This is a genomic window from Glycomyces dulcitolivorans, assembly GCF_003265355.1.
GTDB lineage: Bacteria > Actinomycetota > Actinomycetes > Mycobacteriales > Micromonosporaceae > Glycomyces > Glycomyces dulcitolivorans.
In genome coordinates, this window is the sequence record NZ_QFRW01000057.1 from 1 (window position 1) to 53,658 (window position 53,658).

Sequence of the window (53,658 nt, forward strand, 5' to 3'; positions counted from 1 at the left end):
GCCCCCGCGCCCGCCGCCGGGGTCTGCTCCCCGCCCGCCGGAGACGCCCGCGCCGCCACCGAATGGGCCGCGCGCTGCGCCGCCCAAGGCGTCGCCGTCGGCTGCTTCCGACCCCCGTCCACCCCCGACCACCGCTCCCGCCTGCGCATCACCGTCAACACCGGCGTCCCCGCGGCCGACTTCGCGCACGCCCTCGACACCGTCCTGGAGGCACGACCGTGATCCCCTTCGAAGGCCCGGTCCTGGTGACCGGCACCGACACCGGCGTCGGCAAGACCGTCACCACCGCCGGCCTCGCCGCGGCCCTCATGCGGCAGGGCCGCAGCGTCGACGTCGTCAAGATCGCCCAGACCGGCGACGATGACGACGCCGCCGAGGTCACGCGCCTCTCCGGCGCCCCCGCCCGCGCCCTCGCCTCCTACCCGGACCCCTTGGCGCCCTACGCGGCCGCCCGCCGCAGCGGCCTGCCGCTGCTCAAACTCGCCGACGTCGCCGACACCGTCCTCGACTCGCCCGCCGAAGTCGTCCTCCTCGAAGGCGCCGGCGGCCTCCTCGTCCAGCTCGGCGAGGACGGATGGACCGCCCGCGACCTCGCCGTCGAACTCGGCTGCCCCGCCGTCGTGGTCGCCCGCGCCGGCCTCGGCACCCTCAACCACACCTCGCTCACTCTCGAAGCCCTCGCCCGCCGCGGCATCGACGCCGCCGTCGTCATCGGCGCCTGGCCCCTCGACCCCGGCCTCGCCGAATACGAGAACCTCACCGACCTCCCCGGAGAGCGCCTCGGCTGGATCCCCGACGGCGCCGCGAACCTCGACCCCGAGGTCTTCCGCCTCACCGCCGCCGAATGGTTCGCCCTCCCCGACCCCGGCCCGCAACCCTGATCCAGCGGCCGGATTGCCTGGCTTCCCAGGTATGTCGCACTTATAGGCTAAAGTCGTGTGGTGTTCTTGCGTTACCGGTTTCGGGTGTATCCGACGGCGCCGCAGCGAGTCTCACTCGCGCGGGCCTTCGGCTCCGCCCGGGTCGTCTACAACGACGCCGTTGCCGCAAGGAGGCACGCCCACGCGGAAGGTCTGGCATACCCCACCACAGCGGCCTTGTCCAAGCAGCTCATCACCGAGGCCAAGCGCACTGCTGAACGTTCCTGGCTGGGCGAGGTTTCGGCAGTGGTATTGCAGCAGGCACTGGTCGACTGCGACAAGGCCTACAAGTACTTCTTCGCCTCGTTGAAGGGGAGACGGCCTGGCCCTCGCATGGGGCCGCCACGATTCAAACGCCGCTCCGGTACGCAATCCATCCGGTTCACCAGCAATGCCCGCTTCTCCGTGCTCGACAACGCTCGCCTGCGGCTGCCGAAAGTCGGGGACCTCCGTATCGCATGGTCACGCGAACTGCCTGCAACACCATCTTCGGTCACGATCATCAAGACCTCGACCGGCAAGTACTACGCCAGTTTCGTCGTCGCAGTCGATAGCGGCGAGGGTCTGCTCGAACCTCTCGACGACCCGGATGCGGAGACCGGCATCGACCTCGGACTCAAGGACTTCGCGGTTCTGCGGGGCGGGAAGGTGATCGCGAATCCGAGGTTCTTCCGCCGTCTTGAGAAGAAGCTCCGAAAGGCGCAGCGTGGACTCTCGCGGAAGATGAAGGGCTCGGCCAACCGGGCGAAAGCCCGGATCAAGGTCGCGAAGATCCACGAGAAGATCAAACACACCCGAGCTGATTGGATCGACAAACAGGTGTCGGCAATCGTCCGCGAGAACCAAGCGGTGTATGTCGAAGACCTGTTCGTCAGAGGGCTCGGTCGGGGCCGCGTCGCCAAGTCGGTCCATGATGCCGCTTTCGGGATGTTCCTGGCCCGCCTGGAGTCGAAGGCAAAGCGGGCGGGTCGAACCTTCGCCAAGGTGGATCGGTTCTTCCCGTCGACCAGGCTGTGCTCCGCGTGTGGGGCTCTGACCGGCCCCCGGGGGCTCGAGGGACTCCAGGCCCGCAAGTGGGAATGCGGATGTGGCGCGAACCATGACCGGGATCAGAACGCCGAGATCAACATCCGCCGCGAGGGCCAGCGCCTCGCGGCGCTCGCCGCGGGGCTCGCGGAGAGATAAAACGCCTGCGGAGGGCTGGTAAGTCTCGGGGAGACCCGAGCGCGGCCCGATGAAACAGGAACCCACCCGTAGTCGGAACGCGTCAGCGGACCGCAAGCCGGGAGTCGCCGCCTCTCAAGGCTGCGAGGAAGTCAAATTTGGCAGCGATCTGGTCTGATTCAGGCCATATCAACGCGATGCGGGCGCCCCTACCCCCGGTGCCCGCATCGCCTCGGGCAGGCCCTTCGCGGCCGCGAACCGCGGCACCGCGAACTCCAGGAGCCAGTCCAGGCCCCAGTCGATCCCCGACGCCGTCACGGGACGGAACTCGGCCCGCATCCGCAGCCCGTCGTCGCCGTCCCCGGTGTGCGGGACCGTGTGCTCCCACGCCTCCCGCGGGTCGTCGGTGGACATCCACGAGTACGTGTTGACCTGGAAGTCGTACTTGACCCAGTCCACCCGCATCAGCTTGCTGCCCAGGGCCTCCCCGAACACGAGGTCGCGCACGCCGGTCTCCTCGACCGCCTCGCGCATCGCCGTCTCGCCGGGCGTCTCGCCCGGCCGCGCCCCGCCCCCGGGGACCTGCACCCCGTCCTCCGGACGGTCCAGGTGGAGCATCACCAGGACCTCGATCCCGGGCCCCTCGGGCCGATGTCGCAGGACGTACGCGGTGCCGCGCTGGCGGAACTCCAGGAACTTCTCAGACATCCCGACAGTCTGGCAAGCGCATGCACCCCAACGCAACGGGTTAGCCCCGCAGCCGCACCGGCTTCAAGAGCCCCGCCGCACCGGCTTCAACGGCGCAGCCGCACCACCAGCGGACCCGGCATGCGGAACGAAAGATTCCGATCGCTGACCGGCGCCGTCACCGTCTCGCAGCGGGGGAGGAGCGGCGCGAGCTCGGCCACCACCACCTCCGCCTCCAGGCGCGACAGCTGACTGCCCAGGCACCGGTGCGCGCCCGCCCCGAACGCCAGGTGACGCCGGGACCCGCGCTGGCCCGGGACCATCGCCGCCGGGCACTCGGCCACGCCCTCGTCGGCGCCCGCCGCCGCCAGCCACACCAGGACCGAGTCGCCCGCGTGCACCGGGACGCCGTCGAGTTCGGTGTCGCGCAAGGCGACCCGCCGCCACGACGTGATCGGCGGCAGCAGCCGCAGCCCCTCCTCGACGATCGCGGCCGACTCGAAACCCAGCAACGTCGGCTCCTCCACGAGGCGGTGCAGCAGGAGCGTGAGGAACTGCGAGGTCGTCTCCTGGCCCGCGACCAGCAGGAAGAACAGCGCCGCCGTCGCCGCGTCCTCCCCGTACTCCTCGAACAGCTCCCTAGTCGCGCCGGCCGACTCGGCGGCCCAACCGCGCAGCAGCGCATGGAAGGGCCCGACCGTCTCGGCGAGCTCGCGCTGGCGTTCAGGCGTCGGGTCGCCCCAGAACAGCTCCAGGGCCGCGCGGCTGAACCGCTTGACCTCGGCCGTCGCGGACACGTCCAGATCCAAGAGGCGCGCCAGCGCGGCCAGCGGGATCTCCGAGGACACCGCCGCGTCGAGGTCGACCGCCTCGCCCGCGCGCAGCCGGAACGCAACGCCCGCAGCGGCTCTGCGGGCGAGGCCGGTGAGCCACGGGCGCAGCGCGGCCACCCGGGCGGGCGCGAAGACCTCGCCGTAGCGTTCGCGGATGGGCCCGTGCGTGCCGGTGTCGTTGTTGGCCAAGGTGGCCGGGAGCCGGAACCGGTGGGCGGCGAGTTCGCGCAGCGGACCGGTGGGGATGGGGACGACCGCGTCGAGGGCGTTCGCGGCCGAGAACCGCTCGCGGTCGGCGAGGACCTCGCGGGCGAGGCGGTGGGAGGCGACCACGACCTGCCCGCCGTGCCGGAACGCCGGGGCGGCGGGGCGCGGATGTTTCCACAGCTCGAAGAGCACGGGCGCAGCCTACCTCCCCCGAAAGTACGAGCCCCGCTCACGGTAATCTGCTCTCAGTCTTTCGGCGCATATCACCCCGGCCGGCCCGGCCGGTCGAGCGGCGCCGGCGACGCCGTCCGGCACAAGAGCAATGCCCACAGAAGGAGAAAGTTCCCTTGCAGGAGTACTCCTCCCAGGCCGCGTACGACCGCGGCGAGGCCGTCTGCGTGATCGGCGCCGGGGCGTCGGGCCTCATCGCCGTCAAGAACCTCCGCGAGAACGGCTTCGAAGTGGACTGCTACGAGCGGGACACCGTCCTCGGCGGCCTCTGGAACCCCCAGAACCAGCACAGCCCGCTCTACCCGAACACGCACCTGGTCACCTCCCGGTCCCAGACCGAGATCCCCGACTTCCCGATGCCCGACGACTGGCCCGACTACCCGTCCGCGTCCCAGATGCTCACTTACCTGACCGCGTACGCCAAGCACTTCGGGCTCTCCGAGCACATCTGGTACGGCTCGGAGATCTCCGCGATCGAACCGGTCGAGGGCTCCCGCTTCGAGGTCGTCGTCAAGCCCGCCGCCGGGAACGCCGCCCGGCGCCTGCGCTACGCCGCGGTCATCGTCGCCACCGGCCACCACTGGTCCCCGAACCTGCCGTCCTACCCGGGCCTCGACCAGTTCCGCGGCTCGGTCCTCCACTCCTCGCAGCTGAAGGACCCGTCCCGCCTGCGCGGCAAGCACGTCCTGGTCATCGGCGGCGGCAACTCCGGCGCCGACATCGCGTGCGAGGCGGCCGTGAACGCCGCCAGCTGCGTCCACTCCGTGCGCCGCGGCTCCTGGCACCTGCCTAAGTACCTCGGCGGCGAGCCCGCGGACTACGCCCTCGCGCGGCTCGGCTCGCGCCCGAAGTTCCTGCGCCGCTTCCTGACCGACCGCCTCCTCAAGGGCCCCGCGAGCCTCGCCGCCCGCATGGGCGTCGCCGCCGAGGGCCGGCCCTCCGCGGAGGAGCCGGTGCGCAACGGCCGCTACATGGAGCACGTCGGCGACGGCTCCATCCAGCGCCGCGGCGAGGTCGCCCGCTTCGACGGCTTCGACGTCTCGTTCGCCGACGGCGCCGAGATGCGCCCCGACCTGGTCGTCCTCGCCACCGGCTACCGCCCCAAGTTCACGTCCGTCGAACCGCGCCTGCTCGGCATCGAGGGCGACTCGCCCTACCCGAAGCTGTACGCGCGCATGTTCTCCCCGCGCATGGAGACCCTCGCCGTCGCAGGGCTCGTCGAGCCCGGCGTCGGCGTCCTCCCCATCGTCCACTGGCAGACCCACGCCATCGCCCACTGGCTCCTGGTGCGCAAGAGCGACCCCGAGCGCGCCGCGAACTTCCGCGTCCAGGTGCGCAGCGAGTCCGAGCAGGACACCGCCCGGCCCGCGGGGTCGTCGCCGCGCCACCAGCTCGCCGTGGACGCCGAGGTGTACCTCGCCAGCCTCGGCCGCATCATCGACACCCTCGAACAGGAGCCCGCCAAATGAGCCTCGCCGCCTGGGTCCGGCGCGCCCGCACCCCCGCTCCCGCCCCCGTCAAGCGCGAGTACGCGTTCTTCGAGCCCGCCGACCTCTTCGACCTTGACATCAAGGACGACCCCGAGGCCAGCCCGGTCCTGTGCTGCACCGGCGACCCCGCCGGGGCTTCGGCCTTCAACGCCTTGTGGCTCAAGCGCATCGCCACCTCCGGCCGGTACGCGGCCGCGGTGAGCGTGCGCGGCCAGGGCAACACGCCCGCCGCCGAGGGCGGCCTGGAGGCCCGCGCCCACGACCTCGTGCAGGCCGCGGTCAACGTCCCCCGCCAAGCGGTCCTCATCGGCCACAAGGAGGGCGCGGCCTGGGCCGCGCTCGCCGCGGGCCGCTACCCGGCCGCGGCGCTCGTCCTCGTGTCCCCCGAGAAGGTCCCGAAGCAGCCCCCGACCCCCGTCGGAGGACCCCCGGTCCTCATCGTCGTCGCCGAGTCCGAGACCCAGTCGAAAGAGGCCCAGACCGCCGCCGACGCCTACGGCATCACGCCCCTGACCTTCGCCGGCTCCCGCGACGACGTCTTCAAAGGCGCCGGCGCCGAAGGACTCCTCGACGCGATCCTCTCCTGGCTCGCCAGCAAGAAGGACTGACCCCGGCGCACACCGAGTGCCTCAGGGCGGCTGGGGAAGGCCCCCCGGTTTCAACGCTACCGGGGGAAAGCTGAAGCGGACCTGAAGCGCCGCGTCAGACGACGGCGCCGTCGTCCTCGTCGGCGTCCTTGTCCGGGCGCAGGCGGCTGATGAGCAGCCACACGCCGATCAGGAAGCCGCAGAAGCCGACCAGTCGGCCCGGGCTCGTGCCCAGCGGCGCGATGCCCGGATTCACCAGCAGCGCCAGGCCCGCGATGATGAGCAGCACCCCGCCCACCGCGGGCAGGGACGGCCACGGCACCGGCGGCGGGTCCGGAGGATCGTAGTCGTCCTCCTCGTCGTCGGGCAGCTCCGCGTCCCACAGCTCCAGCAGGCCCGGCTCCTCGTCGGCCACCGGCTGCGGCGGCGTGACCGCCTCCGCCGGGACCTCCTCGGCCTCCATCGCCCGCGTCAGCGACGGGTCCTCAAGACCCTTCACCAGCTCCTGGAACCGCCGGTCCACGTCCTCGGGCAGGAGCTCGCCCTCGCGGCCGTCCTCCTGCTCGCTGCGCTCAGGCTCCTCGCCCCGCTCAGTCATGGACGCTCCGCGCCTTCGCGAGCTGCCGCTCCATGAACTCCGCGCTCCCCGCGAAGATCGTCTCCGCGTCGTAGTCGAGCGTCGCCACATGGAAGCTCCGCGGCAGCACCGACGCCTCCACGTCCTTCGACCGCACCCCCGCGCGCACCACCGCGGTGTTCCGCGGGTTCACCACGTGGTCCTGCGCGCTCGTGAAGATCCGCAGCGGCACCGTCACGCGCGCCAGCTCCGGCCGCGTCACCTTCCACAGCTGCCGCAGCGACACGTACGCCGCCACCGGGGTCCGGTCGGTCGTCTTCTCCCGCACGTCGGGCTTGTTCAGGTCCGAGCCGATCGACGCCACGCTCGGCATCACGTACTTGATCAGCGGCGCCAGGAACCCCTGCGGCTTCGAGTCGAAGATCGCCGGATTCACCAGCACCAGCCCCGCCAGGTCCCCGCCGCGCAGCTCGGCCAGCCGCAGCGTCAGCGACCCGCCCATCGACAGGCCGCCCGCGAACACCGGGCGCCCCAGCGCCAGCGCCTCGTCGAGCGCCTCCTCCAGCCGGCCGTACCACTGCCGCCAGTTCGACTTCGCCAGCACCTGCCACGTCTCGCCGTGGCCCGGCAGCAGCGGCGCGACCACGTTGAAGCCCGCGTCCCGCAGGTACTCGCCCCACGGCCGCATCGACGCCGGGTCCGAGGTGAACCCGTGGCACAGCAGCATCGTGGCCTTGGCGTCAGGACCGAGGTCGAACGTGAACTCCTCGGAATCGATCGACACGTCGCCTCCCGGATCGCTGAATGACGGGCGCCGGACCGGCCCGGCCGGGTCGCGGCACACGGGCCGCGGCCGGGAGGTCCCTTTTCGCGCTGCGTGCCCATTCTCGCACGCGCCCGCCCCGCACTGCCACCGCTGAGGGCCCGCCGGTCCGCGCTCCGGCCCGGAGGCCGTCCGCTGGATTGACCGCTGCCGATACGCTTGGACGCGTGATCATGTGGTGGTTGTTGAAGGCGACATTGGGGTCGCTGCTGTGGGTGGTCTACCGCCCGAAGGTGGAAGGGCTCGAACACGTGCCCGAGGACGGTCCGGCGATCCTCGCCTCGAACCACCTCGCCGTCACCGACTCGTTCTTCATGCCCCTGGTCGTCAAGCGCCGGGTCACCTTCATCGCGAAGGAGGAGTACTTCACCGGCACCGGCTTCAAGGGCTGGTTCGTGCGCGCCTTCATGAACGCCGTCGGCGCCATCCCGGTCGACCGCGCCGGAGGCGACGCCGCCAACGTCTCCCTCGACACCGGCAAGCGCGTCCTCTCCGAAGGCCGCCTGTTCGGCATCTACCCCGAGGGCACCCGCTCGCCCGACGGGCGCCTCTACCGCGGCAAGACCGGTGTCGCCCGCCTCGCCCTCCAGACCGGCTCCCCGGTCGTGCCCGTCGCCATGCTCAACACCGGCGAGCTCCAGCCCATCGGGCGCCGCATCCCCCGCATCGGCCGCGTCCGCATCAAGTTCGGGCCCCCGCACGACTTCAACCGCTACCGGGACCTCGTGGGCGACCGCTTCATCGAGCGCGCCGTCACCGACGAGGTCATGGACGCCCTGCGCGAACTCTCCGGCCAGGACTACGTCGACGAGTACGCCGCGAAGGTCAAAGAACGCGGACAGAAGGGGTAGCCCCCCGGCCCGCGCCGCACCTTACTTCCTCACGTTCTACTCGGGCCCACCGAAACCAGCTCGTCGCCGCAGCGCCGGCAGGTCCACCACCACGATCTTGCGGCCCTCCGTCCGCAGCCAGCCCCGGTTCGCGAAGATCCCTATCGCCTGGTTCACGCTCTGGCGCGACCCGCCCGCCATCTCCGCCAGCTGCGTCTGGTTCAGCTCGATCGTCGTCATCGGCGACGAATGCTGCTCCGCCAAGCGCACCAGCGTCTTCGCCACCCGGCCCGGCAGGTCCAGGAACACGTGGTCCGAGGACTGCTCCGTCAACCGCCGCACGATCATGCCCATCGACCGCAGCACCGCGTCGAGCATCTTCGGGTTCCCGTGCACCAGCTCCAGGAACGACGACCGCGCCAGCGCCAGCGCCGACGTGTCCTCCAGCGCCTCCGCGCTGGCCGACCGCGGCGAGCCGTCCAGGAGCGACACCTCGCCGAGCACCTCGGGCGCGCGTGCGACGTGGAGCATCGCCCGCTCGCCGGTGGCGGCGGTCCTGAAGACGCTGACGGCCCCGGAGCGGATCATGATGAGCGACTCACCGGGCTCCCCTTCGAAGAACAGCAGGTGCCCACGCCGGTAGTGGCGCTGTACCGCCACCCCTGCGATCTGCCGCCTGGCCTGCGGGTCGAGGCCGGCGAACATGGCGACGCCTGCAAGCGGGTCTTCAGATGGGCTGACACCCATAGTTCTCCCCCTTCGGTGGGTCCCGGGTCCGCGGGTTCCCTCCGATGATCGCTGTCTTTTCCGTCGTTGTACAGGGCCCGGTGTCGGAAACTTCACGCTCCGTTGGGTCGTGTGTCCAGACGGTGCACTTGTCGCTCGGCCGAGCGTACGATCGAGTCTACGTGCTTTCGCGTCTATTGTCCGGTATCGCGATTCTCATGTGCAGATTGCGAGGTCAGATTCCGGCTGCCTGATCGTATGGCGTAGCGTCGACTCCAGCCCGGCGACATACGGGCGGGTCCCGATTCGGGCCGAACAGACCGCCCGTGATCATACGAAAGGCCGATGCGTGGCGTACCGCTACTTCTACGACACCGAGTTCATCGAGGACGGTCGCACGATCGACCTGGTCTCGATCGCCGTCGTCGACGAGCGAGGCCGCGAGTACTACGCCGTGTCGACCGAGTTCGACCCCTCCCGGGCCATCGACTGGGTGCGGCGCAACGTCCTCGACAAGCTCCCGGCCCCCTCCAGCCAGCTGTGGAAGGACCGGGCGACGATCCGCGACGAGCTGTACGAGTTCCTCGTGGAGCCCGTCCGGCGCAAGACCGGCAGCCACCCGGGGGAGCGCGTGGAGCTGTGGGCGTGGATCGGCGCGTACGACCACGTCGTGCTCGCGCAGCTGTGGGGCACGATGCCCGAGCTGCCGCGGGCGCTGCCGCGCATGACCAAGGACCTGCGCCAGCGCTGGGAGGACCTGGGCCGCCCCGAGCTGCCGGTGACGCCCGACGCGGACATGCACGACGCCCTGACCGACGCGAAGCTCAACCTCGCCCGCTGGAAGACCCTCGAAGCCGCACGCGGCGACCGCGCGGGCGTGCTCGACTCGCACCACTGATCCCGTTCGCGCGTCCCGTCCGCTGGTCGCGCCCCTGAACCCCTGGTCGCCGCTCCCGGGCTCCGATATATGGTGGGCGGTGTTTCGGCAATGAGGCCGCCCAGTTAACAGTCCTCACTTCTAGGGAGTTAGACGCATGCGCATTGGCGTGCTCACCGGCGGCGGCGACTGCCCCGGTCTCAACGCGGTCATCCGAGCCGCTGTCCGCAAGGGCACCAAGGAATACGGCCACGAGTTCGTGGGCTTCCGCTACGGCTGGAGGGGCCCGATCGAGGGCATCACCCAGGAGCTGAACTGGGACGTGGTCGAGAACATCCTCGACCAGGGCGGCACCATCCTCCACTCCTCGCGCACCAACCCCTACAAGATCGAGGGCGGCGTCGAGGCCATCAAGAAGAACATGGCGGACCTGGGCGTGGACGCGCTCATCGCCATCGGCGGCGAGGACACCCTGGGCGTGGCCACGAAGCTGACCGCCGACGGCGTCAACTGCGTGGGCGTGCCGAAGACGATCGACAACGACCTGTCGGGCACGGACTACACGTTCGGCTTCGACACGGCCGTGAACATCGCCACCGAGGCCATCGACCGCCTGTGGACGACCGCCGACTCGCACGACCGCTGCATCGTCGTGGAGATCATGGGCCGCCACGCCGGCTGGATGACGCTGCACGCGGGCATCGCCGGCGGCGCGAACGTGGTCCTCATCCCCGAGGTCGCGTTCGACATCGAGAAGGTCGCGAACTTCGTCAAGGAGCGCAAGGAGGCCGGCAAGGCCACCATCGTCGCGGTCTCCGAGGGCGCGCACGCCCAGGAGGGCATGGTCCTCAAGGACGGCGAGGTCGACGCGTTCGGCCACGTCAAGCTCGGCGGCGTCGGCGACTGGGTCGCGGCCCAGATCAAGGAGCGCGCGGAGATCGAGACCCGCGCGATCATCCTCGGCCACCTCCAGCGCGGCGGCACCCCCACCGCGTTCGACCGGGTCCTCGCGACCCGCCTGGGCCTTGAGGCCGCCGACGCGGTCGACGAGGGCGACTTCGGCAAGATGATGGCGCTCCAGGGCACCAACGTCGTGCGCATCCCGATCCACGAGGGCACCGACGTGCTCAAGACCGTCCCGGTCGAGCGCTACGCCGACGCCGAGGTCTTCTTCGGCGTGTAGCGCACGCCGAAGGCCCGTCCAGACCCCTGGGGTGGGCCCCCGATTTCAACGCTACGGGGGAGTTCCTGAAGGGGAGCTGAAGGCGGGCCGGCCGCAAAGCACTGCGATTGCGCAACCACGGGCACGCCCGGTCGTTAGACCGGGTGTGCCCGTGGCTTATGCAGAGGCTGATCCTCTAGAGACCGACCCTTCGCATGTGGAAATCGGCGAGATCCCGCATCTCGCCGATTTCACGTATCACAAGACCCTCGTGGACGTCGACTTCGACGGCGTCCCGGTGGCGGGTCTCGACGCCGACTTCTACCGGCGCCCGGTCGGGGACCGGCTGCTCAGCGTCGGCGTGTACCGGTTCGGCGGGGCCGAGACCCACCGGGCCTGGGGCTGGGTCGGCGAGGCGCACTGCTCGTGGCACGCCTACCGGGACCCCGGCACGGGCGGTTTCGACGGCCCCTTCGCGGGCTGCCCGCTGCTGCGGGTGCTCCGCGAGGGCGACCGGGCCCGCGGGTTCGAGCTGGGCTCGGGGAGCCCTGCAAGGCGGTACCTCGTCGATCCGGATCATGTTGTGGCGGGCGCGGTCACCGCGCGCCCGGTCGGGCCGGTCCCTGCCGGGTCCGGCTCAGTCGCCTTCCGCGACCCGGGTCTCCGCCTGGGCGCTCTCCAGACGGGTGGCCCGTCGCGTGTAGACGATCGCCGCGGCCGTGATCGCGAGCCCGAGGAACAGGCCGCTGCCGGCGAACAGGGCCGAGGCCCCCGGTGAGAACCCGAGGATCGCCACCGGCACCTGCACGATGCCGATCAGCCCCACCAGCAGCCACTTGCTCCGGCCCCGCCCCCACAGCAGCGCCGTCCAGACGGGCGCGACCACGATGGCGAGGGTCGCGATGTCGAGCGCCCAGTGCAGGACCGGGTTGTGGACCCGGTCGTGCTGGAACGCCATCGCCGGGCTCGACACCGCCAGGATCATGGCGGCGACGGTCGCCACGAAGGCAAGACGACGTGTCATTCGTGACCTCCTTTGCGTGCGGAGTCTTAACGCTACGTGCAGTAGTCGCCCATGTCTGTCGGGTATCCGCCACTAGCCGGACCCGGATCGAACGGTCATCTGGCACGAATCGGGGGAGGCGCGGCGGGCCCGGCCGCCATACAGTGCTCGTGAATCGACGGTGGGAGGAACCTGTGGTGGGTCAGGCGGGCCATGGCGGCCTTGATTGGGCGGGCCTCGTGCTCGACCGCGGCCTCGACGCGGCCGCGGAGCGCGAAGCGCGCGCGGCGGTCGCAGGCTGGCAGCAGTTCGCACGCCGCTACCGGCTCGACTTCCGGGCCGAACTCGAACCCGAGGACCGCGGCGGCGAACCGGACGAGGTACTGAGCGCCCTTGGGGCCCTTGGCTTCCCGGTCGCACAGGTCCGCGGCTGGACCCGCGGGGCCTGGGACGGACGCGACAGCTTCGGCTTCTGCGCCGTCGACGCCACCGCGGCCGGATCCCGCTACCACCTGCGCTTCACCGCGACGCGGCTGCGCCGCGACCGCCCCGACGTCGTCCAGCACCGCCTCCTCGACGGCGACTCCACGATGGCCGCCGCCTGGCACCCCCAGCGGCACCGCTACGCCGTCGTCACCCTCGCCGAACCCCCGCGCCCCCAAGTGCGCCACCGCGGCCGCCTCGGCCAGGCCGTCGACCGCTTCTTCCGCACCGCACCCCGCCGCCTCCACACCCCCGACCCCCGCTTCGCCGAAGCCCTCGCCACCGAAGCCGAGACCGCGGGCCTCGACCTCTTCCGCTGGTCCTGGGCCGCCAAAGGCGGCTGGCTCACCGCCTGGCGCTCCGACACCACCGACGGCGACGACCACCACAAGCGCGCCCGCTTCATGGACTTCCTACCCGCGCTGGCGGACTGCATCGAGCGCACCGAGACCGCATGACCCCGCAGCCGACGACCGCCTTCAGCTCCGCTTCAGGTTCGGCCCGCTAGCGTTGAAATCGGGGGCCCACCCCACGACCCCGATCGGCTCTCGCCGTGCCCACTTCAGCTCCGCTTAAGGTTCGGCGAGCTAGCTTCGAATCCGGGGGCCCTTCCCCAGCGTCGAGCCGAGGCTGCCGTGTGCCCGGCGTGGCATCGCGCTTCAGCTCCGCTTCAGGTTCCCCTGTGTAGCTTGGAAAACCGGGGGCCTTCCCCGAGCCCTCCGACGGCCTTCGGCATGCACGCGAACGGCCGACCGCCCCTTCGGGCGGTCGGCCGTTCGCGTTGCGTCGCTTGCTTACGGGTGGGTCTTGGACAGTTCCGCCGCTTCGACCGTGTGGCGCAGCAGGAGTGCCGTCGTCACCGGGCCGACCCCGCCGGGGACCGGCGTCAGGCGCCCTGCGATCTCGGAGACCGCCGCGTAGTCGACGTCGCCGACCAGGCCGCCGTCTTCGGTCGGGTTGGTGCCCACGTCGATCACCGTCGCGCCCGGCTTGACGAAGTCCGCGCCGATCATGCCCGCGCGGCCGACCGCCGCCACCAGGATGTCGGCCTCGCGGCACACGCCCGCGAGGTCCTTCGTCTTCGAGTGGCACACCGTCACCGTCGCCGACTCGTTGAGCAGCAGCAGCGCCGCGGGCTTGCCGACCACCGTGGACCGGCCGACCACCACGGCCCGCGCACCCGAGAGCGTCAGGTCCTCGCGCTTGAGCAGCTCCAAGACCGCCGCCGCCGTCGCCGGCGCCCACGTGCGGCGCCCCTGCGCCAGGCGGCCCAGGCCCTCGGAGTTCGCGCCGTCGATGTCCTTGAACGGGCTGATGTACCAGCCCACCTCCGCCAGCGTCACCCCTTCGGGCAGCGGCGTCTGGCAGATGATCCCGTGCACGTCCGGATCCGCCGACAGCTCCTGGAGCTTCGCGATGATCTCGCCCTTGCCCGGCTCGTCCAACTGCTCGATGCGGCAGTCGACGCCCTCCTTCTCGGCGGCCTTCTTGATCGACCGCACGTACCAGGCCGTGCCCTCGTCGTCCGTCGGCACGACCACTGCAAGAGTCGGAACGGTCCCGTTCTCGCGCAGCTTCGCCGCCGCGGCCGAAACCTCGGCCCGGATCTCCTTGGCGACCGCGCGCCCGTCGATATCGCTCATGCCCGGATCCGCTTCGCCACCGCGTGCATGATCGCCTCGGCCTGCACCTTCGCCTGGAGCGCCTCGTTGAGCGCCCCCGCGAGCCGCTCGCGCTCGGCCGGGTCCTTGATCGACACCAGGTTGATGTCCACGTTCAAAGCCGCCGACTCCAGCGCCGACTTCGCCGCCGACGCCGCCACCGCCACGTCCGACAGCACGTTCGGGTTCGAGCCCTCCAGGACCCGCCCCGACAGTTTGATGACCTCCGCCGACACCTGCGCCACCGCCAGCGGCACCGCCGCCGCGTCGACCAGGCCCGACTGGATCGCCGCCGTCCGCGCCGCCTTCTCCTCATCCGAGGACTTCGGCAGTTTGTAGGCCGCGATCACACCCGAGAACGCCTCCGCGTCGTCCTCCGCCAACTGGAGCGCCTCCAGCCGCAGCCGCTCGGCCTCGGCCAGGACCTCCCGCATCACCGCCTCGTGCTCCGCGAACTTCGGCTTCCCGATCGTCAGGTTGCACACCATCGAGACCAGGGCCGCGCCCATGGCCGCGTTCACCCCCGCCGCGGCGCCCCCGCCGGGCGCCGGCTTGTCCGACGCCAGGTCGGACAGCCACTCTTCAATCGTCGTCTTGCGCACCCGACCAGCCTAGACGCGCCACCAAAGGTGGGATGTCTCCGCGCGGCCCAGTGTGTCGCGCCGCCCGCCGCGGCTCAATCCATGGGATTGCCAAATCGGCGTCGCCGCCCCCCGCGGCGCCCGCGTACGATATCGGCGTGAACCGCCAATGGCATGACCTGCGAAACCCCGGCCTCGTCCCCGTCGTCGCGGACGAGGACGAAGCCGAGCGCTACCAGCTGGACGCCTGGCGGGACCTGCCCCGAGAGCAGGTTCCCCCGTGGCCCGACTACGCCGAGGTCGAAGACGTCGCCGGCGTCCTCGCCGGCGTCCCGCCGATCGTCGCGCCCTACGAGGTCGAGCACCTGCGCTCCCTCCTCGCCGACGTCTGCGAAGGCCGCGCCTTCCTCATGCAGGGCGGCGACTGCGCCGAGACCTTCATCGACAACACCGAGCACCACGTGCTCGCCAACATGCGCACGCTCCTCCAGATGGCGGTCGTGCTCACCTACGGCGCCTCGCTGCCGGTCGTCAAGGTCGGCCGCGTCGCCGGCCAGTACTCCAAGCCGCGCTCGGCCGCCACCGACTCGCTCGGACTGCCCGTCTACCGCGGCGACATGTTCAACTCGCTCGAAGCGACCGAAGAGGCCCGCGTCGTCGACCCGCAGCGCATGATCCGCGCCTACGCGAACTCCGCCGCCACCATGAACATGCTCCGCGCCTACCTGCGCGGCGGCCTCGCCGACCTCATGGCCGTCCACGACTGGAACAAGGACTTCGTCCGCACCTCCCCGGCCGGCGAGCGCTACGAGGCCATCGGCCGCGAGATCGACCGCGCCGTCCGCTTCATGGCCGCCTGCGGCGTCGAGGACGACAACCTCCACACCGCCGAGGTCTTCGCGTCCCACGAGATGCTCGCCATCGAATACGACCGCGCCCTCACCCGCATCTACGACGGCAAGGCGTACGCCCTCTCCGGCCACATGGTCTGGAACGGCGAGCGCACCCGCCAGCTCGACGGCGCCCACATCGACTTCCTCTCGCGCATCGCCAACCCGGTCGGCTGCAAGATCGGCCCGACCGCCACGCCCGAATGGGTCGTCGAGATGTGCCAGAAGCTCAACCCGGACAACCTCCCCGGGAAGCTCGTCATCATCACCCGCATGGGGCACAAGAACGTCCGCACCCTCCTCCCGCCGATCGTCGAGAAGGTCGAAGCCGCCGGGTGCAAGGTCGTGTGGCAGTGCGACCCCATGCACGGCAACACCTACGAGGCCGCCTCCGGGTACAAGACCCGCGCGTTCGACCAGGTCGTCGACGAGGTCCTCGGCTTCTTCGAGGTCCACCGCCGCATCGGGTCCCACCCCGGCGGCATCCACATCGAACTCACCGGCGAAGACGTCACCGAATGCGTCGGCGGCGCCCAGGAGATCCGCGACGACCAGCTCTCCGACCGCTACGAGACCGCCTGCGACCCGCGCCTGAACACCCAGCAGTCGCTCGAACTGGCCTTCCTCGTCGCAGAGATGCTGCGCCACTAACCCATAGAGTGGTGTGCATGAGTGCACACGACGTGTTCCTGCTCGGCGGAGTGTTCCCCGGTACCGCACCGGCGGCGACGCTCCGCCGAGTCGTCTCCTATGCGCGCCAAGCGGAAACAGCAGGTCTCGACGGCGTCTGGACCGCCGAGCACCACTTCATCGAATACGGCGCCAGCCCCTCCGCGACCCTCATGGCCGCCCACCTGCTCGCCGCCACCGCGAACATCCAGGTCGGCACCGCCGTCGCCGTCCTCTCCAACCGCCACCCCGTGGCCCTCGGAGAGGAGGCCGCGACCCTCGACGCCCTGGCCCCCGGGCGCTTCCGCCTCGGCGTCGGCCGCGGCGGCCCCTGGATCGACCTCGACGTCTTCGCCACCGGCCTCGAACGGTACGAACGCGGCTTCGACGAAGGCCTGCGGCTCCTCGCGCGCTGGCTCTCCGGCGACCACGAGGTCGCCCACACGGGTGAATTCTTCGACGTGCTCCCCGTGCGGCCCATGCCCCCCGGCACCGGCGCGCCCATCTGGGTCGCCGCCACCGGCGAGGGCACCGCGCGCCTCGCCGGGCGGCTCGGACTGCCGCTCATCCTCGGGATGCACGCTCCAGATGAAGAGCACTGCTCTCTGATCGGAGCATGGCGCGCCGAAGCCGAGGCCGCCGGGCACGACCCCGACGTCGCCGAGCACTGCTCGACCCACCTCGCCCAGGTCGCCGACACGCCCGCCGCGGCCGACCGGCTCCGGGCGTCCCTCACCGAGCTGCTCACCCGCGGGGTCGGCCAGTACGTGTCCCTCAAGCCCGGCCGCGCGCAGCGCGACCACGCGGCCTACGTCGACTGGATGAGCGAGCGGCACGCCGTCGGCACCGCCTCGCATGTGGCCGAACGGCTCGCGGCCTCCGCGGAGGCCACCGGCGTCGCCCGCCAGCTCCTCCTCGTGGAGGGCCTCGGCGACCCCGAGGCCGTGCGTGACAACATCGCCGCGCTCGGGCAGGCCCTCAGTACGGCCGGAACTGCGGCGTCTGCGGCGGCAGGCCCCTGAGCGGATCGCGGCCCTTCTGGCGGAACCACTGGTTCGCCGAGCCGGTGAACAGGCACAGAAGCGTCACGAGCGGGAACGACAGCCCCAGCAGCGTCCAGATCAGCCGCGACCCGTCGACCGCGGCGCCGGCCTCGTCGCCCGCCTGGAAGCCCGTGTACAGGCCCAGGAACCCGGTCACGACGGACGCCAGCATGATCAGGATCGTCAGCACCTGCGCCCAGCGCCGGCCCGCCCCGATCTTCACCGCCAGGATGCCGTAGAGGATCACGACCAGGACCGTCGCGACGACGACCACGACCACGAGCGCCGCGAAGTCCTCGATGCCCTCGGTGAGGTCCTGGTCGAACGCGAAGTCGCTGAAGTCGACCGAGGTCCAGAACACGCTGACCAGTCCCGTCCCCGCCCCGCAGCAGATCAGGAACGAGAACTGGAGCCACATCATCACCTGCGCGGCGGTGACGGTCCCGGGCTTGCGGTGCAGCAGCTCCGGCGGCAGGGGCGTGGAGGGCGGGGTCAGCATGGGCGGGTCCTTACCAGTGGGCGGTCCCCGAATTCTAGGGCTCGGGGGCCACCGGGTCGGGGCCGGTGAACCAGCGGTCGGCTTCTGCGGTGCGGAGGTTGACCACGGTCATCGTCTGGAGGGCGAACCAGGGGAGGGCGGTGGCGAAGGTGATCCAGGGGACCGGGGACTCGAAGGAGACGGCGACCGCGCCGGCGGCGAGGACGAGGGAGGCGATCGTGGCGGCCGTGCGGGCCCCGGGGAAGCCGTCGGCGATCATCAGGGTGAGCAGGCCCGCGCCCATGCCGAGGGCGGGGACGCCGACCACGAGGAGGAGCAGGGCGAGGTCGGTGCCCGCCGCGCTGATCATGAGCGCGCCGAACGGGTGGGGGACGAGCGCGGACAGCAGCAGGCCGCCGCCCACGAAGTAGGCGAACTGGAGCCACAGCCCGGTCTGGGCGAGGCGGATCGAGCGCGGCTTGTCCCGGCGTTCCCTTGGTGGGGTCATGGGCCAAGTGTCGCTCGAAAGGGCCGTCAGCGGGGAATCGCGGTGCGAAGGGCCTCGAAGACCGTCTCGTCCTGGAACTCGTAGCCCATCGCTTCGAGCTTCCGCGGTTTGATGTTCGAGCCGCGGAGCATCTCCACAGCCGCCTCGCCCGCGACGATCTTCACGGCCCACCCCGGGATGATCCACGGGGCCGGGCGGTGGAGGGCCGCACCGAGGGCCTTCGCGAAGTCCTTGTTGCGCACGGCGTTCGGGCCGACCATGTTGACCGGGCCGGCGACGTCGCCTTCGATGATCAGTTTGGCCGCGGCGGTCCAGTCGCGCAGGGACATCCACGACAGGTACTGGCGCCCGTTCCCGAAGCGGCCGCCGAGGAGGAACTTCCAGGCGGGGGCGAGGCGGGCGACGAGGACACTGCCGGGGCCGAGGACGTGGCCGGTGCGCAGGTAGACGACCCGCGCGCCCGCTTCGGCTGCGGGGGCCGCGGCCTGCTCCCAGGCGAGGCAGAGCCTGCCGAGGAAGTCCGCGGCGGCCGGGAAGGTCTCGTCCACCTCGACGTCGGCGCGGTCGCCGTACCAGCCCATGGCGGAGCCGTTGACGAGCGTCGGGACGCCCGCCTGCGCCACGGCGGTGGCGAGGACGGTCGTCGGGATCACGCGCGAGGTCTTCAGGCGCTGCTTGTACGCGGCGTTCCAGCGCTGCCCGCCGATCGAGGCGCCGCACAGGTTCACCACCGCGTCGACGCCGTCCAAGATCTGCGGGTCCAGGGCCTCTTTATAAGGGTCCCAGCGGATCTCGTTCTCCTCGTCGGGCCGGTGGCGGACCAGCCGCACGATGTCGTGGCCGTCGAGGGCCTTCATCAGGGACCTGCCGAGGTAGCCGCTCGACCCGGCGATGACGATGCGCATGGCGACAGCCTATTGCCTCGGCCGCGCGTACCAGTCCTGGACTTGCGTTCGCAGGCCCGGCGCCTGGAGCTCCGCGTTCGCCTGGATCGCGGCGAGGGTCTGCGCGGCGAGGGCCCGCCGCCATTCGAGCTCGGCGGTGCGCATCGCGGTGTCGATGGCGCACGGGGCGCGGAAGACGGACGCGGGCTCGTCGGCCCAGACGCCGTGCTGCCTGATCTCGGCGCACTGGAACGCCTCGTCGGGGCCCTCGATCGCGGTGAGGACGTCCATGAGGGTGATGTCCTCCAGGCGCTTCGCGAGCCGGAACCCGCCCTTCTTGCCCGCGGTCGAGGTGAGGATGCCGGCCTTGACGAGCGGCTGGAGCTGCTTGTTGAGGTAGGCAGCGGGCAGGCCGTACCCGGCCGCGAGCCTGGCGGTGGAGACCGGCTCGCCCGTGCCCATCCAGTCGAGGAGCAGGCAGCAGTGCGCGGCCCATTCGACGCCTTCGCTGATTCGCATAATCGCGATACTAGCCCTCCTGGTTGCGGAGGGAAGTGTCCTGGAGCACCTTGGTTGACGATCCTTATCTAGACATGTAATATCTAGATATGAGTTCCGGCAGAGGCCGGAACCGAGACACGGAGGTCCACGACATGAGCACCGCCCCGAAGCCCGTCATCGCCCGCGCCGCCACCGCCGAGCGCCTCGCCCACGCCCAGGACTCGGTCATGACCCTGCTCGCCGACTCCTCCGAGACCGGCGGCGCCCTCTCGGTCCACCGCTCGATCTTCCCCAACGGCGGCGACGGCGCGCCCTCGCACTTCCACACCGCCGCGAGCGAGTCGCTGTTCGTCATCTCCGGCCGGCTCCAGGTCCTCGCCGGCGACGAGGTCGTCGTGCTGGAGGCGGGGGACTTCGTGACGATCCCGCCGGGCCTGCCGCACGCCTTCGGCGCGGTCGCCGGGCACGACGCCGACGTCCTCGCGGTCTTCACGCCCGCGGCGGACCGCTTCGACTACTACCGCCTGCTCGAACGCGTCGTCGCGGGCCAGGCCGACCCGGCCGAGATCCCGGCGTCAGGGCAGCGCTACGACAACCACTACGTCGCCAGCGACGCGTGGGTGAAGGCCCGCGCCTAAAGGCCCAGCCGCGCCAGGTCCAGGTGCCCGAAGCGGTTGCGCCACTGCACGTCCGCTTTCAACCCGGCCAGGACCGAGCGCTGGAGCGTGTTGTCCTGCGGGAGCTCGTCGACCGGGGTGTCCTCGGGCCGGCCGAACACGAAGCGCCACAGGTCGGAGCGGTTCCCGGCCGGGTCGCCTTCGCCGTCGAGCGCGAACAGGGCCGCGAACCCGGGGATGTTCGACCGCTCGGGGAGCCAGTCCCGCAGCTGCGGGTCGAGCAGCCACGACTCGCACACGAACGCGAGGTCCTCGGGCCCGGCGTACCGCTCGGGGAACACCGCGGGCAGGAACTCCAGGGCCCACTCGACCGAGTCGCGCACGGCGTCGAGGGTGAGCGGCCCGCCCTCGCCGCGGATGTGGAGCCCCGCGAACGGCTTCGGGTCGGGCCCTTCGACGGAGAACTGGAGCCGGCCGAGCTGGTACAGCGAGCCGCGCACGTGCCCGGTGAACCAGTGGGCGACGTCGAGTCCGGCGCGGCCGTAGAGGCGCCGGTTGAGCCGCAGCTTCTCGCCGAGGTCGCCGAGGAGGCGCCGCGACAGGTCCTCGTCGACGCCGTGCCCGGCGTGGAACGCGAGCATGTCGGGGACGGCCGCGAGGATCGGGAACAGGCCCGCCAAGGGGTGGTCGGCGGGCGGCTTGGGCCAGGCGAGCCACTTCTTGCCGCCCATGTCGGCGGCGATGCTCTGGTAGAGCCGGTCGGTGAGTTCGCGCGCCGCGGGGTCGAGGGCGCCGAGCGCGGCGACCGCGTCGTCGGCGTCCTCCGCGTCGGCGCCGCACCAGTCGAGGAGCAGCTCGCGGACGGCGGCGGCGTCGGGGGCCGGGTAAGCCCGCACGGCGCCTGCCTGGGGAAGGTCCTGAGTCACCGGCCTATGTCACCACGGACGGCCCCCCGGCGGCAACATCGGGTCGGTCACCCTAGTCTGGGGGCGTGCGACGGTTGCTGACGCCCCCATGGATCGTCCTCCACTGCTTCGCCGTGGTGCTGACGATCGCCTTCGGGCTGCTCGGGTGGTGGCAGCTGACCCGCGCGCAGGGCGGCAACGCCATCAGCTGGGGCTACGCCCTCGAATGGCCGCTGTTCGCGGTCTTCACGGTCGCCTTGTGGGTCAGGCAGATGCGCCTGGAGCTGCACAAGGACCGCCCCGAAGGCGAGGAGCCGCGCCGCGGCCGCCCCGAGCCGCCCCCGATGACCTCGCCGTTCGAGGCCTCCATCTTGAGCGCGCGGCAGTCACCATCCGATTCCTCCCAGGGGAGCCACGCTTGAACGCCGCTCTGAAACGCTTCCGCATCGTCGCCTGGATCGTCGGCACGTTCCTCATCATCCTCATGTTCGTCGCCATGCCGCTCAAGTACTTCGGCGGCGACGACACGCTGGTGACGGTGATCAGCCCGATCCACGGCCTCTGCTACATGGTCTACCTGGTCCTCGGCTTCCACCTCGCCCAGCAGGCGGGCTGGCGGTTCTGGCCGCAGACCGTGGGCCTCCTGCTCGGCGGGACCGTCCCGGTCGCCTCCTTCTTCGTGGAGCGCTGGGCGCACCGCCGCATCCTGGAGGAGCACCCGCAGGCCGCCGACCCGAAGGTCCGGCACGAAGAGCACGTTTAGAAGACGACGAGCAAGGGCCCGGCGGCCTCCCGCCGGGCCCTTGCTCGTTCGCCTTAAGAGGCCAGGTACGACCCGGCCTTGAACGTCTCCCAGTCGAGCGACCAGCCGGTGAAGCCGTCCCCTTGGGGCACTTCGACGCCGGTGTTCTTGACGACGACCGGGTCGCCCCAGCGCACGAAGTTGTAGACCCACTCGCCCATCTCGTCGGAGACGTTGAGGCAGCCGTGGGAGCCGTTGGAGACGCCGAGGCGGTCGGCCGCCCACGGGGCGCCGTGGATGAACTGGCCCGAGAACGTCAGGCGCATCGCCCACTTCGCCTCGGTCTCGTAGTCGAACTGCTCGGAGGAGAAGGTCGCCTCCTCCTCGCGGCTCATGATGAGCATGGTGCCGGAGAAGGACCGGGTGTCGACCCCGTCGATCTCGTCGGCGCCCAGCGAGATCGGGATGGTCTGGACGATAGTGCCGTCCAGGTACGCCCGCATCTCCTTGGTGTCGTTGTCGGCCTCCAGCAGCCGCGCCTCGGCGTCGGTGGTGAAGGCCGTCTCCTGGTCGAACTCGCCGTACTTGCCGTCGCCGAGGTCGAGGCCGCCGAGCCCGAGGCGGACCGTGACCTGCGTGTTCGGCTGCCAGTACTCCTTGGTCCGGTATTCGAGCGCGCGCCCGGTGATCCAGTGCCACGCGCCCTCCTGCTGCGGTTCGGAGGCGACGAACAGGCGCCGCTCGACCGCGGGCCGCAGGTCCTCGGCGACCTCGTGGCCGGTGAACCGGAACGCGAGGATCGCGCCCTGCCCGACCGTGGAGTCCTGGCCCGGCAGGTAGTTCTCGATGCTCACGCGGTCGCCGGGGGAGGCGATGACGGTGAACGTGGAGGTCGCGGTGGCGACCAGGCCCGCCTCGTCGGCGGCGGTCACGGTCGCGGTGTACGTGCCCTCCCATTCGAGGGGGCTGGCGGGGACCCAGGTGGTCCCGTCGGGGTGCATCGCGCCTTCGACGGCCGCGCCGGAGGCGTCGGCCAGCGCGAACTCCTGGAACTCGCCGCTCTCGACGGTCCAGGCGATCTCGGTGGCGGCGGTCGCGTCGGCGGAGCCGTCGGCGGGGGTGATGGTCACCTTCGCGGCGCTCTGGGCCTCTTCGGAGGAGCCGTCTTCCGAGATGGTCCCGTCTTCCTTCGTGCAGGCCGCGGCGAGGCCGAGGGCGGCCGCAGAGCCGGCGGCGATGAACGTGCCGCGGCGTGTCAGAGAGGATCGTCCGAAGCTCATCGCCCCACGGTACACACGCCTGGCGAGTCCGTGTCCCCTGTGAACCTGTGAGCTTGGACCGCTCGGGGTTCGTGTGGTCAGGAGCGCATGCTCAGGTGGACGTGGTTGGTGTGGTCGGAGGACGGGTCGCCGTAGGCGCCGGAGTAGGAGCGCCAGCCTTCGCCGGGGAACCAGATCTGGCGGTACCAGATGACGTACTGGACGCCGAGGGCGTCGGAGTTCTCGATGAACCAGGCCGCGAGGTTCTGGCCGTAGTCGTAGTCCTCGCCGCCGGCGTCGCCGCCGAAGCCGCCGGCTTCGGAGGAGAAGTCGCAGGCCCGGCCCTTGGGGTGCTCGCCGGAGCCGGAGGGGCGGTAGCAGGAGACGAAGCGGGTGAAGCCGGCGATCTGGGCCTGTTCGAGGGCGTGGAGGGTGCGGGGGGTGAGGCAGCCGCCGGTGGTGGGGTCGTCTTCGGTGCAGCCGCCGCTGTCGCCTTGGAAGGGGTCGGCGGCGGGGGCGTCGGAGGCGGTGGGGCCGTCGGCGGCGTCGCCGCCGTTGGCGGCGAGTTCGCGGGCGGCCTCGTCTCGGGCGTCTTCGAGTTCGTCGGCGACGTCGGCCTGTTCGGCGATGTTGTCGTCGAGGGTCTGCTGGAGGGCCTCGATCTCCTGGAGGCGCAGGACGATCTCGTTGTAGCGGTCGGCGCGCGATTCGCCGAGGAACTGGAGGAGTTCCATGGCGGCGATGGCGTCCTGGGGGTCGCCGGAGGAGAGGAGTGCGGCGGTGGACTGGAAGTCGGAGGTGGTGGAGGCGACGTACGCGAAATCGTCGAGTTCGACCTGGAGTGCGGCCTGCTCCTCGGTGGAGGAGGCGAGTTCGTTGGCGAGGTCCTCTTCCTGCTGCTCCAGGGCGGCGAGTTCGTCGCGGGCGTTGAGGTAGTCCTCGATGGCCTGGCTGAGCTCGGCGGAGGCGCCCTCCTCTTCCTCCTGCGCGTTGGACTGCGAGGCGGGGGAGACCAGGAACACGACGGCCGCGACGGCGGCGACGGGGAAGGTGAGCAGTCGCTTCGCTCCGCGGAAGGGGCGGGCGGCGCTCCTGGCGATGGTTCCGGCGTTCAAGGCGTGCGGTCCTTCGGGTGCTCGTGGCCGAGGGGGCCTTTGGTCGGGCCCCAGCCTAGAACGGGAGGATTCTTCGGCCTGAACCGGGCCAGGGGGCATAACCGCTGGTGGCCGCCGAGTCACCGGTTTGTGGCGTCGCCTACTTCAGTACCGTGCGGGGTCTCACCTGCTGATAGGATTGTTCGAAATTGAACCAGCCTCGCGGCTGGTGACGGGCGCGACGAGAGGAGGAGCGGGATGGGCGCGGGCGATTTCGAGAGCCGCTGGCTCCGACCCGACGTGAACGCCGTCTGGACCCGGTTCCTCCAGGTCACGCACCGCCTGGAGCACCAGATCGACCGGCGCCTCCAGGGCAACCACGGGATCACCCACACGCAGTACGAGATCCTGGTGCGCCTCGCCGACGGCGAGGAGCAGGCCATGCGCATGAGCGACCTGGCCGACGTCATCGTCACCGCCAAGAGCGCGGTCACCTACCAGGTCAACAAGCTCTCCGAGATGGGCCTGGTCGAGCGGCACAAGTGCGACAGCGACAACCGCGGCACCTGGGTGAAGCTGACCCCGGCCGGGCTGGAGCGCCTGGAGCAGGCGGCGCCGTGCATCCTCTCGCTCGTGCGCGAGCTGTTCCTCGACGACCTCAACTGCGACCAGTCCGCGGAGCTCGACAAGCTCCTCGGGACGTGGTCGGACAACCTCGACGAGCACGACCGCAACCCGGTCCACCGCCCCGACCACTGACCTCCAAGACCCCGTTCGGTTCCCCGGGCGGTGTACGGCCTGCGGACGGTCGGTGCCGGTGTAGGGTCAGGCCGTGCCGACCTTTCCACGTCCCCACCAGACCGTCCCGTACCGATTGGACGGCCTCGCCGACCTCCTGCCCGGAGCCGGGGACCTGGATCTGGCGGTCACCGGCGTCAGCCTCGCCGCCGCCGCTGTCGAGCCGGGCGACCTGTTCGCGGCCCTCCCCGGATCCAACCGGCACGGCGCCGAGTTCACCGCCCAGGCCGTCGAGCGCGGCGCGGTCGCGGTCCTCACCGACGCCCGCGGCGCCGAACTCGTCGGCGGCCTCCTGCCGGTCCTGACCGCCGACGATCCGCGCACGCTCACCGGCGAGGTCGCCGCCCGCGTCTGGGGCCGGCCCTCCGAGCGCCTCAACCTCATCGGCATCACCGGCACGAACGGCAAGACCTCCACCGCGTACCTCGTGGAGGCCGCCCTCGCCCACGCCGGGCGCACCACCGGCATCATCGGCACCGTCGAGACCCGCATCGCCGGGGACCGCATCGAGTCCGAGCGCACCACCCCCGAGGCCCCCGAGCTCCAGGCGCTCCTGGCGGCCGCCGTCGAGCGCGGCGTCACCGACGTGGTCATGGAGGTCTCCAGCCACGCGCTCGTCCTCGGCCGTGTCGAAGGCTGCCGCTTCAAGGCCGCCGGGTTCACCATGTTCGGCACCGACCACCTCGACTTCCACAAGGACCTCGACGACTACTTCGCGGCCAAGGCCCGCCTCTTCGACGGCCGCGCCGAGATCGAGATCCTGAACGCCGACGACGCCCGCGTCGCCACCCTCGCCGACGGCGTGAACCGCACCTTCTCCTTCCGCGACCCCACCGCCGACTACTACGCCCACGACATCGCCGGCGACGGCTTCACCCAGACGTTCCACCTCAGCGGCCCCTTCGGCAAGGGCGACGGGCGGGTCAACATGCCCGGGCGGCACAACGTCGCCAACGCCGTCCTCGCCGTCGCCCTCCTCGAAGCGGTCGGCCTCGACACCGACACCGCGCTCGCGGGCGTCGCCTCCTGCACCGGCGTGCCGGGCCGCATGGAGCTCGTCTCCGGCGATTCGCCCGTGCGCGGCGTCGTCGACTACGCCCACAAGCCCGAGGCGATCACCGCGGTCCTCGCCGCGCTCCGCGAGTCCACCCCCGGCAGAGTCATCGCGATCCTCGGCGCCGGAGGCGACCGGGACCGGTCCAAGCGCCCGCTCATGGGCGCGGCCGCCGCGGCCGCCGCCGACCTGGTCATCGTCACCGACGACAACCCGCGCACCGAGGACCCCGCACGCATCCGGGACGAGGTGGCCGCCGCCGTCCAGGGCGTGCCCTGCCGTAATATTCCGGGACGGGAGCCCGCCGTCCGGGAGGCCGCCGCCCTGGCCGCGCCCGGTGACGCCATCGCCCTGCTCGGCAAGGGCCACGAGACGTACACCGAGACCGCCGACGGCCCGGTGGCGAGCGACGACCGCGTGCTCCTGGCCCGCGCGCTCACCGACGCGGGATGGGTGAAACCGGCGCCGCACGCTGAAGCGTGATAGTCCGACAAGCATGACCTCACAACAGCAGGAGGAGTCCGCCGCGTGATCCCCATGAGCCTGGCCCAGGTCGCCGCCGTCACCGGCGGCAAGCTCAGCGAGACGGCCGACCCGCAGGCCCTCGTCACCGGCGGGGTCGAGTACGACTCCCGCAAGGCCGGGCCCGGCGGCCTCTTCCTCGCGATCCCCGGCGCCAAGGCCGACGGCCACGACTTCGCCGCCAAGGCCCACGCCCAGGGCGCGGTCGCGACCATCGCGACCCGCCCGATCGACTCGCCCGCGGTCTACGTCGACGACGCCATCGCGGCGCTCACCCTGCTCGCCAAGCACGTCGCCTCGGTCGCGAAGGCCCGCATCATCGGCGTCACCGGCTCCAACGGCAAGACCTCCACCAAGGACCTCATCGGCCAGCTGTGCGCCCGCCTGGGCCCCACGGTCGCCACCGAGGCCAACTTCAACAACGAGCTCGGCCACCCGTACACGGTCTGCCGCGTCGAACCCGACACCGAGTACCTGGTCCTCGAACTCGCCGCCCGCGGACTCGGCCACATCACGCAGCTGTGCGAGATCGCCCCGCCGACCATCGGCGTGGTCCTCAACGTCGGCATCTCCCACCTCGACGGCTTCGGGTCCATCGAGACCACCGCGAAGGCCAAGTCCGAACTGCCGCGGTTCATCGGCGCCGACGGTTCCGTCCTCCTCAACGCCGACGACCCGCGCGTCGCCGCCATGGCCGACGTGACCAGCGCTTCCGTTGCGCGGTACGGCATCCGCGAGGACGCCGAGATCCGCGCCGCCGACATCGACCCCCGCGACGGCCGCCACGCCTTCACCCTCGTCACCCCCGCCGGCGCCGCCCGCGTCGAGCTCAACCTCTGGGGCGACCACCACGTCTACAACGCGCTCGCCGCGGCCGGGGTCCTGTGGAAGCTCGGCGCGGCCCCCGACGAGATCGCCGCGGGCCTCGGCGAGGCCGGGCGCCTCTCCGAGCGCCGCATGGACGTCTTCACCCGCCCCGACGGCACCGTCGTCATCGACGACTCCTACAACGCCAACCCCGCCTCGATGGGCGCGGCCGTCCGCGCCCTCGGGCAGCTCCCGACCGGGGGCCGCCGCATCGCGGTCCTCGGACTCATGGCCGACCTCCAGGAACTCGAAGAGGAATGCCACCGGCGCCTCGGCGAGCAGGCCCGCGACGCCGGCGTCGACGAGATCATCGCCGTCGGCGACGGCACCCAACCCATCATCGACGGTGCCGACGGCGTCACCGCCACCCATGTCCCCGATCAAGCCGCGGCCATCGCGCTGCTCGAAAACCGGCTGCGCCCCGGCGACGCCGTCCTGGTGAAGGGCTCCCGCTACCGGACCTGGGACGTCGCCGACCACTTGCGCGCCAAGGAGGAAACCGACCAGTGAGAGCAGTCATCGTCGCCGCGTTCGTGGCGTTCGCGCTCACCATGGCGCTGACGCCCCTCGCGGCCAAGCTGTTCCGCCGCCTCAAGGCCGGACAGCCCATCCGCTCCGACGGACCCCAGACCCACCTCGCCAAGGCCGGCACCCCCACCATGGGCGGCGTCGTCTTCATCTTCACGACCGTGCTCGCCTACGTCTCGGGCCACCTCGTCCTCATGGCCCTGCCCGAAGCGGTCGGCGGCGTCACCTTCAACCGCCCCACCGGCTTCACCGCCACCGGCATCGTCCTCATCGGACTGTTCGTCTCCTGCGGGTTCGTCGGCTTCATCGACGACTGGCTCAAGATCCGCCGCAAGCACTCCGGCGGCATCTCCGGACGCGCCAAGGTCATCGGCCTCACCATCGCCGCCATCATCTTCGGCCTCGTCGCGGTCTACTACACCGGCTCGATCGACTCGCCCGACATCTCCGAGACCGTCGCGACCCCCTTCGTCTCGCTCTCCGGCAGCACCGGCGCCTTCAACGTCACCGAGATCGGCATGGTCGTCGTGATCGTGCTCCTGGTCAACGCCACCGCCAACGGCGTCAACCTCACCGACGGCCTCGACGGCCTCGCCACCGGCGCCTCCATGATGGCGTTCATGGCGTTCCTCATCATCGGCTTCTGGGAGTACCGCCACTGGTGCGGCGGCGCCCAGCCCGCCGACAACCTCTGCTACGACGTCCGCGACCCCCTGGAGATCGCCCTCATCGCCGGGGCCGCCGCCGGGGCCATGTTCGGCTTCCTGTGGTGGAACACCTCGCCCGCCCAGATCTTCATGGGCGACTCCGGGTCGCTCAGCCTCGGCGCGCTCATCGCCGGACTCGCCATCGCCTCCAAGACGATCCTGCTGCTGCCCATCGTCGGCGCGCTCTTCGTCATCACCACCGCCAGCGTCATGATCCAGGTGACCTCGTTCAAGCTCACCGGCAGGCGCGTGTTCCGCATGTCGCCGATCCAGCACCACTTCGAACTCGCCGGCTGGTCCGAGGTGACCATCGTCGTCCGGTTCTGGATCATCGCCGGCATCGGCGTCGCCATCGCCCTCGGCTTCTTCTTCGCCGACTTCCTGCGGATCGCGGGGTAACCGGTGGCGGCCATAGCCAGCTCCGTCCTCGTCGCGGGCGCCCGCGTCGCCGGCACCGCCTGCGCCGAGGTCCTCCTCGACCGCGGCGCCGCGGTCACCGTGTACGACCGCGACGACTCCGAACGGCTCCAGGCGCTCGCGGCCCGCGGCGCGCGGACCGCCCACGGCGACTTCGACCCCGCCCTCCTCGACGGGATCGAGCAGGTCCTCCTGTCGCCCGGCTTCGCCCCGCACCACCCGATCGCCGCGGCCGCCCGCGCGGCCGGGATCGAGACGTTCTCCGAACCCGAGCTCGCCTGGCGCCTGCGCGAAAGCGGGGCCGCGATCTGGCTGGCCGTCACCGGCACCAACGGCAAGACCACCACCACGACCATGCTCGCCGCGATGCTCAAAGCCGGGGGCCTGCGCACCGCGGCCCTCGGCAACATCGGCGTCCCGCTCGTCCAGGCCGCCAACGGCCCCTACGACGCGATCGCCGTCGAGCTCTCCAGCTACCAGCTCCACTGGTCCTCCGAGCTCGCGCCCACGGCCGGGGTCGTCCTCAACCTCGCCCCCGACCACCTCGACTGGCACGGGAGCTTCGACGCCTACGCCGAGGCCAAGGCCGCGGTGTGGCGCGGCGGGCAGGCCGTCGTCAACCTCGACGACCCCGCGGTCGTCGCCCTCGCCAAGCACACCGAAGCGCACGTCACCGGCTTCACCCTGAACCAGCCCGACCCGGGCCAGTTCGGGGTGGCCCTCGGCTACCTCGTCGACTTCACCGGCGCCGAGCCGGTGCAGATCTGCTCGGTCGACCTCGTGCGCCCCGCCGGGTGGCACAACGTCGCCAACGCGCTCGCCGCCGCCGCGCTCGCCCGTCAGGCCGGCGTCTCGCACGCCGACATCGCCGAGGCGATCCGTACCTACGTGCCTGAGCCGCACCGCAACGTGGCCTTCGCCGAACACGGCGGCGTCACCTGGGTCGACGACTCCAAGGCCACCAACCCGCACGCGGCCGCGGCCGCGCTCGCGGCCTACGACTCGGTCGTGTGGGTCGCGGGCGGCCAGCTCAAGGGCGTCGACGTCGACGGCCTCGTCGCCGACTACGCCCACAAGATGCGCGCGGCCGTCCTCATCGGACAGGACCGGGCCGAGATCGCCGAAGCGCTCGCGCGACACGCCCCCGACCTCCCCGTCGCCGTCCTCGACGGCGGCGACGATGCGGTCATGACCGACGTCGCCGCCCGCGCCGCGCAGTACGCGCGGCCGGGGGACACCGTGCTGCTGTCGCCCGCCGCGGCCTCCTACGACATGTTCCGCTCCTACGCCCACCGCGGCGACGCGTTCGCGGACGCGGTGAGGGAGCTCCTCGGGGAGGTCGACGGGTGAGAAGCGGGTTCACCGAGATGCTCCGCGGCCTCCTCGACCGGCCGCTCGCCTCGTACTACCTGCTGCTCTCCTCCGCCGGGCTCCTGCTCACCATCGGCCTGGTGATGGTCTTCTCCGCCACCATGGTCGAGTCCTACGAGGCCACCGGCAACGCGTTCGCGGTCATCCTCCAGCAGGTCATCTGGGCCGTCGTCGGCCTGATCTGCTTCTGGATCGCCCAGCGGCTCCCGGCCCGCACCTACCGGTCGGTCTCGCGCCCGCTGCTGGTGATCGCGATCCTGCTGGGCCTGTTCCTGGTCGTCATGTCGATCCGCGACAAGCAGCTGGAGGCCTCCGGGGCCGACGCCTCGGGCCTGGCCACCGACAACCTGTGGATCCACATCGGACCGGTCCAGTTCCAGCCCGCCGAGGTCGCCAAGTTCGCGCTCCTGCTGTGGGCCGCGGACTCGCTGGTGCGCCTGGGCCCGCGCATCGCGTCCTGGCGCGACCTCGCGATCCCCATGTTCCCCATCGCCGGCCTGCTGATGATCATCATCGGCTACGCCGACCTGGGGACGATGCTCATCATCGTCGCGATGTTCATCGGCCTCCTGTGGGCCTCGGGCGTGCCGTTGCGCATCCTCGGGGTGCTGTTCGGCATCGCCCTGGTCGGCTCGGCCCTCCTCATCGCGTTCGAGGGCTACCGCATGGAGCGCATCATCTCGTTCTCGCGCCCCGAGGACTTCGCCGACACCTGGGGCTACCAGGCCATCCAGGGCTACTACGCGATCGCCGACGGCGGTTGGTTCGGCCTCGGCCTCGGCGAGAGCCGCCAGAAGTGGGACTGGCTGCCCAACGGCCACAACGACTTCATCTTCGCGCTCATCGCCGAGGAGCTCGGCGTCGTCGGCTGCCTGGTGATCCTCGCGCTGTTCGCCGTCCTCGTCTACACCGGCTTCCGCATCGCGCGCCGCTCCGACGACGCGTTCCGGTCGCTCGTGGCCGCGGGCGTCACGATCTGGATCGCCGGGCAGGCGTTCATCAACATCGGCGGCGTCCTCGGCCTCATCCCCATGACCGGCGTCCCGCTCCCGTTCATCTCCGACGGCGGCACCGCACTCGTCGTGGTCCTCGCCGCGGTCGGGATGCTCGCCGGGTTCGCGCGTGCCGAACCCGACGCCGCCCAGGCGCTGCGGGCGCGCAACCCCTCCCGTCTCGTACGCTTGCTGTGGGCCCCCCTGCCGCCCGCTCCCCGCTCGGAATCCGATTCCGAGTCCCCGAGTCCCACGACCAGAAAGAAATGACGTTGGCTCAACTGCGATCGGTCGTCCTCGCCGGCGGCGGCACCGGCGGCCACATCTACCCGCTCCTGGCCTACGCCGACTGCCTGCGCCGCCACGACCCCCACGTGCGCGTCACCTGCCTCGGCACCGAGAAGGGCCTGGAGAACGAGCTCATCCCCAAGGCCGGGTACGACCTCCGCAACGTCCCCGCGCACCAGCTGCCGCGCAAGGTCAACCTCGACCTCCTCCTGACCGCGCCGCGCATGCTCAAGGCCATGAAGGCCACCCGCGACATCCTCGACGAGGTCCAGGCCGACGTCGTGGTCGGCTTCGGCGGCTACGTCGCCGTCCCCGCCTACCTCGCCGCCTGGCGCCGCAAGACCGCCATGGTCATCTTCGAGTTCAACGACCCGCCCGGGGTCGCCAACAAGATGGCCCTCAAGTTCAGCGACAACCTCGCGCTCGGCTTCCCGCACCTGCCGCAGGCCTCGCCGCTGCTCGCCGACGGCACCATCACCGGCGTCCCGCTGCGCCCGGCCATCGCGCACCTCGACCGCAACGCCATGCGGGCCCAGGCCTGCCAGTACTTCGGGCTCGACCCGCGCCGGCCCGTCCTGTTCGTGTACGGCGGCTCCCAGGGCGCGGCCTCGATCAACAACGCCGTCTCCGGTGCGGCCCAGATGCTCTCGCACCGCGGCGTCCAGGTCCTCCACATCACCGGCGCCCGCCGCGACGAGCCCATCCACATCCCCGAGGGCCTGCCCGTCCCGTACCGGACGCTCCCGTACCTCGACCGCATGGACCTCGGCTACGCCGCCGCCGACATGGTCCTGGCCCGCGGCGGCTCCATGACCGTCGCCGAGGTCTCGGCGCTCGGCATCCCGACCGTGTTCGTCCCCATGCCGTGGGGCAACAAGGAGCAGTACCGCAACGCCGGGCCGGTCGTCGCCGCCGGCGGCGCGATGTTCTGCGACGACGAGAACCTCAGCCCCGGCTGGATCGCCGAGAACCTCATCCCGGTCATCACCGACCGCAACCGCGTCCTCCAGATGTCGCAGGCCGCGGCCGCCTTCGGCTCCCGCACCGGCGACGAGGCGCTCCGCAACTACACGCTGAAGGTGGTCTCAGAGGCATGAGCGATCCCAACGACCTGACCAGCCCCATCGACGAGGGCGTCACCGCCGAGGACCTCGGGCACGTGCTCTTCATCGGCGTCGGCGGCGTCGGCATGAACGGCCTCACCCGCCTCTACGCCACCCGCGGGCTCCCCGTCTCCGGCTCCGAGCTGAAAGACTGGCCCTCGCTGCCCGAGCTGGAGCGCCACGGCGTCGTGATCCACCGCGAGCACACCGCGTCGAACCTCGACGGGATCGACACCGTGGTGCGTTCCACCGCGCACAACGACGAGCACCTCGAAGTCGCCGAGGCCCGCCGCCGCGGCATCCGCGTCTACCACCGCTCCGAGGCCCTCGCCGCCGCCATGACCGGCCGCCGCTCCGTCGTCGTCACCGGCACCCACGGCAAGACCACCACCACCGCGATCATCACGCAGATGCTCGAACACGCCGGACTCGCACCGTCCTATGTGAACGGCGGCGAGAACATCGGCGCGTTCACCGGCGCCCACGGCTCCGGCGACCTCTTCGTCGCCGAGGCCGACGAGTCCGACCGGTCCTTCCTGCGCTACCGGCCCGAGGTCGGCATCGTCACCAACATCGACGTGGACCACCTGAACACCTACGGCGACATGGAATCCCTCACCGAGGCGTTCGAGCGGTTCTGCCGCAACACCGACAAGGACGGCCTGCTCGTCCTGTGCGCCGACAACCCCGGCACCCTCGGCCTCGCCAGGAAGCTCCGCGCCGAGGGCCGCACGGTCGCCACCTACGGCTTCAGCGACGGCGCCGACGTCCAGCTCGGCGACGTCGAGTCCTCGGTCGACGGCGTCGACTACACGGTCCTCTACGAGAACCAGGTCCTCGGCCGCTTCCACCTGCCCATGCCCGGCAGGCACATCGCCCTCAACTCCACCGCCGCGGTCGCCGTCGGCCTGTACCTCGGCCTCGAACCCGAGGACATCGCCGCCGGCATCGCCGCCTTCGGAGGCGTCAAGCGCCGCTTCGAGAAGCGAGGCGAGATCGACGGTTACGCGGTCTTCGACGAGTACGCCTACCACCCGACTGCGATGACCGAGGCCGTCAAGACCCTTAAGGAGGTCGCCGGCGACGGGAACCTCGTCGTGGTCTTCCAGCCCTACCGCGTCTACCGCACCATCGCCATGCGCGACGAGATCGCCGAGGCGCTCTCCCTCGCCGACAAGGTCGTCGTCATGGAGATCTTCGGCCCCGGCGAGCCCATCCCCGAAGGCGAAGGCGGCCAGGCGCTCCTGGACGCCATTGCGCTCCCCGACTCCGACAAGGCCTTCGTCGCCGAATGGGACGACGTCCCCGCCGCCGTCAAGGCCCTCGCCGCCCGCGGCGACGTCGTGGTCACCATGGGCGCCCCGCCCGTCTCCCTCATGCCGGACGACCTCCTGCGCTGACGGACGCGAAACGGCCCGCGCCGGAAGGCGCGGGCCGCTTCGGCGAGCCTTGATTCAGTCCCAGGGCATCCCGTTGCGCCAGTAGCCCATGAAGGCCCCCGACTCCTTCGGCAGGCCCAGTTCCTTGCGGATGGTGAAGCGGAGGGTCTTGACCACGCCGGTCTCGGCCGCGATCCACACGTAGGCGCCGCCGGAGGCGGCCTCCTGCGGTGCATCCCAGATCATCTCCTCGCCGGTCTCCTCGAACTCCCCGCCCGCGGCGAAGTCCATGGCGCGGGCGGCGTCGGTGACGGCCGGGACGAGGCGGTCGCCCCACACCGCGCCCTCGCGCGGCAGCCAGTGCACCGCGACGTCCGCGGGGGCGTCCAGGTCCAGGACGTCGGCGGCGGTGGGCACTTCGACGAAGACGTGGCCGCGCGCGGTGACCGGGAGGTCCTCCAGGATCGCGGCGATCGCCGGGGTCGCGGTCTCGTCGCCCGCGATCAAGAGTTCGGCCCCTTCGGGCGCATGGAAGTCGACGCCGCCGTGCGGGCCGTCGAAGCGCGCGTCGGGGCCCAGCAGCAGGAGCTCGTCGCCGACCGCGGCGGTCTGGAGCCACCGCAGCGCCGGGCCGCAGTGCTCGTTCGCCCCGGCCTCGTGGATCACCATGTCGACGTCGACCTCGCCGAGCTCGGGCCGGACGGCCCGCACGGTGTAGGTGCGGACGCCGCACTGCTCCTGCTCGGGCAGGGCCCGCAGCTCGGAGTACCAGCGCTCCGTGCGCGGCATCTTGTCGAAGCCGCACGCCGGGGCCGGGAAGATCAGCTTGAACCGCTGGTCGAATCCGTTGTCCGCGAAGTGCGCCAGGGTCTCGCCGGCGAAGGTCACCCGGACGAACGCCGGACTGAGGCGCCGCAGCGCCCGCACCTCGGCGGGGAACAGGTCGAACGCCCTGACGGTCTGCTCTGCCGCCGCGGTCTGTGCCTGGGTCTGCGTCGCCACGCGCCGCCCCTCCTCAAGGTTTAGGTTTGCCTAACCTTAGCCGACGCCGCGGCGTGCCGCCACCGCCAAGTGGCCCGCCCGTGCCATGATCGACCCATGCGCGGCTCCGACAATCCGACCGAGCCCGGTCCCTGGCGGCTCGTCCACGTGGTGCGCCGGGGCCTTCCCAACAAGCGCCTGCGGTTCGCCGTCGTCGGCGCCCTCGCCCTGCTCCTGATCGTCTTCACGGTCCTGTGGACCGTGCCGTGGTTCGAGGTGCAGCGGATCGAGGTCGCCGGGACCGCCGTGCTCGACCCCGCCGAGGTCCAGGCGCTCGGCCAAGGGGCCCTTGGGGACCCGCTGCTCGGGGCCGACCTCGACGCGCTCGCGTCCGCGGTGGCGGCCCTCGCGCCGGTGAAATCGGTGGACGTCACCCGCTCGTGGCCGGACGCGCTCCGGGTGGACGTCACCGAGCGAAAGCCGTATATGGCCGTTCCCACCGGAGAAGAGACTTTTCTCATGGTGGACTCCGAAGGTGTGGCATTCGACGAGTCGGATTCGTCTTCCGGTACTCAGTGGATCGTCGAAATCGACGATCCGTCACCGGACGACCTCGCCACCGTCGAGACCCTCGCGGTGCTCGAATCGCTCCCCGCGAGCCTCGCCGACGAGGTCGAACACGTGGAATCGCCGTCCCCCGCGGGGGTCACCCTGTTCCTCGAAGGTGGACGGACGGTGACGTGGGGCGACGGCTCCGAAGGCGACCAGAAGGCCGAGGTGGTCGATCGATTGCTCGCGGTCGGGTACGAACATGTCGATGTCAGCGCACCAGATGCCCCCACTGTGAGTTAGCGTTAAGGGGAGCGGGTGTGCGTGCACATCCCGTTCGTCGCACCCAGGGCCGCGAAGGGGAAGGAAGGCAGCCGCGATGACACCACCGCACAACTACCTCGCCGTCATCAAAGTCGTAGGAGTCGGAGGCGGCGGCGTCAATGCTGTCAACCGGATGATCGAGGCGGGCCTCAAGGGCGTCGAGTTCATCGCCATCAACACCGACGCCCAGGCGCTCTTGATGAGCGACGCCGACGTGAAGCTCGACGTCGGCCGGGAACTGACGCGCGGCCTCGGCGCCGGCGCGAATCCCGAAGTGGGCGCGAAGGCCTGCGAAGACCACCGCGACGAGATCGAGGAGGTCCTCAAGGGAGCCGACATGGTCTTCGTGACCTGCGGTGAGGGCGGCGGCACCGGCACCGGCGGCGCCCCCGTCATCGCGAACATCGCCCGCAAGCTCGGCGCGCTCACGATCGGCGTGGTCACCCGGCCGTTCGCCTTCGAGGGCAAGCGCCGCCAGACCCAGGCCGTGTCGGGAATAGAGGATCTGCGCAACGAGTGCGACACGCTGATCGTCATCCCCAACGACCGGCTGCTCCACCTCGGCGACCGCTCCATCTCCATGATGGACGCCTTCCGCCTCGCCGACCAGGTGCTGCTCTCCGGTGTCCAGGGCATCACCGACCTGATCACCACGCCCGGCCTCATCAACCTCGACTTCGCCGACGTCAAGAGCGTCATGAGCGGCGCCGGTTCGGCGCTCATGGGCATCGGCTCGGCGCGCGGTGAGAACCGCGCGGTCGAGGCGGCGCGCGCGGCGATCGAGTCGCCTTTGCTGGAGCAGAGCATGGAGGGCGCGCGCGGCGTGCTCCTGTCGATCGCGGGCGGGTCGGACCTCGGCCTGTTCGAGATCAACGACGCGGCCGAGCTCGTCTCGGACTGCGCGCACACCGACGCGAACATCATCTTCGGCGCGGTCATCGACGACGCCCTCGGCGAAGAGGCCCGGGTGACCGTGATCGCCGCCGGCTTCGACGTGGAGGACACGGAGTTCGAACTGGCGCAGCCGACCCGGATCTCCGCCCTGCCCGAGCAGAAGCCGGAGCCGATCCGCGAGGCCAAGCCCGAACCGGAGCGCGACTCCGGCAACGGCAAGGTCCTCTTCGACGACGTCGACGTCCCCTCGTTCCTGAAAGAGGGCTTCTAGCGGCGGCGCTCCGTCGGGCCTCCCGAAGAGGACTCGGCGGAACGCCGCCCGCACGCCCCCGTACGCCACCCCACCGCCGAGGACCGCCTTGACCACAGATGCGCGCCGAACCGAGTTGCAGGACAACCTGAACCGGACGCGCGAGGCCGTCGCCGCCGCCTGCGCCGCCGCGGGCCGCACCCCCGGATCGGTCCGCCTCATCGCCGTCACCAAGACCTTCCCCGCCGCCGACGCCGCGACCCTCACCGAACTCGGCCAGGCCGACCTGGGGGAGAACCGCGACCAGGAGGCCGCCCCGAAGGCCGCCGAACTCGCCGCGCTCGGCCTGGAACCGGTGTGGCACTTCGTCGGACAGCTCCAGCGCAACAAGGCCCGCTCGGTCGCCGAGTACGCGCACTGGGTCCACTCGGTGGACCGCGCCCGGCTCGCGACCGCACTCGACGCCGCCGTCGCGGTGTCCTCCCACGGCCGCAACCTGAACGCGCTCATCCAGGTGAGCCTCGACGGCGACACCGCCCGCGGCGGAGCCACACTCGCGGAGGTCGAGGCGCTCGCCGAGCACATCGCCGCCGCGCGCTTCCTCGACCTCAAGGGCGTCATGGCCGTCGCGCCCCTCGGCTGGGAGCCCGCCAAAGCCTTTGCACTGCTCAATGAATGCTCGGAACTGGTGCGCCGGGTCGACCCGGCCGCCGTCGAGATCTCCGCGGGCATGAGCGGCGACTTCCGCGAGGCCGTGGCCTGCGGCGCCACAATGGTCAGACTCGGCAGAAACGTCCTCGGCGAACGTGAGGCGATGGCGTAAGGTATACGGCAGTAAAGGGATCTATGCCGCGGCCGTTCACTGATGAACCGCGGAAAAACACATCCGTGTAAGGAGTCGGCGCTAGGATGAGACCGCGTACCTGACTCAACAGGGGCGGCCCGAGGAGGGAGCACGATCGATGGGCGCGATGCGGAAGGCAGGCATCTGGCTCGGCCTCATCGAGGACGAGGAGGAGCGCGGCTACAACGGTTTCGAAGAGAGCGACGAGTTCGCCGAGGAGCCGGCGCCGACCCGCGTGCGCGGCTCGCAGCGGACCACCGGCCGGGTCGGCCGTCCCTCCGCTGCCGAGGAGCGCAGCCCCGTCCGCCAGCTCAACCGCGGCTCCGGTTCGGTCACCCCCCTGACGCGCGACAACCTCGCGCTCGCCGAGCCCGCCATGGTCCGGCCCGTCCCGGCCGAGGAGGAGTCCCACGCGAACTACCGCATCACGACCCTCCACCCGACCACGTACAACGAGGCGCGCACGATCGGCGAGCGCTACCGGGACGGCACGCCGGTCATCATGAACCTGTCGGAGATGGAGGAGGCCGACGCCAAGCGTCTGGTCGACTTCGCCGCGGGGCTGATCTTCGGCACCCGCGGATCGTTCGAGCGGGTGACCAACCGTGTGTTCCTCCTCTCCCCGCCCCACGTGCAGGTGACGGCGGAGGACAAGGCGAAGATCGCCGAGGGCGGGTTCTTCAACCAGTCGTGACCGGGCGGATAGACTCCGTACCGTGAACCTGGCACTCCAGCTCGTCTACTTGGCGCTCTTCGCGTTCTACCTGTTCCTACTGGCTCGCCTGGTGTGCAGCGTGGTGGTCCAGTTCTCCCGCCGCTGGGAGCCCGGCCCTCGGGCCGCGGCCCTGCTGGAGACGGTCTACAGCGTGACCGACCCTCCCCTGAAGGGGTTGAGGAAGGTGATACCCCCTCTCAGGCTTGGTACTGTATCGATTGATCTGGCGTTCCTGGCGCTGCTCCTGATCGTGTGGATCCTGATGGACTTCGTGATCGCGAGAAACATTTCTTAGCAGCTCCGGGCCGGGGTGCACGGCATGGTTATCGTGTCGAGTGCCCTTGTGCGCCAGGCGAACAGCTGAGAAGGAGTTTCGAATGCCGCTGACCCCAGCCGACGTTCACAACGTCACGTTCAAGAAACCCATGCTCGGAAAGCGCGGATACGACGAGGACGAGGTTGACGGCTTCCTCGACGAGGTCGAGCGCGAACTCGCTCGCCTCAGCGATGAGAACGGCGAACTTCGCGCCCAGCTCGACAGCCTCCGCGCCGGTGCTCCCCCCGGAGCCGCCGACCATGCCGAGATGGCCGCCGCACTCGACCGGGTGCAGCGGGAGAAGCACGCCATGGAGCAGCAGCTCCAGGAGCTCGACGGCGAGCTGCACGGGATGCACCAGGAGATGGTGGCCTCGCAGCAGCAGGCGCAGCAGCTCCAGCAGGAACTGGCCCAGCGCGGCCCCCAGCAGGACGCGTCCGCGCCCTCCGGGGCCGGCGGCGGCGAGCAGGAGGCCCTGCGCCTCCTCATGGTCGCCCAGCGCACCGCCGACGAGCACCTGGAGGACTCCCGCCGGGAGGCCGACACGCTCCTGAGCGAGGCGCAGCGCGAGGCCCAGTCGATGGTGTCCGAGGCGCAGCGCGAGTCGCAGACGATGCTGTCCCAGGCCCAGCGCGAGTCCAAGACCATGGTCACCGAGGCCCAGCGCGACGCCGACACGATGGTCACCGAGGCCCGCACGCAGGCCGAGGACCTGGTCGGCCAGGCCCGCGACAAGGCCGAGCGCATGGAGCTCGAAGCCGAGGAGGAGCGCCAGAAGGTCATCGGCCAGCTGGAGGAGTCCCGCACGTCGCTGCTCCACAACATCGAGGAGCTCAAGACCTTCGAGCGCGAGTACCGCACCCGCCTCAAGCTCTACCTCGAGAGCCAGCTCCGCGACCTGAACGGCCAGCAGGGCCGCACGCAGGACGAGGCCTTCGAGGAGGCCCAGCGCGAGTCCGGCGGCAACGAGCGGACCGGTTCCCGGTCGGCGTTCGTGATGCAGGGCGGCCGCGGCTGACCCTCCCCGCCTCCCGGGGAACGCATCCGTGCCGGGCAGGTGTCGCGCCGCGCGACATTGGCACGCCTGCGGGCATAACCTGAACGGGGATCGCCTCGTTATCCATGGGTGAGCGGGTGAGGGCGCCGGTGTTCTTCGGAACGCCAAGGCCGCCCTCACCACCTCCACCACCATGCGTTAACGACCCGCGGTCCCCTTTGGGGCCGCTCAGGACCGCGCGCGGGACCCGCTACCCGCGCGCAGGGGAGGACTCGACGTGATCGTCAGCAGCCTGCTGATCCTCGTCATTGCGGCGGTCTTGCTGGTCACTGGCATGATCACCGGAAACGACCAGTTGCTGGTCTCTTCGATCTCGGCGAGCCTCGCCGCCGGGGTCGCGCTCTACGTCGGCATCCGCGGGAGGGGCGCCAAGCGCCCTCGAATCGCCTCCCAGCGGACCGGCAGGTCGATCGCCGACGACGACACCCAGCAGTTCCGCCGGATCGGACTCGACGACACCCCGACCACCGAGCTGCCGCTCATCGAGGGCAAGGTCTTCGAGCCCACGGACTACGCCGTCGACCGCGACCCCGAGCTCCGCTTCGAGGAGCCGTCGCGCCAGGCCGCGAGCCACCGGGCCCCCGAGTCCCTGGCCGACGAGCCGACCGAGCAGCGCATGTCCAGCGTCGAGGCCGGCGGCCTCATGCGCCTGGACACCGAGGTCGCCGTCGTCGACGGACGGCCCCGCTTCCACCACTCCTCGTGCGCGCACCTCACCGGCCGCGAGCACGAGCCGCTGCCGGTCGCGGAGGCCCTGGAGCTCGGATTCACGCCGTGCGGCATGTGCGAGCCCGTCTCGCGCCTCCTCATGGCCCCTGTCGCCGGGCGGTGAACGCTGACGCTCCGTCCGGAGGCAAGTTCCCGAAGTAATTGACCTAGTTGCAGGTCTTGCGTATCCTGTGTGCTTAATTGCGCGGCAGGCCCCCGCCTCGGCGGGGCCTGGCGCGCATTGTCCTCGTCTCGACGGGGACGTCAGGAGTACGCCAACTCGGGAGCCGCGATGCCGAACACCCGACGCAGGGCTCAGCCCAGGCCCCGGCGTGCCCAGGCCCGACCGGAACCCGAGCCGACACACCCCTCCAGAGGCGCGTCATGAGCACAGCCAAGAAGACCCAGAAGTCCGCCGCGAAGAAGGCCGCCGTGAAGACGGCGGCGACGAAGAGCGCGGTCAAGCAGGCGCCCGCCAAGAAGGCCGCGGTGAAGAAGACCGCCGCGGCGACCGCAGAGACGCCGGCCAAGAAGACGGCGAAGAAAGCGGTCAAGAACGCCGTCAAGGCCGCCGCACCGGCCCCGGCGCCGGCCGCGCCGGAGGCCGACCACCAGCTGCGCACCGAGAGCGAGCAGGCCGAACTGCGGGTCGCCCTCAAGGAGCGGCTCGACGAGCTCGTCGCCGAGCAGCAGCGCTACAGCGACTCGATCGCCGTCGCCCAGCGCGAGCGCCTGAGCGACACCGCCGGGGACGACCAGATCGACTCCGGCTCCAAGACCGTCGAGCACGAGCACGAAGTGGCCGTGGCCGGGGCGATCTCCGAGCGCATCCGCCAGGTCAGCCACGCCCTCGAACGCCTCGACGAGGGCGGATACGGCTTCTGTGAGAAGTGCGGTAAACCCATCCCGGCGGCTCGGCTGGCCGCCTTCCCGTCGGCTACCCTCTGCGTCAGTTGCAAACAGCTGGAGGAGCGACGCTGAGCGAGGACACCCAGCCCGAGACCGCAGAAGGCCCCGGGCCCGACGAGACCACCCCCGAAGTCAAGCGCAGGAGGCCGGGCCTGACCCTGGCCGCCCTGCTCATAGCGGCCTTCGCGATCGGCCTGGACCAGTGGACGAAGTTCCTGGCCGAGGCCAACCTCGACCCGCAGGAGCCCGTCCGCATCCTCGGCGGCCTCGTCTACCTGAGCCTGACCTGGAACTCCGGTGCGGCCTTCAGCCTCGGCACCGGCTACACCTGGATCTTCACGATCGTCGCCTCGGCGGTCGTGGTCTTCCTGGTGTTCCTGTCGCGCCGGATCGCGTACCCCATGTGGGCGGTCGCCATCGGCCTCGTCCTCGGCGGCGCCGCCGGGAACCTCGTCGACCGCTACTTCCGCGACCCCGGCTTCGCCCACGGCCACGTCGTCGACTTCATCAGCGCCTTCAAGCCCTTCGGCGAGGCGTTCCCCATCTTCAACCTCGCCGACTCCGCCCTGTGCTGCGGCGTGGTCATCATCGTCCTGCTCGAACTCACCGGGCACGGGTTCTCGCCCGAATCCCGCAAGTCCGCCGCGGACGAGAAGGCCGCGAAGGCCGCCGGGGCCGAGGCCGCATGAGCGACGTCGCCGCCCGCCAGACCCGGTCCCTGCCGGTCCCCGAAGGCTTCGAGGGCCAGCGCATCGACCAGGTCGTCTCCCGCCTCCTCGGGCTCTCCCGCACCGTCGCGGCCGAGCTCGTCGCCGCCGGGGACGTCACCATCGACGGCGCGCCCTGCGCCACCAAGTCCGAGCGCGTCTCCGCGGGCGCCTGGCTGGAGGTCGTCCTCCCGCCGCCGCCCGAGGACGTGCGCGCCCGCATCGAGGAGCCCGTCGCGGGCCTCGACGTGGTCTTCGACGACGACGACATCGTGGTCGTCTCCAAGCCCGTCGGCGTCGCCGCCCACCCGAGCCCGGGCTGGACCGGCCCGACCGTCACCGGCGGCCTCGCCGCCGCCGGGTACCGGATCTCCAGCCACGGCCCCGACGAGCGCCAGGGCATCGTCCACCGCCTCGACGTCGGCACCTCCGGCCTCATGGTCGTCGCCAAGAGCGAGGTCGCCTATTCGGAACTCAAGCGCGCCTTCAAGGAACGCAGAGTGGCGAAGCGGTACCGGGCCGTCGCCCAAGGCCACCCCGACCCGCTCTCGGGCACCATCGACGCCCCCATCGGACGCCACCCGCGCCACGACTACAAGTGGGCCGTCGTCGCCGACGGCAAGCCCAGCGTCACCCACTACGACACGATCGAGGTCTTCCCCGGCGCGTCCCTGATGGACCTCGGCCTGGAGACCGGCCGGACCCACCAGATCCGCGTCCACTTCTCCGCGCTCGGCCACCCGCTCGCGGGCGACCTGACCTACGGCGCCGACCCCGTGATGGCCGAGAAACTGGGCCTGACCAGGCAATGGCTGCACGCGTACCGCCTCGAATTCGTGCACCCCGGCACCGGTCGGACCGTCACCTTCACGAGTGATTACCCGGACGACCTCGAAACCGCGCTGGCGCGGTTGCGAGCGGACCAATAGGAAGCCACTAGACTGGTTCCAGGTGCCCGCCGCACCGTCGGGGCGGGCGTAACGCACGCCTCACCCCCGGGCCCGAACGGCCCGCGATTCGCAACGGGCCTTGAGGAATCGTTGTGTTCTAATAGTCGCGGGTGGTAATGGTGTCCGGTCGGGACGGCGAGGGATCGCGAGCCGCTGTGCTCGTGGACCGACCACCGCATCGGTCGAGAGGAGGTCGCACGTGAACACGCCCGAACCATGGAGCAACGACCGCAACAACGACAGCTCGCGCTGGCAGAAGCTGCTCGGTCGCGGCCGCGGTCGCGCCGGAGGCGCGCAGCAGACCCCCACACCACCGCCCCGCGAGTCCTACCCGCCGTCGCCCCCGGTGGGGCCGCCGCCGGGACAGGCGCACTACTCGGTGCCGACCGCGGGCCGGCGCCCGCCGATCGCCACGCAGACCCCGCCGAGCGCCGCGCAGCTGACCCAGCCGATGCGCCCCCAGCAGGGCCTCCCGCCGCAGCCCCGGCAGCCGCAGCCGCAGCACACCGAGCCGAGCCCGGTCGCGCTCCAGCGCCTGCGCCGCGACCTGGGCCGCAGCCGCGTCATCGCGTTCATCAACCCCAAGGGCGGCGTTCACAAGACCACCGCCACCGTGCTCTCGGCCGCGGCCATGGGCACGGCCCGTTCGGGCGGCGTGATCGCCTGGGACGACAACGAGCTGCGCGGGACCCTGGGCCTGCGCGCCGGTTCGGCCCGGCACGGGCGGACCATCCGCCACCTCGTGGAGCACCTCGACCAGGTCGAGGCCGCGGGCGTGCACCTGCCCGAGCACCTCGACGAGTTCCTGCGCCACTCCTCGGACGGCTCGTTCGACGTGCTCGCGGGCGACGAGGACCCGAAGCTCCAGCGCCGCCTCGACCCGACCACGGTCCTGCGCGTGCTCGACATCCTCACCCGCACGCACAACATCGTCTGCATCGACACCGGCAACAACGTCGAGTCCCCGAACTGGCGGACCGTCGTCTCCTCGGTGGACCGGCTCGTCGTGACCACGGTGCCGCGCGAGGACGCGGCGTTCTCCGCGGACTGGATGCTCGACCACCTCGAAGAGGGCGGCTACGGGAACCTCGTCAAGAACGCGGTGACGCTTCTGTCGATGCCCACGCCGAACCCGGGCCCGCTCCTGCACGACCTCCAGCGGCACTTCTCGCAGCGCACCCGCGCCTGCGCGGTCGTCCCGTACGACCCGTCGCTGGAACCGGGCGCGAAGATCGAGTTCTCCGCGCTCCGCCCCGAGACCCGCGCCGCCTGGTTCGAGGCCGCGGCCACGATCGTCGACGGCCTGTAACCGCGTACTCCACAGCACATCCCGCCGACCTCTGAGTCAGCTGTGGCAGGATTCCAGGCGTGACCGACGAAGCGACGACCCCGGAGTCCGATTCCCGCCCCGATCCGCGAGCCGATCCGCACGTCTACGGCGGCGGGCGGCCGCGCTCGCAGCGCACCGTCGGCCGCGACCTGCTCGCCGCGGGCGTGCTCGCCGTGATCCTCACCGCGCTCGGGTTCCCGTTCGCGATGCTCTGGCAGATCGTCACCCCGCGCGTGGAGTTCATCGTCGTGGACGGCGGCTGGGTCGCCGTCGAGACCTACCCCGAGGGCTACATCGAGGGCGACCTCATGTTCGCCGGGATCGGCCTGGCCCTGGGCATCGTCGCGGCGGTCCTCGCCTGGTCGGCGATGCGCGAGCGGCGCGGCCCGATCCTGCTCCTCGGTCTGGTCATCGGCTCGATCGCGTGCCAGGTCGTGGCCTGGAAGATCGGCGCGCACGAGTGGCAGCAGTTCTGGGACGCCGTCGAGCGCGCGCCCGCCGGGGTGCACATGTGGCGCCCGCCGTCGGTCCTGTTCGTCGAACTGGACCCGGCCGCCGCCTGGGACGCGCTCAGGGTCGGCGAATTCACAGCGGCCCTCGACTCGCTCCAGCTCGGTGCGCTCGCGGTCATGGCCCTCGCCGCGACCTTCACTTACACCGTCTGCGCCGGCTGGTCACGTCGGCCCAGTCTTCGAACGGACGCTCCCGAATAGCGGTATGGCCTTTGACCTGGAAATGCGGGTGACTACGCTTGGGGCGTGCTCAGACGCATCGACCTTTCAGGAGCCGTATCCGACTACCCGGCCCGCGCCCTGCGCGAGCTGATGCCGCGCGCCGCGTTCGACGTGAACGAGGCGCTGCGGTCGGTCCAGCCGCTCATCGACGACATCGCCCACCGCGGGACCGCCGCCGTGGTCGAGATCGTCGAGCGCTTCGACGGCGTGCATCTGGAGCACCTGCGCGTCCCCGACGCCGCGATCAAGGCCGCCGTCGAGGAGCTCGACCCCGAGCTGCGCCGCGCCTACGAGACCTCGATCGCCCGGGTCCGCACCGCGCACGAGGCCCAGCGCCTCCCCGACGTCGTCACCGAGGTCGCCCCCGGCGGCACCATCACCGAGCGGTACCTGCCGGTCGGCCGCGTCGGCCTGTACGCGCCCGGCGGCCTCGCCGTGCTCGCCTCCTCGGTGATCATGAACGCCGTCCCGGCGCAGATCGCCGGCGTCGGCTCCATCGCGCTCGCCTCCCCGGCCCAGAAGACCAACGGCGGCCTGCCCGACCAGGGCATCCTCGCCGTCGCCGGGCTCCTCGGCATCGACGAGGTCTACGCCGTCGGCGGCCCCGCCGCGGTCGGCATGTTCGCGTACGGGACCGACGAGTGCGAGCCCGTCGACATGATCACCGGCCCGGGGAACATCTACGTCACCGCCGCCAAGCGCGCCGTGCGCGGCCTGGTCGGCATCGACGCCGAGGCCGGGACCACCGAGATCGCGGTCGTCGCCGACGCCGGGGCCGACCCGGTCCACGTCGCGGTCGACCTCATCAGCCAGGCCGAGCACGACCCGGCCGCCGCCTCGGTGCTCATCACCGACTCGGTCGCGCTCGCCGACGCCGTCGACGCCGAACTGGCGCGCCGCGCGCCGCAGGCCCGCCACGCCGAGCGCATCCTGACCGCGCTCGCGGGGGAGCAGTCGGGGACGATCCTCGTCGCCGACGTCGACGAGGCCGTCATGGTCGCCGACGCGTACGCCGCCGAGCACCTCGAAGTCCAGACCGCGAACGCCCGCGAGGTCGCCCTGCGCATCCGCAACGCCGGGGCGATCTTCATCGGCGCCTATTCGCCGGTGTCCCTCGGCGACTACTGCGCCGGGTCCAACCACGTGCTGCCGACCGGCGGCTGCGCCCGCCACTCGGCGGGGCTGTCGGTGCACACGTTCCTGCGCGGGGTCCACCTCATCGACTACTCGCGCGAGGCGCTGGAAGTCGTGGCCGCCGACGTCGTCAACTTCGCCAATTCGGAAGACCTTCCCTCCCACGGTGAAGCGGTGTCTGCGAGGTTCCAGCAGTGAGTGAAATCGAGAACCTGCTCCGCGCGGACCTGCGCGGGCAGTCGCCCTACGGCGCGCCGCAACTCGACGTCCCGGTCCAGTTGAACACCAACGAGAACGCGTTCGCGATCCCCGAGGACGTGGCGGCCGTGGTCGCCGAGTTCATCGGCCGCGAACTGCGCGGCCTCAACCGCTACCCGGACCGTGACGCCGTGGCTCTGCGCACGGACCTCGCGGCCTACCTCGGGCACGGGTTCACCGCCGACCACGTGTGGGCCGCCAACGGCTCCAACGAGATCCTCCAGCAGCTGCTCCAGGCCTTCGGCGGCCCCGGGCGCACCGTGCTCGGCTTCATGCCGTCGTACTCGATGCACCCGCTGCTCGCCCGCGGCACCGGCACGGCCTTTGTGGACGCCGGACGCGAGGACGGCTACACGCTCAGCCCCGCGTTCGTCGCCGCCGCGATCGCCGAGCACGACCCGGACCTGGTGTTCCTGGTGTCCCCGAACAACCCGACCGGGACCGCGCTCTCCCCGGAGGTCATCGACGCCGCCTACGCGGCCGCGCGCGGCATCGTCGTCATCGACGAGGCGTACGCCGAGTTCGCCCGCGACCCCGGCTCGACCGCCCTGGGCCGCTTGGAGGGCCGCAAGCGCCTGGTCGTGACCCGGACGCTCTCGAAGGCGTTCGCGTTCGCCGGGGCCCGCGTCGGGTACCTTGCCGCCGACCCCGAACTGGTCGAGAAGCTGCTGCTGGTGCGCTTGCCGTACCACCTGTCGAGCATCACGCAGGCCGCCGCGCGCGGCGCGCTCGCGTGCGCCGCGCAGCTCCAGGCCGAAGTGGACGAACTCAAGCACCAGCGCGACCGGATCGTGAAGAACCTGCGCGCCAAGGGACTCCCCGTCGCCGACTCCGACGCGAACTTCGTGCTCGTCGGCGGCCTCAAGGACGCCGCGGCCGTGTGGAAGGCGATCCTCGACCGGGGGGTCCTCATCCGCGACGTCGGCCTCCCCGGGCGCCTGCGCATCACCGCCGGCACCGAGGAGGAGACCGCCGCGCTCCTCGACGCCTTCGACTCCGCCATGACCGACCGCCCCGAATACTTTGCGACGCTTGCGGAGCAAACCGAGAAGCACAGCGAGGAGAGCAAGTAAGTGAGCCGCACCGCGCACATCGTCCGCACCACCGGTGAGACCAGCGTCGACGTCTACGTCGACCTCGACGGCACCGACAAGGTCGTCGACATCGCCACCGGCGTCGGCTTCTACGACCACATGCTCCACCAGCTCGGCAAGCACGGCGGGTTCGACCTGAAGATCGCCGTCAAGGGCGACCTGCACATCGACGCCCACCACACCATGGAGGACACCGCGATCGCGCTCGGCCAGGCGTTCGCCGAGGCCCTGGGCGACAAGGCCGGCGTGGTCCGCTTCGCCGACGCCTCCGTGCCGCTCGACGAGGTGCTCGCGCGCGCCGTGGTCGACCTGTCGGGCCGCCCGTACATGGTCCACGAGGAGCCCATGGACATCGCGCCGATGATCAGCACGGACTACCCGACGTCGATGACCCGGCACATCCTGGAGTCCTTCGCGTACCACGCGCGGATCTGCCTGCACGTGACCGTGCTGCGGTCCGCGAACCCGGGGCAGAAGCCGGACGCGCACCACGTGATCGAGGCCCAGTTCAAGGCCCTCGCGCGGGCGCTGAAGTACGCGACCCGCATTGACGGCACCGACATCCCGTCCACCAAGGGGGTCCTGTGACCTGGGCCGGACCGATCCTGCTCATGGCGCTCGCCGGCATCCTCGTCGGCGGCGCGGTGAGCCTGCGCCGCAACGGGAAGCTGCCCGCGGCGGTCGTCACCGGGCTCCTCGCGGTCGCCGCCTTCGGCGGCGGCCTGTACCTCGTCTACGGGTAAGGGGCGCACGATGGCCAAACCGTCTGTGGCCCTGTTCGACTACGGCTCGGGCAACCTCCGCTCCGCCTTCCGCGCCCTGGAGCGCGCCGGCGGCGACGTGACCCTCACGAGCGACCTCGACGCGGCCCGCCGCGCCGACGGCCTCGTGGTGCCCGGCGTGGGCGCCTACGCCGCGTGCATGGAGGGCGTCCTCAAGAGCGGCGTCGACGCGGTGATCCGCGAACGCGTCGCCGCCGAGGCGCCCGTGCTCGGCATCTGCGTGGGCGAGCAGGTCCTGTTCGAGGAGGGCATCGAGCACGGGGTCCGCACCCGCGGCGTCGGCGTCCTCGAAGGCCGCGTCGACCTCGTCAAGGCCGACCGCATCCCGCACATGGGCTGGAACACCGTCCTCGCCGACGAGGGCATGCGCCTGTTCGCGGGGATCGGGCCCGAGGAGCGGTTCTACTTCGTGCACTCCTACGCCGCCAAGGCGGTCCCGCCGGGCGCGAAGGCCGCGATCGCGGTCCACGGGGAGCCGTTCGTCGCCGCCGTCGAGCGCGGCGCGCTGGCGGCCACCCAGTTCCACCCCGAGAAGTCCGGCGACGCCGGGTACGCACTGCTGTCCAACTGGATCAAGGGATTGTGATGACCGAACTCCAACTGCTCCCCGCCGTCGACGTCACCGGCGGCAAGGCCGTCCAGCTCGTCCAGGGCGTGGCGGGCTCGGGCAAGCAGTACGGCGACCCGCTCGAAGCGGCCCTCGAATGGCAGCGCCAGGGCGCCGAGTGGCTGCACCTGGTCGACCTCGACGCGGCCTTCGGGCGCGGCTCGAACCACGAGCTGCTCGCGCAGGTCGCGAGCAAGGTGGACATGCAGGTGGAGCTGTCGGGCGGCATCCGCGACGACGCGACCCTCAAGCGCGCCTTGGACTCCGGGGTCCGCCGCGTCAACATCGGCACCGCCGCGCTGGAGGACCCGGAGTGGTGCGACCGGATCTGCGGCGAGTACGGCGACCGGGTCGCGATCGGCCTGGACGTCAAGGGCGACCGCCTGGCCGCGCGCGGGTGGACCCGCGAGGGCGGCGAACTCTTCGAGACCCTGGAGCGCCTGGAGCGCGCCGGGTGCGCGCGGTACGTGGTGACCGACGTGAACTCGGACGGGATGCTCTCGGGCCCCAACACCGACCTGCTGCGCCGCGTCTGCGAGGCCACCGACAAGCCGGTGATCGCCTCCGGCGGGGTGTCCTCGCTGGAGGACCTGCGGACGCTCGCGGGGCTGACGGGGATCGGCGTGGAGGGCGCGATCGTGGGAACCGCGCTGTACGAGCGTAACTTCACGGTCGCTGAGGCGTTGAACCTGTTGAAGGGTATGTAGCTCAAGGGGAGGCGCGGCATGGCTTTGGTCGAACGGGTTCCGGAGACCGGGCCGTGGGCGCAGCTCTACGGGTATTCGCGCGCCGTGGCGGTGGGCCCGCTCGTGGTCACGAGCGCGTGCACCGCCGACGTCGAGGCGCGGCCGCACCTTCAGGGCGATCCCGCCGGGCAGGCCCGCGAGGCGTTCCGGACCGCGCTCGACGCGATGGTCCACGCCGGCGCCGGCGTCTCCGACGTGGTGCGCTCCCGCCTCTACGTGACCGACCCGGCCCACGCCGACCCGGTGGGCCGGGTCCACGGCGAGTTCTTCGGCGTCGTCCTGCCGACCGCCACCGTGGTCATCGTGACCGGCCTGTTCCACCCCGGCCAGCTCGTGGCCGTGGAGCTGGAGGCCTTCCGCGCCTGGCGCGACATCGATTAGCGCCGATACTGTCGGACCCTCCGGGTAGTTTTGAGAACCGGGGGTCCCCCCGATGCCCGAAATGTGTAGACACTCCCACCCGGTGCGCGATGATTCGGGGAGTTATGCCGCCTGGCGGCTTAACGACCGTTCAGTAGACTTGGGTTCGAGCCGGACCGTGGCTCGCCCTAGTCTCGCCAAAAGTGAGGTGTCACCGTGGACGCTGAAGAGATCGCCGAAGGCCGCGAGCGCTGGGAGAAGCGCTACGCCCACGCCGCCAAGCGCGACGCCGATTTCACGACCCTCTCGGGTCTGGAGGTCGAACCCGTCTACGGTCCCCCCGAGGGAACCGAGGACCCGCGCATGGCCCGCATCGGCTGGCCCGGCGAGTTCCCCTACACCCGCGGCCTCTACCCGACCGGCTACCGTGGCCGGCAGTGGACGATCCGCCAGTTCTCCGGCTTCGGCAACGCCGAGCAGACGAACGCCCGCTACAAGATGCTCCTGGGTGCGGGCGGCGGCGGCCTGTCCGTCGCGTTCGACATGCCCACGCTCATGGGCCGCGACTCCGACGAGCCCGCGTCGCTCGGCGAGGTCGGGCACTGCGGCGTCGCGATCGACTCGACCGCCGACATGGACCGCCTCTTCGCCGGCATCGGCCTCGGCGGCGTCACCACCTCGATGACCATCTCCGGGCCCGCCGTCCCGATCTTCTGCATGTACCTCGCCGCGGCCGAGCGCCAGGGGGTCGACCTGTCGACCCTCGACGGGACGCTCCAGACCGACATCCACAAGGAGTACATCGCGCAGAAGGAGTGGCTGTTCCCGCCCGAACCGCACCTGCGGCTCATCGGCGACCTCATGGAGTACTGCGCCGCGAACATCCCGCGCTACAAGCCGCTCTCGGTGTCCGGCTACCACATCCGCGAGGCCGGTTCGACCGCCGCGCAGGAGCTCGCGTTCACCCTCGCCGACGGGTTCTCCTATGTGGAACTCGGCCTGTCGCGCGGCCTCGACGTGGACGTGTTCGCGCCCGGCCTGTCGTTCTTCTTCGACGCGCACATCGACTTCTTCGAGGAGATCGCGAAGTTCCGCGCGGCCCGCCGCATCTGGGCCCGCTGGCTGCGCGACGTCTACGGCGCCAAGACCGAACGCGCCCAGTGGCTCCGCTTCCACACCCAGACCGCCGGGGTCTCCCTGACCGCGCAGCAGCCGTACAACAACGTGGTGCGCACCGCCGTCGAGGCGCTCGCGGCCGTCATGGGCGGCACGAACTCCCTGCACACCAACGCACTCGATGAGACGCTCGCGCTCCCCACCGACCAGGCCGCCGAGATCGCCCTGCGCACCCAGGCGGTCCTGCGCGACGAGACCGGCGTGACCAACGTGGCCGACCCGCTCGGCGGCTCCTGGTACGTCGAGGCCCTCACCGACAAGATCGAGGCCGAGGCCGAAGACCTGTTCCTCCAGATCCTCGCCCTCGGCGGCGAGGCCGGCGAGGACCCCGCGGCAGTCGCCCGAGACGCTGCCGACCGCCACGAGATCGGTCCGGTCACCTCGGGCATCCTGCGCGGCATCGAGGACGGCTGGTTCAACGCCCAGATCGCCGAGGCCGCCTTCACCTACCAGCGGCAGCTCGAAGACGGCACGAAGCACATCGTCGGCGTCACCGAGCTGACGAACACCGTCACCTCCGACCTGGAGATCCTCCGCGTCTCCGGCGACGTCGAGGCTGGCCAGAACGCGCTTCTGGCCCAGCGCCGGGCCGGGCGCGACAACGCCGCCGTCGAGCGCGCGCTCGCCGACATCGTCGCGGCCGCACGGGGAACGGCGAACCTCATCGAGCCGATCCTGGAGGCCGCCCGCGCCGAGGCGACCCTCGGCGAGATCTGCGGGGCGCTCCGCGACGAGTGGGGCGAATACCGGGAGAACGCCGCTATTTGACCTGGTAAATGTAATATTCACACTTTTGCCATTGATCTCGGGCGGCCCCGGGCTTACGATGGGAGAGTCAATTACCCATATGGGGCAACATGCTTCAAACCGATGTCCATTGGGGCAGGAGGGCGATCGCATGGGAGACAAGAAGACCGACAACAAACGACAAGGTTCCGACGAATACGCGCACCTGACGCCGCTGTTCCGGGAGATGGCCTCGCTCGACGAGGACGACCCCAGACGCGCGGACGTCAGGGACGAACTCGTCACCGGGCACCTCCCGCTCGCCGAGCACATCGCGCAGCGGTTCTCGGGCAAAGGGATCGCCAAGGACGATCTGGTACAGGTCGCCTCGGTGGGGCTCATCCACGCCGTCGACCGCTTCGACCCCGAGCAGGGGACGGACTTCCTGTCGTACGCGGTGCCGACCGTCATGGGCGAGGTCCGCCGCCACTTCCGCGACTACAGCTGGCCGATGCGGGTCCCCCGGCGCCTGCAAGAACTCCGGATCTCGCTGAACCGGGCCGGCGCCGAACTCTCGCAGCGGCTCGGCCGGCCCCCGACCGACGCCGAACTGGCCGAGCACCTCGGCATCACCGAAGCCGAAGTCCTGGAAGGCCACGAGGCCCGCCAGGCGTACCGCGCGGTCTCCCTCGACGAGGCCGCGTACGGCGACGACGAGGGGCCGCGCCTGGCCGAATCGGTCGGCGAGGAGGACTCCGCCCTCGGCCTGGTCGACGACCACGAGTCCCTGGTGCCGCTCATCCAGGAGCTGTCCGAGCGCGAGCAGAAGATCCTCGCGCTGCGCTACTACGGCGACATGACCCAGACGCAGATCGCCGAAGAGGTCGGCATCTCGCAGATGCACGTCTCGCGGCTGCTGCACCGCACGCTCGACGAACTCCGCGAGGGCCTCGACCGGCCCGCCGAAGGAACATAGACCGACCCGGTGCTGACAAGGCGGGGGCGGCGGGTCCATCGGACCCGCCGCCCCCATTCACCCGGCGGGGCCT

At 71.1% G+C, this 53,658-nt stretch carries 59 protein-coding genes and 1 pseudogene; 43 read left to right on the forward strand and 17 right to left on the reverse strand.

The window, feature by feature from the left end; translation table 11 throughout:
- From DI269_RS27590 to DI269_RS03970, 3 genes and pseudogenes are all read left to right on the forward strand, one after another.
- Nucleotides 1–222, forward strand: a pseudogene (locus DI269_RS27590) (8-amino-7-oxononanoate synthase); the annotation flags it as partial.
- Nucleotides 219–881 carry a dethiobiotin synthase gene (gene bioD / locus DI269_RS03965; RefSeq protein WP_198667124.1) on the forward strand — a complete coding sequence of 221 codons (663 nt, stop codon included), beginning with the start codon at nt 219–221 and terminating at the stop codon, nt 879–881. The pseudogene DI269_RS27590 and the gene bioD, both read left to right, overlap by 4 nt.
- A 60-nt stretch (nt 882–941) precedes the next feature.
- Nucleotides 942–2,105 (forward strand): RNA-guided endonuclease InsQ/TnpB family protein, encoded by a 1,164-nt coding sequence (locus DI269_RS03970; protein WP_112133897.1) that lies wholly within the window; start codon nt 942–944, stop codon nt 2,103–2,105.
- 168 nt (nt 2,106–2,273) lie between these two features.
- On the opposite strand, the gene DI269_RS03975 is transcribed toward DI269_RS03970, so the two are convergent.
- Together DI269_RS03975 and DI269_RS03980 are read right to left on the reverse strand one after the other, a co-directional pair.
- Entirely contained in the window at nt 2,274–2,792 is a 519-nt protein-coding gene (locus DI269_RS03975; RefSeq protein ID WP_112133835.1) for an NUDIX domain-containing protein, read from the reverse strand.
- Nucleotides 2,793–2,878: 86 nt separating this feature from the next.
- Entirely contained in the window at nt 2,879–4,003 is a 1,125-nt protein-coding gene (locus tag DI269_RS03980) for a cytochrome P450 (protein WP_112133836.1), read from the reverse strand.
- Nucleotides 4,004–4,158: 155 nt separating this feature from the next.
- On the opposite strand from DI269_RS03980, the gene DI269_RS03985 reads away from it, so the two are divergent.
- Nucleotides 4,159–5,511, forward strand: a complete 1,353-nt coding sequence (locus DI269_RS03985) for a flavin-containing monooxygenase (RefSeq protein ID WP_112133837.1) — start codon at nt 4,159–4,161, stop codon at nt 5,509–5,511.
- Nucleotides 5,508–6,140 (forward strand): alpha/beta fold hydrolase, encoded by a 633-nt coding sequence (locus tag DI269_RS03990; RefSeq protein WP_112133838.1) that lies wholly within the window; start codon nt 5,508–5,510, stop codon nt 6,138–6,140. The genes DI269_RS03985 and DI269_RS03990 overlap by 4 nt, the downstream gene beginning before the upstream one ends.
- Before the next feature lie 94 nt (nt 6,141–6,234).
- Here DI269_RS03990 and DI269_RS03995 read toward each other — a convergent pair whose 3' ends face one another.
- Both DI269_RS03995 and DI269_RS04000 read right to left on the reverse strand, forming a co-directional pair.
- The gene (locus DI269_RS03995) at nt 6,235–6,717 is read right to left on the reverse strand and encodes a hypothetical protein (RefSeq protein WP_112133839.1); all 483 of its coding nucleotides are present in this window, start codon (nt 6,715–6,717) and stop codon (nt 6,235–6,237) included.
- Nucleotides 6,710–7,480 (reverse strand): alpha/beta hydrolase, encoded by a 771-nt coding sequence (locus tag DI269_RS04000; RefSeq protein ID WP_198667125.1) that lies wholly within the window; start codon nt 7,478–7,480, stop codon nt 6,710–6,712. The genes DI269_RS03995 and DI269_RS04000 overlap by 8 nt, the downstream gene beginning before the upstream one ends.
- A gap of 212 nt (nt 7,481–7,692) precedes the next feature.
- Between DI269_RS04000 and DI269_RS04005 the strand changes: the two genes are divergently transcribed.
- The gene (locus DI269_RS04005) at nt 7,693–8,370 is read left to right on the forward strand and encodes a lysophospholipid acyltransferase family protein (protein WP_112133899.1); all 678 of its coding nucleotides are present in this window, start codon (nt 7,693–7,695) and stop codon (nt 8,368–8,370) included.
- A 36-nt stretch (nt 8,371–8,406) separates the two neighbouring features.
- Here DI269_RS04005 and DI269_RS04010 read toward each other — a convergent pair whose 3' ends face one another.
- Nucleotides 8,407–9,096, reverse strand: coding sequence for a Crp/Fnr family transcriptional regulator (locus tag DI269_RS04010; protein ID WP_198667126.1), 690 nt, complete (start codon nt 9,094–9,096; stop codon nt 8,407–8,409).
- 328 nt (nt 9,097–9,424) lie between these two features.
- Here DI269_RS04010 and DI269_RS28035 point away from each other — a divergent pair, with 328 nt between their 5' ends.
- Nucleotides 9,425–9,973: a polyadenylate-specific 3'-exoribonuclease AS gene (locus tag DI269_RS28035; protein WP_112133840.1), complete on the forward strand. Its 549-nt coding sequence runs from the start codon at nt 9,425–9,427 to the stop codon at nt 9,971–9,973.
- A gap of 136 nt (nt 9,974–10,109) precedes the next feature.
- Entirely contained in the window at nt 10,110–11,135 is a 1,026-nt protein-coding gene (locus DI269_RS04020; RefSeq protein WP_112133841.1) for a 6-phosphofructokinase, read from the forward strand.
- Between the two features lie 175 nt (nt 11,136–11,310).
- On the opposite strand, the gene DI269_RS04025 is transcribed toward DI269_RS04020, so the two are convergent.
- Complete coding sequence (locus tag DI269_RS04025) at nt 11,311–11,535, reverse strand: hypothetical protein (RefSeq protein ID WP_157974750.1); 225 nt, start codon at nt 11,533–11,535, stop codon at nt 11,311–11,313.
- Between the two features lie 216 nt (nt 11,536–11,751).
- Nucleotides 11,752–12,138, reverse strand: coding sequence for a hypothetical protein (locus DI269_RS04030; RefSeq protein WP_157974751.1), 387 nt, complete (start codon nt 12,136–12,138; stop codon nt 11,752–11,754).
- A 218-nt stretch (nt 12,139–12,356) separates the two neighbouring features.
- Here DI269_RS04030 and DI269_RS04035 point away from each other — a divergent pair, with 218 nt between their 5' ends.
- On the forward strand, nt 12,357–13,058 hold the full coding sequence (locus DI269_RS04035) for a hypothetical protein (protein WP_112133844.1): 702 nt from the start codon (nt 12,357–12,359) through the stop codon (nt 13,056–13,058).
- A gap of 336 nt (nt 13,059–13,394) precedes the next feature.
- On the opposite strand, the gene DI269_RS04040 is transcribed toward DI269_RS04035, so the two are convergent.
- The gene (locus DI269_RS04040) at nt 13,395–14,243 is read right to left on the reverse strand and encodes a bifunctional 5,10-methylenetetrahydrofolate dehydrogenase/5,10-methenyltetrahydrofolate cyclohydrolase (RefSeq protein WP_112133845.1); all 849 of its coding nucleotides are present in this window, start codon (nt 14,241–14,243) and stop codon (nt 13,395–13,397) included.
- Entirely contained in the window at nt 14,240–14,863 is a 624-nt protein-coding gene (locus DI269_RS04045) for a cyclodeaminase/cyclohydrolase family protein (RefSeq protein ID WP_112133846.1), read from the reverse strand. The genes DI269_RS04040 and DI269_RS04045 overlap by 4 nt, the downstream gene beginning before the upstream one ends.
- Before the next feature lie 158 nt (nt 14,864–15,021).
- Here DI269_RS04045 and DI269_RS04050 point away from each other — a divergent pair, with 158 nt between their 5' ends.
- Together DI269_RS04050 and DI269_RS04055 are read left to right on the forward strand one after the other, a co-directional pair.
- A complete protein-coding gene (locus DI269_RS04050; RefSeq protein WP_408612262.1) occupies nt 15,022–16,383 on the forward strand; it encodes a class II 3-deoxy-7-phosphoheptulonate synthase in 1,362 nt (453 codons plus the stop codon).
- Nucleotides 16,384–16,400: 17 nt separating this feature from the next.
- Nucleotides 16,401–17,423, forward strand: coding sequence for an LLM class flavin-dependent oxidoreductase (locus tag DI269_RS04055; RefSeq protein ID WP_112133848.1), 1,023 nt, complete (start codon nt 16,401–16,403; stop codon nt 17,421–17,423).
- On the opposite strand, the gene DI269_RS04060 is transcribed toward DI269_RS04055, so the two are convergent.
- The 4 genes from DI269_RS04060 to DI269_RS04075 are packed head-to-tail and all read right to left on the reverse strand — an operon-like array spanning nt 17,380 to nt 19,833.
- Nucleotides 17,380–17,943, reverse strand: coding sequence for a hypothetical protein (locus DI269_RS04060; protein ID WP_112133849.1), 564 nt, complete (start codon nt 17,941–17,943; stop codon nt 17,380–17,382). The genes DI269_RS04055 and DI269_RS04060 overlap by 44 nt on opposite strands.
- Nucleotides 17,944–17,977: 34 nt before the next feature.
- Entirely contained in the window at nt 17,978–18,430 is a 453-nt protein-coding gene (locus DI269_RS04065; RefSeq protein WP_112133850.1) for a hypothetical protein, read from the reverse strand.
- A gap of 26 nt (nt 18,431–18,456) precedes the next feature.
- Complete coding sequence (locus DI269_RS04070; RefSeq protein ID WP_112133851.1) at nt 18,457–19,335, reverse strand: TIGR01777 family oxidoreductase; 879 nt, start codon at nt 19,333–19,335, stop codon at nt 18,457–18,459.
- Between the two features lie 9 nt (nt 19,336–19,344).
- Nucleotides 19,345–19,833 (reverse strand): RrF2 family transcriptional regulator, encoded by a 489-nt coding sequence (locus tag DI269_RS04075; RefSeq protein ID WP_112133852.1) that lies wholly within the window; start codon nt 19,831–19,833, stop codon nt 19,345–19,347.
- A gap of 134 nt (nt 19,834–19,967) precedes the next feature.
- Here DI269_RS04075 and DI269_RS04080 point away from each other — a divergent pair, with 134 nt between their 5' ends.
- Complete coding sequence (locus DI269_RS04080) at nt 19,968–20,453, forward strand: cupin domain-containing protein (protein WP_112133853.1); 486 nt, start codon at nt 19,968–19,970, stop codon at nt 20,451–20,453.
- Here the strand turns inward: DI269_RS04080 and DI269_RS04085 are convergent.
- Complete coding sequence (locus DI269_RS04085) at nt 20,450–21,328, reverse strand: acyltransferase domain-containing protein (RefSeq protein ID WP_112133854.1); 879 nt, start codon at nt 21,326–21,328, stop codon at nt 20,450–20,452. The two genes, DI269_RS04080 and DI269_RS04085, sit on opposite strands and share 4 nt — an antisense overlap.
- A 95-nt stretch (nt 21,329–21,423) precedes the next feature.
- Between DI269_RS04085 and DI269_RS04090 the strand changes: the two genes are divergently transcribed.
- Together DI269_RS04090 and DI269_RS04095 are read left to right on the forward strand one after the other, a co-directional pair.
- Nucleotides 21,424–21,759, forward strand: a complete 336-nt coding sequence (locus tag DI269_RS04090; protein WP_157974752.1) for a hypothetical protein — start codon at nt 21,424–21,426, stop codon at nt 21,757–21,759.
- Nucleotides 21,756–22,100, forward strand: a complete 345-nt coding sequence (locus DI269_RS04095) for a DUF3817 domain-containing protein (protein ID WP_112133856.1) — start codon at nt 21,756–21,758, stop codon at nt 22,098–22,100. Before DI269_RS04090 ends, DI269_RS04095 begins: the two co-directional genes overlap by 4 nt.
- Before the next feature lie 53 nt (nt 22,101–22,153).
- Here DI269_RS04095 and DI269_RS04100 read toward each other — a convergent pair whose 3' ends face one another.
- Together DI269_RS04100 and DI269_RS27600 are read right to left on the reverse strand one after the other, a co-directional pair.
- Nucleotides 22,154–23,359 carry a L,D-transpeptidase gene (locus DI269_RS04100; protein WP_112133857.1) on the reverse strand — a complete coding sequence of 402 codons (1,206 nt, stop codon included), beginning with the start codon at nt 23,357–23,359 and terminating at the stop codon, nt 22,154–22,156.
- Between the two features lie 77 nt (nt 23,360–23,436).
- Nucleotides 23,437–24,453: a hypothetical protein gene (locus tag DI269_RS27600; RefSeq protein ID WP_198667128.1), complete on the reverse strand. Its 1,017-nt coding sequence runs from the start codon at nt 24,451–24,453 to the stop codon at nt 23,437–23,439.
- 237 nt (nt 24,454–24,690) lie between these two features.
- Between DI269_RS27600 and DI269_RS04110 the strand changes: the two genes are divergently transcribed.
- From DI269_RS04110 to murC, 8 genes are all read left to right on the forward strand, one after another.
- A complete protein-coding gene (locus DI269_RS04110; protein ID WP_112133858.1) occupies nt 24,691–25,191 on the forward strand; it encodes a MarR family winged helix-turn-helix transcriptional regulator in 501 nt (166 codons plus the stop codon).
- Nucleotides 25,192–25,264: 73 nt separating this feature from the next.
- Nucleotides 25,265–26,767, forward strand: a complete 1,503-nt coding sequence (locus tag DI269_RS04115; protein ID WP_112133859.1) for a UDP-N-acetylmuramoyl-L-alanyl-D-glutamate--2,6-diaminopimelate ligase — start codon at nt 25,265–25,267, stop codon at nt 26,765–26,767.
- Nucleotides 26,768–26,812: 45 nt separating this feature from the next.
- On the forward strand, nt 26,813–28,183 hold the full coding sequence (locus tag DI269_RS04120; protein WP_112133860.1) for a UDP-N-acetylmuramoyl-tripeptide--D-alanyl-D-alanine ligase: 1,371 nt from the start codon (nt 26,813–26,815) through the stop codon (nt 28,181–28,183).
- The gene (gene mraY / locus DI269_RS04125; protein WP_112133861.1) at nt 28,180–29,307 is read left to right on the forward strand and encodes a phospho-N-acetylmuramoyl-pentapeptide-transferase; all 1,128 of its coding nucleotides are present in this window, start codon (nt 28,180–28,182) and stop codon (nt 29,305–29,307) included. The genes DI269_RS04120 and mraY overlap by 4 nt, the downstream gene beginning before the upstream one ends.
- 3 nt (nt 29,308–29,310) lie before the next feature.
- Nucleotides 29,311–30,675: a UDP-N-acetylmuramoyl-L-alanine--D-glutamate ligase gene (gene murD / locus DI269_RS04130; protein WP_112133862.1), complete on the forward strand. Its 1,365-nt coding sequence runs from the start codon at nt 29,311–29,313 to the stop codon at nt 30,673–30,675.
- On the forward strand, nt 30,672–31,958 hold the full coding sequence (ftsW, locus tag DI269_RS04135; RefSeq protein WP_232822608.1) for a putative lipid II flippase FtsW: 1,287 nt from the start codon (nt 30,672–30,674) through the stop codon (nt 31,956–31,958). The genes murD and ftsW overlap by 4 nt, the downstream gene beginning before the upstream one ends.
- Nucleotides 31,959–31,960: 2 nt before the next feature.
- The gene (locus DI269_RS04140) at nt 31,961–33,073 is read left to right on the forward strand and encodes a UDP-N-acetylglucosamine--N-acetylmuramyl-(pentapeptide) pyrophosphoryl-undecaprenol N-acetylglucosamine transferase (RefSeq protein WP_112133863.1); all 1,113 of its coding nucleotides are present in this window, start codon (nt 31,961–31,963) and stop codon (nt 33,071–33,073) included.
- Nucleotides 33,070–34,479, forward strand: a complete 1,410-nt coding sequence (murC, locus tag DI269_RS04145; RefSeq protein ID WP_112133864.1) for a UDP-N-acetylmuramate--L-alanine ligase — start codon at nt 33,070–33,072, stop codon at nt 34,477–34,479. The genes DI269_RS04140 and murC overlap by 4 nt, the downstream gene beginning before the upstream one ends.
- Nucleotides 34,480–34,533: 54 nt before the next feature.
- Here the strand turns inward: murC and DI269_RS04150 are convergent, their stop codons facing one another.
- Nucleotides 34,534–35,460, reverse strand: a complete 927-nt coding sequence (locus DI269_RS04150) for a siderophore-interacting protein (RefSeq protein ID WP_112133865.1) — start codon at nt 35,458–35,460, stop codon at nt 34,534–34,536.
- A 96-nt stretch (nt 35,461–35,556) separates the two neighbouring features.
- Here DI269_RS04150 and DI269_RS04155 point away from each other — a divergent pair, with 96 nt between their 5' ends.
- From DI269_RS04155 to DI269_RS04250, 21 genes are all read left to right on the forward strand, one after another.
- On the forward strand, nt 35,557–36,291 hold the full coding sequence (locus DI269_RS04155) for a cell division protein FtsQ/DivIB (RefSeq protein WP_112133866.1): 735 nt from the start codon (nt 35,557–35,559) through the stop codon (nt 36,289–36,291).
- 76 nt (nt 36,292–36,367) lie between these two features.
- On the forward strand, nt 36,368–37,477 hold the full coding sequence (ftsZ, locus tag DI269_RS04160) for a cell division protein FtsZ (RefSeq protein WP_112133867.1): 1,110 nt from the start codon (nt 36,368–36,370) through the stop codon (nt 37,475–37,477).
- Nucleotides 37,478–37,565: 88 nt separating this feature from the next.
- Complete coding sequence (locus tag DI269_RS04165) at nt 37,566–38,279, forward strand: YggS family pyridoxal phosphate-dependent enzyme (RefSeq protein WP_112133868.1); 714 nt, start codon at nt 37,566–37,568, stop codon at nt 38,277–38,279.
- A 139-nt stretch (nt 38,280–38,418) separates the two neighbouring features.
- Nucleotides 38,419–38,994: a cell division protein SepF gene (locus tag DI269_RS04170; protein ID WP_112133869.1), complete on the forward strand. Its 576-nt coding sequence runs from the start codon at nt 38,419–38,421 to the stop codon at nt 38,992–38,994.
- A 22-nt stretch (nt 38,995–39,016) separates the two neighbouring features.
- A complete protein-coding gene (locus DI269_RS04175; protein ID WP_112133870.1) occupies nt 39,017–39,310 on the forward strand; it encodes a YggT family protein in 294 nt (97 codons plus the stop codon).
- Between the two features lie 82 nt (nt 39,311–39,392).
- On the forward strand, nt 39,393–40,349 hold the full coding sequence (locus DI269_RS28550; RefSeq protein WP_112133871.1) for a DivIVA domain-containing protein: 957 nt from the start codon (nt 39,393–39,395) through the stop codon (nt 40,347–40,349).
- A gap of 256 nt (nt 40,350–40,605) precedes the next feature.
- Nucleotides 40,606–41,220, forward strand: a complete 615-nt coding sequence (locus tag DI269_RS04185) for a hypothetical protein (protein ID WP_112133872.1) — start codon at nt 40,606–40,608, stop codon at nt 41,218–41,220.
- A gap of 491 nt (nt 41,221–41,711) precedes the next feature.
- Nucleotides 41,712–42,077 carry a TraR/DksA family transcriptional regulator gene (locus DI269_RS28965; protein ID WP_408612263.1) on the forward strand — a complete coding sequence of 122 codons (366 nt, stop codon included), beginning with the start codon at nt 41,712–41,714 and terminating at the stop codon, nt 42,075–42,077.
- Nucleotides 42,050–42,694, forward strand: a complete 645-nt coding sequence (gene lspA, locus DI269_RS04195) for a signal peptidase II (protein WP_232822609.1) — start codon at nt 42,050–42,052, stop codon at nt 42,692–42,694. Before DI269_RS28965 ends, lspA begins: the two co-directional genes overlap by 28 nt.
- Nucleotides 42,691–43,641, forward strand: coding sequence for an RluA family pseudouridine synthase (locus tag DI269_RS04200; protein WP_112133874.1), 951 nt, complete (start codon nt 42,691–42,693; stop codon nt 43,639–43,641). Before lspA ends, DI269_RS04200 begins: the two co-directional genes overlap by 4 nt.
- 220 nt (nt 43,642–43,861) lie before the next feature.
- Complete coding sequence (locus DI269_RS04205) at nt 43,862–44,971, forward strand: MinD/ParA family ATP-binding protein (protein ID WP_112133875.1); 1,110 nt, start codon at nt 43,862–43,864, stop codon at nt 44,969–44,971.
- 59 nt (nt 44,972–45,030) lie between these two features.
- Nucleotides 45,031–45,705 carry a DUF2567 domain-containing protein gene (locus tag DI269_RS04210; RefSeq protein ID WP_112133876.1) on the forward strand — a complete coding sequence of 225 codons (675 nt, stop codon included), beginning with the start codon at nt 45,031–45,033 and terminating at the stop codon, nt 45,703–45,705.
- A 45-nt stretch (nt 45,706–45,750) separates the two neighbouring features.
- A complete protein-coding gene (gene hisD / locus DI269_RS04215) occupies nt 45,751–47,058 on the forward strand; it encodes a histidinol dehydrogenase (protein WP_232822610.1) in 1,308 nt (435 codons plus the stop codon).
- Nucleotides 47,055–48,191: a histidinol-phosphate transaminase gene (locus DI269_RS04220; RefSeq protein ID WP_112133877.1), complete on the forward strand. Its 1,137-nt coding sequence runs from the start codon at nt 47,055–47,057 to the stop codon at nt 48,189–48,191. Before hisD ends, DI269_RS04220 begins: the two co-directional genes overlap by 4 nt.
- Nucleotides 48,192–48,800 (forward strand): imidazoleglycerol-phosphate dehydratase HisB, encoded by a 609-nt coding sequence (gene hisB, locus DI269_RS04225; protein WP_112133878.1) that lies wholly within the window; start codon nt 48,192–48,194, stop codon nt 48,798–48,800. It abuts the gene before it with no gap.
- A complete protein-coding gene (locus DI269_RS26780) occupies nt 48,797–48,955 on the forward strand; it encodes a hypothetical protein (protein ID WP_157974753.1) in 159 nt (52 codons plus the stop codon). Before hisB ends, DI269_RS26780 begins: the two co-directional genes overlap by 4 nt.
- A gap of 10 nt (nt 48,956–48,965) precedes the next feature.
- Nucleotides 48,966–49,580, forward strand: coding sequence for an imidazole glycerol phosphate synthase subunit HisH (gene hisH / locus DI269_RS04230; RefSeq protein ID WP_112133879.1), 615 nt, complete (start codon nt 48,966–48,968; stop codon nt 49,578–49,580).
- On the forward strand, nt 49,580–50,308 hold the full coding sequence (priA, locus tag DI269_RS04235) for a bifunctional 1-(5-phosphoribosyl)-5-((5-phosphoribosylamino)methylideneamino)imidazole-4-carboxamide isomerase/phosphoribosylanthranilate isomerase PriA (protein WP_112133880.1): 729 nt from the start codon (nt 49,580–49,582) through the stop codon (nt 50,306–50,308). The genes hisH and priA overlap by 1 nt, the downstream gene beginning before the upstream one ends.
- Before the next feature lie 18 nt (nt 50,309–50,326).
- On the forward strand, nt 50,327–50,728 hold the full coding sequence (locus DI269_RS04240) for a Rid family hydrolase (RefSeq protein ID WP_112133881.1): 402 nt from the start codon (nt 50,327–50,329) through the stop codon (nt 50,726–50,728).
- Between the two features lie 195 nt (nt 50,729–50,923).
- The gene (locus DI269_RS04245) at nt 50,924–52,651 is read left to right on the forward strand and encodes an acyl-CoA mutase large subunit family protein (protein WP_112133882.1); all 1,728 of its coding nucleotides are present in this window, start codon (nt 50,924–50,926) and stop codon (nt 52,649–52,651) included.
- 130 nt (nt 52,652–52,781) lie between these two features.
- Nucleotides 52,782–53,585: an RNA polymerase sigma factor SigF gene (locus DI269_RS04250; RefSeq protein ID WP_112133883.1), complete on the forward strand. Its 804-nt coding sequence runs from the start codon at nt 52,782–52,784 to the stop codon at nt 53,583–53,585.
- Nucleotides 53,586–53,658 lie beyond the last annotated feature (73 nt).

Bases quoted from the DNA above. Each gene is read 5' to 3' on its own strand.
- murC (WP_112133864.1), top strand. From the start codon at position 33,070: ATGAGCGATCCCAACGACCTGACCAGCCCCATCGACGAGGGCGTCACC.
- DI269_RS04020 (WP_112133841.1), top strand. From the start codon at position 10,110: ATGCGCATTGGCGTGCTCACCGGCGGCGGCGACTGCCCCGGTCTCAAC.
- ftsZ (WP_112133867.1), top strand. From the start codon at position 36,368: ATGACACCACCGCACAACTACCTCGCCGTCATCAAAGTCGTAGGAGTC.
- DI269_RS04070 (WP_112133851.1), bottom strand. From the start codon at position 19,335: ATGCGCATCGTCATCGCCGGGTCGAGCGGCTACCTCGGCAGGTCCCTG.
- DI269_RS04010 (WP_198667126.1), bottom strand. From the start codon at position 9,096: ATGGGTGTCAGCCCATCTGAAGACCCGCTTGCAGGCGTCGCCATGTTC.
- DI269_RS04170 (WP_112133869.1), top strand. From the start codon at position 38,419: ATGGGCGCGATGCGGAAGGCAGGCATCTGGCTCGGCCTCATCGAGGAC.
- DI269_RS04080 (WP_112133853.1), top strand. From the start codon at position 19,968: ATGAGCACCGCCCCGAAGCCCGTCATCGCCCGCGCCGCCACCGCCGAG.
- DI269_RS03975 (WP_112133835.1), bottom strand. From the start codon at position 2,792: ATGTCTGAGAAGTTCCTGGAGTTCCGCCAGCGCGGCACCGCGTACGTC.
- DI269_RS03990 (WP_112133838.1), top strand. From the start codon at position 5,508: ATGAGCCTCGCCGCCTGGGTCCGGCGCGCCCGCACCCCCGCTCCCGCC.
- DI269_RS04075 (WP_112133852.1), bottom strand. From the start codon at position 19,833: ATGCGAATCAGCGAAGGCGTCGAATGGGCCGCGCACTGCTGCCTGCTC.
- DI269_RS28550 (WP_112133871.1), top strand. From the start codon at position 39,393: ATGCCGCTGACCCCAGCCGACGTTCACAACGTCACGTTCAAGAAACCC.
- hisH (WP_112133879.1), top strand. From the start codon at position 48,966: ATGGCCAAACCGTCTGTGGCCCTGTTCGACTACGGCTCGGGCAACCTC.
- DI269_RS04055 (WP_112133848.1), top strand. From the start codon at position 16,401: ATGAGTGCACACGACGTGTTCCTGCTCGGCGGAGTGTTCCCCGGTACC.
- DI269_RS04110 (WP_112133858.1), top strand. From the start codon at position 24,691: ATGGGCGCGGGCGATTTCGAGAGCCGCTGGCTCCGACCCGACGTGAAC.
- DI269_RS04030 (WP_157974751.1), bottom strand. From the start codon at position 12,138: ATGACACGTCGTCTTGCCTTCGTGGCGACCGTCGCCGCCATGATCCTG.
- DI269_RS04040 (WP_112133845.1), bottom strand. From the start codon at position 14,243: ATGAGCGATATCGACGGGCGCGCGGTCGCCAAGGAGATCCGGGCCGAG.
- DI269_RS04060 (WP_112133849.1), bottom strand. From the start codon at position 17,943: ATGCTGACCCCGCCCTCCACGCCCCTGCCGCCGGAGCTGCTGCACCGC.
- DI269_RS04100 (WP_112133857.1), bottom strand. From the start codon at position 23,359: ATGAGCTTCGGACGATCCTCTCTGACACGCCGCGGCACGTTCATCGCC.
- DI269_RS04240 (WP_112133881.1), top strand. From the start codon at position 50,327: ATGGCTTTGGTCGAACGGGTTCCGGAGACCGGGCCGTGGGCGCAGCTC.
- DI269_RS04065 (WP_112133850.1), bottom strand. From the start codon at position 18,430: ATGACCCCACCAAGGGAACGCCGGGACAAGCCGCGCTCGATCCGCCTC.
- DI269_RS04155 (WP_112133866.1), top strand. From the start codon at position 35,557: ATGCGCGGCTCCGACAATCCGACCGAGCCCGGTCCCTGGCGGCTCGTC.
- DI269_RS04250 (WP_112133883.1), top strand. From the start codon at position 52,782: ATGGGAGACAAGAAGACCGACAACAAACGACAAGGTTCCGACGAATAC.
- priA (WP_112133880.1), top strand. From the start codon at position 49,580: ATGACCGAACTCCAACTGCTCCCCGCCGTCGACGTCACCGGCGGCAAG.
- DI269_RS04005 (WP_112133899.1), top strand. From the start codon at position 7,693: ATGTGGTGGTTGTTGAAGGCGACATTGGGGTCGCTGCTGTGGGTGGTC.
- DI269_RS04200 (WP_112133874.1), top strand. From the start codon at position 42,691: ATGAGCGACGTCGCCGCCCGCCAGACCCGGTCCCTGCCGGTCCCCGAA.
- DI269_RS03995 (WP_112133839.1), bottom strand. From the start codon at position 6,717: ATGACTGAGCGGGGCGAGGAGCCTGAGCGCAGCGAGCAGGAGGACGGC.